This is a genomic window from Novosphingobium sp. 550D (assembly GCF_057401885.1).
Genome location: NZ_CM171613.1, coordinates 665,292 through 722,329 on the forward strand (window position 1 = coordinate 665,292; position 57,038 = coordinate 722,329).

The following is a 57,038-nucleotide window of genomic DNA, read 5'->3' on the forward strand; positions in this document are numbered from 1 at the left end:
GCCGTTTCGGGGGCGGCGCTGTCTCTGGCGGGATGGCTGCATATTCCCGAACTGGTGACGCCCGCTGTGGGCTGGCCTTTGTTCATTGGATTGGGCGTGGTTTATTTCGCCATGGCCTATCTGGTGCTGGGCTCGATCTTTCTGGCCATCGGGTCAATGGCCAATTCGGTGCGCGAGATCCAGACGCTGAACATGCCGGTGACGATGGGGCAATTAATGGTCTTCTTCTTTGCCTCCTATGCCATGGCACGGCCGGGCGGGATGGTGGAGATGGCGGCCATTCTGGTGCCTTTCTCTTCCCCCTTTGCCATGCTGGCGCGCGCCGCCATGCAAGAAGAGCTGTGGCCCCATCTGGCGGCACTTGGCTGGCAGGCGCTGTGGGTGACGATCTTTGTGCGCGGCGGGGCCATGCTGTTCCGCAAGCGCGTGATGAAAAGCGGGCCGCAGGGCAGCGGGCAAAAGCGCGGATGGATCGCCGCCCTTTTGGGAAAAAAGTGATCGCTTGAAACTTTCTCCCTTTCGCCCACGTATAGAGGGCAAAGGGAGAAGGACGATGCAAGCCAGTCGCCGCCATATTGTGATGGGCCTTTTTGCCGGTGCCGCCGGGGCCATGATGCCCACGCGGGCATGGGCGGGATTTGCGCTGACCTTATCCGATGCCGAATGGCGCAAGCGATTGAGCCCCGCGCAATATTCAGTGCTGCGCGGAAAACAGACCGAATATCCCTATACGTCCCCCCTGCTGAGAGAACATCGCAAGGGGACGTTTGTCTGCGCGGCGGACAATCATCCGCTCTTTGCCTCCTTTACCAAATTCGATTCGGGCACAGGCTGGCCCAGCTTCTGGCGCCCGCTGGCCGGGGCCGTGGGCACCAGCACCGATCACGAATTGGGCTATGCCCGTACCGAGGTGCATTGCGCGCAATGCGGGGGCCATCTGGGCCATGTGTTCGACGATGGGCCGCGCCCGACGGGCCTGCGTTACTGTATGAACGGGGTGGCGATGAAATTCATTCCGGCCTGACGCGCCACACTTTCAAACTTTCCCCCGGAACGCCGGGCAAAGGTTCCAGCCAATCCGGCACACGCCCGGCCACCAGTCGCTCGGCAAGGCCACCACGCCCCTCTTCCCCGAAACTCTGCGCCTGCGCCAGTGCGGGGCATAGGGCGACATAGGTAATGTGATAAAACCGGATCAGCGGGGCGGCCTGTTCCGGCGGGCGGATGAACAGGGTGATATTGTCGTGAATGGCCTGCGCCCCGCGATGATGCCCGGTGGCCATCACCCCATGCCCCGTGGCCAGCAACAGGTCCGGCCCCAGATCAAGCGGCGCCAGCACCACGCCTCGCGGCTGTCTGGCCAGAACGGCGGCCCCCTGCGCCACGCGGCAATCGGCCACTTTGCTGGCCAACATAGGTTCGGACGAGGCGGTGTTCGACGGGGAGCCGGGGGAAACCATGGGCCGCACCGCGCCATAGAGCATGATCGGCGCAGCAGGCATCAGGGCCAGCACCAGCGCCAAAGCCTGCACCACCCGCCCGATCACCGGCCCGCGACGCATCGACACCAATGCTTCCTGAAGGAACCATGCGAGCGGCAAAGCGGCAAGAGCCCCCGCCACCGCCCCCGCGCGCGCCAACAGCACCGCAATCGCCAAAGCCCCGCCCAGCAGCAGCGCATATTCCTGCCACCAGACCGCTTCTTCGCCGCGCGACCGGCGGATCAGCGCAAAACAGGAAAGCAACCCCGCCAAAGGCGGCACCGCAATTTGCAGCGCCGTGGTCCAATCCTGACGCCAGATCGGCAGTCCCTCGGGAATGCCCTGATACCACAGGCGCTGAACCAAGGGGTCGAGCATGTTGAAACTGCCCCCACGGCATTGCGGGGCGATGCCCAGATAGAGCGCCAGCGCGCCCGCCCCCGTCACCGCAAACCCGCCCAGCAGCATGGGCCACGCAATCCTGCTCCACCGGCGCAAAACGCCCAGCATCAGCGCCGCCCAGCCGAACATGGCCAAATGCACCGGCGAAATCGCATCACAATGCTGCGCCCAATCGCCCCAGCGCGTCGCGGCAAAGCAGGCGAGCGACACCACCAGCAAAGCCTGCGCAAAATAGGCCAGCCAATAGTTCGTTTCGCCCCCGCGCAACCAGCGCCACAAGCCCAGCAGACCAAACACCACCGTCAGCGGCAGGCCTTCCAGACTGATCGACAGGCCGATGGCCATGGCCGCGCCCGCAATCCATCCCCCGATCCGGGCATGGCGGGTCATCACCCCCTGCAAAGCCAGAACCGCGGCGGCCACTTGCCAGCCATGATGGTCGATCCGCATGGGCCGGATCTGGGTCACCACCGGGACCGACATGGCCAGCGTCAGGCCCGAAAGCGTCGCGGCCTCTGCGCCCAGCCTTTCCCAAGCCATCCGCGCCACCAGCACCAGCACCATGGCCAGCGTCACCATCGGCACGATCAGCATGGCGGCCAATTCCGCCCCCGATCCGCCCAGCAAGGGGCGCAGCGCCACCTCCACCGCCGCCAAAGGCACATCGACCAGCCGCGACCAATGCATCGCCACGCCGCCATGCGCCGGATCGATACGATATTGGGTGACATCAAACCACCCCTGACCGCCCAGCCAGTCGCGCAATTCGACCAGCCGCAGCGCATCGTCGGGATCGGGGAAGCGCCTCGCCGCAATCGCTCCGGCATTGGTCAGAAACAGCAAAAGCACGACCAGCCCATAGGCCAGCCCCGCCCGTTTCAGGAAATCGCGAAAATCGCCCCTCATGCCGCGGCCCGCGGGGTAAAGATCACCAGCGTTCTCAACATCCATGTGGCGACAAAGCTGATGCCCACCGCCGCGATCTTGGCAAGGCGCGGATCAAGCCCCGCCCATGCGCCCGCCCCGACAATCGCCGTGGTCAGCCCAAGGCCCAGCAAAGCCGAAGCCACAAACAGCCCCTTTTGCGCCCAACGCGCCGCGCCATGGCCCGCCTCAAACACCACCCGCGCCGACAGGGACCAATGCACCGCCACGCCCAACCCATAGGCCAGAGCCGAAGCCAGCGCCGCCGCCATCCCGGCATAGAGCAGCCCCAGAAACGCCCCCATGTCCGCGCCCAGCGCCACCACGCTGACGCCCAGATAGCGCAGGGCCGTGGCGCGCAGGAGGTCGATCATCAGGCGGCTGCCCTGTCCTCGGCACATTTTTCGGCGGCGATTTTGTGCGGAACCTCGCGCAGGGACGAAAGGGCGGCGGCCTGATCGCGGGTCGGGGTTACGCCGGCGCGTTCGCCCTCATCGCCCGCCTCGTGATATTCGGCGTCCTCGTTCACCTGCCAGATGTCGTAGATGCGCGCGCCGGCCTTGATGTTTTCCACCGTCAGCATCGCGGTCATCATCGCGTGATCCTGATTGTTGTAACGGTGCATCCCGTTGCGCCCCACCATATGCAAAGTGGGGAAACGCGCCTCCAGATCATCGCGCATGGCGGCGACATGGGCGGCATAGCTCTCGTCATAGACCGGATAGGCCTTTTCCTGACGCACCACCGCGCCGCCGATCACCTGATCGGCGCTGACCAAGCCCAGAATCTCCATCTCACGCGTGGCAAGGGCGATCAGCTCATCATCGCTTTGCGACCACAAACCGTCGCCTTCGAAACAGAAATATTCAAGGCCGACGCAGGCGACATCCTCTTGCGGCACCATTTCGGGCGACCAACTGCGGAAATTCTGGATGCGGCCAACCTGCACCTTGGAATCATGGATATAGATCCAATTGTCCGGAAACAGATCCTTGGACCGGATCTTCAAAGCCACGGTCAGGAAGTCGCGATATTTCAATTCCATCGCGTCCGCCATGCTGACCGGCAGCGGATGGATGCGACTGGCCAGTTCGCGCATCGGGGCGCTGGAAATGACATGGGCGGCGCGGATTACGCGCTCGCCCCCGGCATGGCTGGCCGACACGCGCCATTGCGCGCCCGTCCCTTGCGAGAGTTGTTTGAGAGCATGGCCCATCAACACTTCGCCGCGCCCGCTGGCGATGACATGATCGCGCGCGGCGTCCCACATCATGCCCGGCCCAAGGCGGGGATAGCGAAAGGATTCGAGCAAGGTCTTGGTCTGCATCCCGTCATTGGGCCGTTTGTTCAGCCCCAGCGAACGCTTCAACCCGTCCACCACCGCGCCCCAGAGCGAGAGGCCCTTGATCCGCTGGGCGGCCCAATCGGCGCTCATTTCGTTGCAGGGCATGCCCCATACCTTTTCGGTATAGGTCTTGAAGAAGATCGAGAACAGCTTCTGCCCGAACTGATTCGTCGTCCAGTCCTCAAAGCTCTTCACCTCGCGGCGGGGGAACAGCTTGGCCTTGGCAAAGCTGGCCATGCAGGTCGTGCTGCGCCAGATGCCAAGATTGCGCAACGCCTCGAAGGCGCGCAGCGGATAGGAATAGAATTTGCCCTCGTAATAGATCCGGCTCATGCGCGGGCGCTGGATGAAATCATCGGGCAGGATTTCGTTCCACAGATCGACAACCGCCTGAGATTTAGAGAAAAAGCGATGACCGCCAATGTCGAAACGATAGCCTTCGTGTTCGACCGTGCGCGAAATCCCGCCGACATAGCGTTCATCCTTTTCGATGACGCAGACGCTGTAACCCGCCTTGGTCAACAAATAGGCCGCCGTCAGCCCGGCCGGGCCAGCCCCGATAATGGCCACATCAACCGCCCGATCCGTGCCATGTTCGCCAGAAGAAAGGCCGCCGCAAACCATCTGTTTTCCTCAAATTCCGATCGTGGCGAAGGTGAAGGAAAATGGACAATATAAAGTTAATCCTGCCCTACCCTCCTCGCAAATCTACCTAACGGCGATCTCCCTAGGCGGGCGCAGGGAAAGCTGGCCATTTGCCCCACGCTGGGGCAGGATGGCGTGGGTTAGGCATTAAAGGCGGGTTGGATGGGGAATGGTGCTGCGCTGCGCGGTCGATGGCTGCTGGCGCTGATGGTGGGCTGGGCCTTGGTGCTGGGCGGGCTGTGGCTGGCCGCGCCGCCCGAACATCCTGAAATCACGGTTTTCTATCGCCTGTTACAGGATCAATGGCTGCTGCTGGCCACGTTCTGGGCTTGGGCCGGGGCGGCGCTGGCTCTGTGGCGATGGCGGCGTGTCGGGCCATGGCGGATGGGGCCGCGCGCGGTGGGCGTCGTGATTGCGCTGGCCTTTGTCGTGGCGCTGGCGGGCCATTACCTTGTCCTTTGCGGCTATGACCTCAGCCGCGACGAACAGATGGTCAGCTTTGACGCGGCCATTTATCGCAACGGTCGACTGGCATGGCCGATCCCCCCCCCGTGGCAGGGCGATATTGCCGCGCTCAACACGATTTTCATGATGCCTTTGGCCCATCCGGCGGCATGGGTTTCGACCTATCTGCCGGGCAATGCCTTGCTCGAAGCGATGCTGGGGCCGGTCAAGGCGCCGCTGCTGCTGGCCATATCGGTGCTGGCGCTCTGGCGCATCGCACAAAGGTTGCTGGGGCCGGATCAGGACGCACAGGCCGTCACGGTCGCGCTGTTCCTGTTGTCGGGTCAGGTGCTGTTTTCGGCGATGAGCCGCTTTGCCATGCCCGCCCATCTGGCCTTTAATCTGGTCTGGCTCTGGCTGTTCCTGTGCGACCGGCGGCGGACCGATCTGGCAGCACTGGCGGTGGGGTTTTTCGCCACAGGACTGCATCAACCCCTGTTCCATCCGATGTTCGTCGCGCCATGGCTGGCACTGTTGTTGTGGGATCGGCGCTGGGGCCGCGTGGTGCTGTTTGGGGCTGGTTATGTCGCGGCGGGCCTGTTCTGGCTGTGGTGGCCACAGATGACACTGCACGCGGTCATGGGGCCGGATTCCATGGTGGTCGAAGCGGGCAGCGATTACCTCTCGCGCCTGATCGATACGCTGGCGCAGAACCGGGACAATGGCACGTTGATGGCCGCCAATCTGCTGCGCATGGCGGCATGGACGCATCCCGCGCTCTGGGTGCTGGCGGCGCTTGGGGCGATTATGGGGTGGCGCGACGGGCGGGTGCTGGCGCTGATCGGCGGGATTGTCATCATTGTCGTGGTGATGGGGCTGATCCTGCCATATCAGGGGCATGGCTTTGGCTATCGCTATCTCCACCCGATGCTGGGCAATGCGGCGCTGCTGGGCGGGCTGGGCTGGCAAAGGCTGGGCCATGCGTGGCGGGATCGGTTGCGGTCTGGCTTCGTGGCGCTGTCGGGGCTGACGCTGCTGGTGCTGATGCCGATGCAGGGGTGGATGGCCAACCGTTTCTATGGCGCCTTTGCCGCGGCCAGCGCCAAGATCGACACAGTCCATGCCGATTACATCATCATCGGCAATTATGATGCGCCGCTGGCGCTCGATCTGGGTTTCAACTGGCCCGATCTGTCAAACCGCCCCTTGCGGTTGATCGAATATGATTATGACGATCTGGAAGAAATGGCCCCGCGCCTTTGCGCCCATGGCGAAACGGTGGCCCTGCCCCGGCGCAGTTTCTATTTCGGCATAGGCCGCGCGATCAACATGATGCCGGGGCGCACCACCGAGCGTCGCCGCGCATGGCACACGCTGGAATTCACCAAGGCCGGGTGCAAGGTCGTCAGCCTATTTTGACGCCAGATCGAGGACAGAGCGCGCCATCACGTCCCAAGAATAGCGCCCGCCCGCCCATGCGGCCATACTCGCCCGTTCCGCCATGGTCAGGCCCGGCGCGTCCAGCACGGTCGCGATCCGGGCCGCGCAGCCTTGCGGATCGCCCAAATCCACATCCACCCCGCGCATCCACCGCCCCGCCTGTGGGTCGGCCAGATGCGTGGGCGCGCCGCAAATCACCGGCAGGCCGCAAGCCATCGCCTCCTGTATCACCAAGGGATAGCCTTCGCCCACACTGGGCAGCAGCAGGCAATCGGCGCTGCGATACAGCGCGGCCAGTTGCTCCGCGCTTTGCGGCCCCAGATCATGGACATTGGGCAATCCCCATTGCCAAGGTCGGATCGGCCCCGCCCCGGCCAGCAGAAAGCTGATATCGGGCCGCATCGCGGCCACCGCCCGCAGGATCGACAGGCCCTTTTTCTCGACAAAACGCCCGACGAACAGCACCCGCCGACGCCCGCCCGGCACATCCTGCGCCGCAGGGCCAATATGGGTGAACACCTCTCGATCCACGCCATTGAACAACAAGGCATGATCGCGCCACGCCGGATCGCCCAGCAAATCTCGACGCACCGTGTCCGATATGAACACCAACCGATCCGCCGCCCACAGCATCGGGCGCGTGACCACGGCATTGGCCAGCGCCATCACCCCGCGCATCACCGCCGAGGCAAAGGGAATGCCGGCAATATGCTGAATCAACACCACCGGGCGCCCGCGCATCTTGCCCATAACCATGGCCAGAATGGAGGTCACATAAAGCGCATCATGCACTACCAGCGTATCGGCATCCCCCACCGCCCGCCACAGGGCCGCAATCCCCCTTGGCCCCGGAATCGGCATGGGCAGACCGCTCAGCTTCTCGGTCGGATTGACGCAGGGCAGCGCGATGGCGCGGATATCATTGGGGGCGGCATCCTGCGCGCTAGCCGCCCAAGTCACTTTGGCCCCCGCCGCCTTCATCCGGCGCGAAAGGTGGCCCGCCACGCGCTCTATCCCGCCAAGGTGGCTTTCGAAAAAATGGCTGACCATGAGGATGTGCATGGTGTGGGCTTAATCGCTTTGCCTCCGGCGGGCAAAGGGTCATCGACCCTTTGCAATCCCGTTTTGGGGTGGTGTGTGGTTGGAGAATGGCGTGGATAAAGGATTCCTGTTAAAGCCTGCGGCGCGGCGAACTCGTGCTTGTCCGCGCCGCAGGCTTTAAAATTGAAACCCATCCCCCATCAAGCGAGGCAGCGTTTTCGGCACCCACCCCATATCGGGATTGCAAAGGGCCCCCGCCCTTTGCCCGCCGGAGGCATCTTACCCCCTGCAGACCTTACTTCCGAACAATCGCCCACCGCGACAGTAGGAAATTCGCCCCGATCATCAGACAGGAGGCCAAAGGCGCGGCATAGACCATCGCCAACCCGACCGGCCCGCGCAACACCCATGTCACGCCAAGGGCCAGCGGTGTGTTGGTGCTCATGGCAAGAGCATAGCGGCCATAGCGCGCCATGCTCATCGGTTCGCGAAAGGTCAGGTGGGAGTGCAGGACGTAGCCGACCAGCGACACCACCACAAAGGACAGCGCAAACCCGACCGCCGAAATCGCCAGCGGCCCGGCGCCCCGCATCGCCCAATCGGTGGCGATCATCACCCCATTATGCAGCCCAAGGCATGTCGCCGCGACAAAGCCATAGGCCAGACCCGTGCGCAGGCTCATGCCGTTACATGGGCGCGCACCAGATAGATGCAGGCATTGTCATCGCGCATCGCGGCGGGCGTCACGGCATCCTCAAATACAGCGCGCGCATTCATGACAATCGCCAGCGCCCCGGCGACCAAAGGCCCCAGCACCGGAAATTTGCGCAGTACAAAGGCAAAGGCCGTCAGGCGGATCATTGTCGTGGTGGCCAAAGGCCCACAGATTGAATGCATTTCCTCCACCTTGATCCCGCGCGTTTCCAGATCCAGCGCAAGGCCGGTCCGGGTCCAACGACGATGATCTTCGGGATGGGGGTGATAGAACCAGCTGCCATGGGTGGAAAGGATCAGCGTCCCGTCCGGTTTAAGCAAACGGCGGATTTCCGCGCAATAGGCGTCCAGATCGGGGACATGCTCCAACACCTGGGCCGACAGGATGGCGTCCACGCTGTGATCGGGCAAAGGCACGCGTCCGTCCGGGCCGATGGGCAATTTGCCCTTGGCCACGGCGTCATCGTCAATATCGGCGGGCCGGTAATCCAGCCCCATGCCCCGCAACAGCGCCGCATAGGGCAGATCGCCGCATCCCAGATCGACAATCGTCGCGCCCTTGGGCAAACGCCCCGCCTGCGCCCGGATCAGCTTGGACAAAGGCGCCAGTTGCAGCCAGTCCGTGTGCCAGAAAGAAGGAGCCACGCGGCGCGTATTGTCCATTACAGATCCTCCTCACCCGGAACAAAGGCCGCATCATGCCCCGCGATGATCGCCAGCAAGAACCCGCCCAGCGCGGTCTGTACCCCGATCGCCCCGGACGCAGCGGCCACCACCAGCGGCAGCACCGAAGGCAGCGGCAAATAGCCGCCCGCGCGCCAGTTAATGCCGATCACCGCCAGACAAGCCCCTGAAAACACCATCAGCCCCAATCCCAACACCAACGCATGTTCCAGCGTCAGCACCGGGCTGAAGCGGTCGAACCAGTTGTTGAGATCACGATAGCCGGTTCTTACGCCATAGAAATGGGTGGCCATCGCCATAATCGCGGCAAAATGACCCACGGTCAGCAAAAATCCCGCCAGAATGGTCCATCCCGCACCCACCACCGGATTGCCCGCCAGCCAGCCCATGTCAAAGCCCAGCGCCACGCCCAGAATGCCCACTGCCGCCAGCATCGCGATCAGCGACGGCACGCCAAACACCCAAGTGGGCGAGAGCATCAACAAATAGCGCAAGTGCCGCCACCCATCGCGCCATGGCCGCAAATGCGGCGCCCGGTCGCGCAGATCGGGTTGCAGCTTGGCCGGCACCTGTTCGATATGCAGCCCGCGCAGAGAGGCTTTGATCACCATCTCGCTGGCAAATTCCATGCCGGTGGAGGACAGGCCGCATTCCAGAAAGGCTCGCTTCGTGATCGCGCGAATGCCGCAATGCGCGTCATCAATCCCGCTGCGATAAAACAGGTTCAATATGCCCGTCAGCACCGGATTGCCGATATAGCGGTTTTTCCATGGCATCGCCCCTTTGGCGATTCCCCCGGCAAAGCGCGACCCCATGCACAGATCCGCGCCATCGACCAATTGCCCGATCATCGCCACGCCATCGGTGAAATCATACGATCCATCGGCATCGCCCATCAACAGATAGCGCCCATGCCCGCCTTCGCATCCGCCGATCAGCGCCGCGCCATAACCGCGCCGGGGCACCGCCACCACGCGCGCGCCCTGCGCCGTGGCATAGGCCTGTGATCCATCGGTGCTGCCATTATCGGCGATGATGATTTCAGATGTCAGGCCATAGGCCATCTCGATGCGATGCGCGGCCTCCTTGGCATTGGCGATGCAATGGGGAAGGCTTTGAATTTCGTTGAGACAGGGCATGATGATCGACACATCAATGCCATGGCTTGCCTGCTCGCTCTCGCCCACTGTTCCACCCCGACCCCGAATGCGGCCACATGCCGGCTGCGCTGGTACGGACGGCGGGACTCGAACCCGCACGAGCAAAGCTCAAGGGATTTTAAGTCCCTGGCGTCTACCATTCCGCCACGTCCGCAAGGCAGGATCATGGCTCTGGCAGATCGGCGGGCAAACGGCAAGAGGGGCGCGTATGGGCACCATCACCCAATATCCCCCGCCCCCAACAAAAAACGCAGGCGCGCCCCCCGACTGCCTGCGTTTTTGTCGTAATCGGCCCGAAAGCCGGTTTTTTCAGACGTTAAGCCGCGCGCGCATTTCCTTGCCCGGCTTGAAGAAAGGCACCTTCTTGCCCGGCACATCCACCGCTTCGCCGGTGCGCGGATTGCGCCCCTTGCGCGGATCGCGTTCGCGTGTGGAAAACGCGCCAAAGCCGCGCAATTCCACCCGGCCACCATCGGCCAGTCGCTGAGCGATTTCATCAAAGAACACATCGACGATCTTTTCCACATCGTCGGTGCGCAATTCAGGGTTGGCCTTCGCCAGCGCCTGCAACAGTTCAGATCTGATCATGAACACACCCCCTCTGGGCCGCGGTCCCATTCCTAATGGCCCGACCGTTCAAACAACCTCTCATCCGGGTCGAGTCTTTTTGCCGACCTCGGACTGTTTTATGTACAGAACTTCAAGACTTTGTACAATAGCGCCCTTAGGTGCAATACGGTGGAGCGCCTTGGATCAGCGACGATTTTGGTCGTTTTTTTCAGACTGAGGGGATCGTCTGTTCCAATAATTCGCGCGCATCCAGGCCAAGGCGCGCGATCCGATCCAGCACCGCAGGCCATTCATTCTGCAAAAATTGTTGTTTTTCAGCGTTCAACAACCATTCGCGCGCGCCGGGGGCCACCATCATGCCCACCCCGCGCTGAACCTCGACCAATCCATCCAGTTGAAATTGCTGATACGCCTTGGCGACGGTCAAAGGATTGGCCCCCTGTTCCGCGGCCAGCGCCCGCACCGATGGCAACATCGTGCCTTCGGGATAGGTGCCATCAATGATCGCGGCAACGATCATATCGCGCAGCTTGAGATAGACCGGGCGGGTGTTGGCTGTCATGGCGCATCACTGCCATAATACAGCCCATCACACAAGCGCGACCATCGCGGCGAACGGCCAACTTGGCGCTTTCCTTTGCTTACTTCGATGTTAATTTGCGCCCCCATGATGACCCCTTCTGACGCGGCGCCTTTGCCCGCCGCCGCCACGACAACCGGCCCGACATGGTTTGGCCATCCGCGCCCGCTGGCCCGCCTGTTCGCCATCGAGATGTGGGAACGTTTTGGCTATTACGGCATGCGCGCGCTGCTCATGCTGTATCTGACCAAGCATTTCCTGTTGGGCGACCGGGTTTCGGCGGGGATCTATGGCGGATATACCGCGCTGGTTTACCTGACGCCGCTGATCGGGGGCCTGCTGGCGGATCAATATCTGGGGTCGAAACGCGCGGTCAAATTTGGCGCGCTGATCATGGCGGCGGGCTATTTCGCGCTGGCGCTGGGGGGATCGCCGGCGCGGCCATGGGCCGAATATGACGGCGCGCGCCACGCCATTGTCGTTTCGCATTTCCGCGACGGGCCAACCAGCGCCACCGACGAAACCCGTTCGGTCGAGGATGGCGGGCGCCTGCTGCTGATCAAGGGGCTGGAGGATGGCAGCATCGACCTCATCGCCCCCGACGGATCGGTGTCGCGCCATTTGGCCCCCGGCGCGTTGAAGGAAGGCGCGGATCGCGATGAATTGCGCCTTGCCATCACGTTGATGGCGCTCTCGGCGGTGGCGGTGGGCAATGGCTTTTTCAAACCCAATATCGCCACCATCGTCGGCCTGCTCTATGCCGATGGCGATCAGCGGCGCGATGCGGGTTTCAGCATTTTCTACATGGGCATCAACCTTGGATCGTGGCTGGGGCAAATGGCCTGTCCGATCCTTGCCGACTATTTCGGCTGGGGGACGGGGCTGGCCTCGGCGGGGGCGGTGATGTTGATCGCATGGGCGATGATGCATTACAGCCAGAGCAGCCTTGGCGGGCTGGGCGAACCGCCAGTGGTGGCGGGGCGCGATCCGGCGCTGTGGATCTATCCGGCGGCGTTGCTGGCGATTCCGGCCTGCTATTTCCTTTTCACCAATCTGATGCATGCCGCCGCCCCCACGCCGGGGGCCGGATTTATCGGCTATCTGATGAGTCTGCCGGTGATGGGCAAATTGCTCTGCGCCACTTTCGGGATCAGCCTGCCCGCCATCCTGATCTGGTCATGGCGTGTGGGCAGCCGGGCCGAGTTTGAAATGATGCTGGCCGCGATCATCCTGATGGTGTTCAACACCGTGTTCTGGAGCCTGTTCGAACAGGCCGGATCGTCGCTGACCCTGTTCGCCGACCGCAATGTGGACCGCTCGGTATTCGGCTGGTTCGAAATGTCGGCGCCGGGGACGCAGCAATTCAACGCCATCGGTATCATCACGCTGGCCCCGATCATGGGGGCGCTGTGGTCGGTTCTGGCGCGGCGCGGGTGGGAACCCTCGATCCCCGTCAAATTCAGCATGGGGCTGATCGGCGTGGGCGCGGGTTTCCTGTTCCTCGTTTTGGGCACGCGTTTTGCCGGGGCGGATTATCGGGTCGGGCTGGGTTGGCTGGCGGGGCTTTATCTCATTCATTCGGTAGCGGAATTGTGCATCTCGCCCGTGGGCATGTCGATGATCACCAAACTGTCCATCGCCCGTGTGGTGGGTCTGATGATGGGGGCGTGGTATCTCTCGCTGGCCATGGGGCAATATGGCGCAGGGCTTTTGGCGCAAATGGCGACAGTGGAAACCGTGGGCGGCCAAGTCACCAACCTGAAGCTGAGCCTTGATACCTATGTGGCGGTGTTCACCCAGATCGGGATCGTGACGATCGGCGTTGGCCTCGTGTTGCTGGCGTTGGCCGTGCCTATCCGCAAACTGATGCATGGGGTAAGCTGAGGGGGCGAAGTATGGATCAGGCGTTTTCATGGCTGATGACCGGGGCGATGGCCTTTGTCGGTTCGCATTTCCTGATGTCCCACCCGTGGCGCGCCGGATTGCTGGCGCGGTTGGGGGAAAAGGGGTTTCTGGGGCTTTATTCGGTCGTGTCCTTTGCCACGCTGGGCTGGACCATCGTCGCCTTTCGCGCGGTCGGGCCGGGTGGCACCCCGGTCTGGGACGGGACAGGTGAGGCCATCTGGATCATCGCCAGCCTGCTCTCGCTGATCGGCATAACGCTGCTGCTGGGGTCGCTGCACGCCAATCCCGCCATGCCGCAAGTGCCGGGCGAAAAGATCGCCGCCGCCCGCGCCACCGGCGTCTTTGCCGTCACCCGCCACCCGATGATGTGGGGCATCGCACTATGGGCGCTGGCCCATGTGTTGGTCGCGCCGACGCCGCGTGTGATCGTGCTGATGGGGGCCATGGCGGTGCTGGCGCTGGTGGGCGCGCGGTTGCAGGATGGGAAAAAGGCCGAACTGCTGGGCGCCGCATGGGAAAGCTGGAGCGCGCAGACATCCTATTGGCCGCGTGTATCGGCGCTGGGGCGGATTTCGCCGATGTTGTGGGGCGTGGGGATCGTGGTGTGGCTGGGCGCGACGTTTGGGCATGTCCATGCCAATCACGTTCTGGCGGGCGTGTGGCGGTGGGTTTTGTAAGGGTTTATGCCTCCGGCGGGCAAAGGGCGGGGGCCCTTTGCAATCCCGTTACTGTCAGCGTGGCGCTATGGGTTGGGCGCTTGGTGTCGGAATTTCTAAAGCCTGCGGCGCCAATCAGCGCTACCTCGCAGCGCCGCAGGCTTTCAAAACCGTTGGACGACACGCAAAGCAACCAATCTCACACCACCCCAAAGTGGGATTGCAAAGGGACGAGTCCCTTTGCCCGCCGGAGGCACAAAGCCCCTTACTCTACGCCCGCAGAACACTCCGCACACATGCCGCGCAATTCCACCACCGGGCGTACATCGGCAAAGCCCGCCCAGCGCGCCGCCTCGATCAACGCGCCGGTCAGGCGGTCATCGTCGATATGCACCGCCTTTCCGCAACCGTCACAGATCAGGAAGATGCAGTCGTGGCGGCAACCGGGGTGCGGGTTGGCGATATAGGCATTGGCGCTTTCGACCCGGCGCGCCAGATTGGTGCGCACGAACAGATCAAGGATGCGATAGACGCTGTTGGCGGCCACGCGCTTGTCGCGGGCCTTGGACACGGCCTCGGCAATGTCATAGGCGCTGGCGGGTTTGTCGCGCCCGGCAAGGGCGTCGAACACATCGCCGCGCATATCGGTCCATTGTTCCCCGGCGTTTTCCAACGTGGTGCGGGCGGCGGCGACCAGCCCTTCGCCGCTATATTCGCGGTGGCGGGGGTGTTCGTGGACATGGTCGTGGTCGTGTTCGTGGGTGGCGCTCATACCCCCTTATAGCCCAAATCAGTTGCGGGTGAAATCAGCCTTATAGAGGGCTGGAAACATCTGTTTGAACGCGGCCACCTTGGGCACGTCCCAATAGGCGATATAGGGGTGGGTCGGGTTGCGGGCCATGAAATCCTGATGCTCACCCTCGGCGGCATAGAATTGGCGATAGGGTTCGATTTTGGTCGCGATCCGCCCGCGCCACAGGCCCGACGCCGCAATCTGACCCAGATAGGCCCGCGCCACGCGATCCTGTTCCGGCCCGATGGGGACCAAGGCGCTGCGATACTGCGGGCCGATATCCGGGCCTTGTCCATTGGCCTGGGTCGGGTCGATGATGACCGAGAAAAAGATGCGCAGCAGATCGTCATAGCGCACCTGTGCCGGATCATAGGTCACGCGCACCGCTTCGGCGTGGCCGGTGTTGCCATGACCGACATCATCATAATGAGCCGTATTCGCAGCCCCGCCGTGATAGCCGGAAACCGCGCTGGTCACGCCTTTGACATGGCTGAACACCGCCTCCACACCCCAGAAGCAGCCGCCGTCAAAGATCGCCTGTTTCAGGCCCGGCGTTTCCTGCGCCATGACCGTGGCCACAGGCGCCGTCACCGTGTGTGTGTTGGCCGCATCGGCATTCTGGCACGCGGCCAGCGCCAGCATGACGGGAAGGGCGAAGAGGATGCTCCGCCCCATCACCTTATTCCGTCGCGTGAACGGGCGAGGCGTTAGCCTGTCCCACAAGGCCGGAAATGCCACCCGAACCGGTGGCCATAACGGCTACGATCAAAGCGCCCCCCAGCGCAAAGCCAATAGCAAATGAGCGAAGCAAATCGCGGTTGAAGAGGCGCATAAAAAAGTCCGGAGGTTGTTTCTGGGGTCGCAAATGGTGATGAATTGGGCCGCGTCTAGGCCATCAAAGCTTAACCCAGCATGACACCGCGACCAAACGGGGCATATGTGCGACGAAATGCTGCAACGCAATGGGGCGTTGCAGCATTGCATCACATTGGCCGCAATTAATGGCGGAAATGGCGCATGCCGGTGAAGACCATGGCAAGACCGGCTTCGTCCGCCGCCTTGATGACTTCATCGTCGCGCATCGAACCGCCCGGCTGGATCACCATGGTCGCGCCCGCCTCGACCGCGGCCAGCAGACCGTCGGCAAAGGGGAAGAACGCATCGGAAGCCACCGCGCTGCCCTTGGTGCGGGTTTCGGCAAAACCGTGAGTTTCAGCCGCTTCGGCGGCCTTGGCGGCGGCGATCCGCGAGGAATCGCGACGGTTCATCTGGCCCGCGCCGATCCCGGCGGTCACGCCTTCCTTGGCGTAAACGATGGCGTTCGACTTGACATGCTTGGCCACAGTCCAGGCGAACAGGGCGTCCTGCAATTCCTGTTCGCTGGGCTGACGCTTGGTCACGACTTTCAGGTCATCCAGAGTGATCGCGCCATTGTCGCGGTTCTGGACCAGCAGGCCGCCCGCAATCGGCTTGGCGATCAACCCGCCGCGCTTGGGCGAGGGGATTTCACCGATCAGCAGCAGACGCAGGTTCTTCTTCTTGGCAAAGACCGCCTTGGCATCGTCATTGGCATCGGGCGCGACGACCACTTCGGTAAAGATGCCGCTGATCGCTTCGGCGGTCGGGCCGTCCAGCGGGCGGTTGACGGCGATGATGCCGCCGAACGCGCTGACGCTGTCGCATTTGAACGCCGCCTCATAGGCTTCGACCAGCGTGGATGCCGTGGCAACGCCGCAAGGGTTGGCGTGCTTGACGATCACGACGGTCGGTTCGGCATCCTTGAATTCGGCCAGCAGTTCGAGCGCAGCATCGGCGTCGTTGTAATTGTTATAGGACAGTTCCTTGCCCTGCACCTGTACGGCCTGGGTCAGACCCTTTTCCTTGGCGCCATGGGGCACGTAAAGCGCAGCAGCCTGATGCGGGTTTTCGCCATAGCGCAGCTCGGCCACGCGCGCGCCGGTGATGGCGATGGTCTCGGGGAAGGTTTCGCCCTGATCGACAGTGGCAAACCACTGGCTGATCGCGCCGTCATAGGCCGCGGTCAGCGCATAGGCCTTGGCGGCAAACTTGCGACGCTGGGCCAGCGTGGTTTCACCACCCGCCACGATGCCATAGTCGGCCGGATCGGTGACGATGGCGACGAAATCGTGGTTCTTGGCCGCAGAGCGAACCATGCTGGGGCCGCCGATGTCGATGTTCTCGATGATCTCTTCGCGCGTACCGCCCTTGGCGACCGTCTGAACGAAGGGATAGAGGTTGACCACCACCAGATCGATCGCGCCGATCTCATGCTCGTTCATGGATGCCACATGCTCGGCATTGTCGCGCACGGCCAGCAGGCCGCCGTGAACCTTGGGGTGCAGCGTCTTGACCCGGCCATCCATCATTTCGGGGAAACCGGTCAGCTCCGAAATGTCCTTCACATCCAGACCGGCGTCGCGCAATGCCTTGGCCGTGCCGCCGGTCGAAACCAGCTCAACACCCTTGGCGGCCAGCGCCTTGCCCAGATCAACAAGACCCGTCTTGTCCGAAACAGAGAGCAAAGCCCGGCGAATGGTGACAGTGTCAGTCATGGATGGAGTCGTCCTGTGAAGCTGCGTGTTTGGCGCGGCCCATAAGGATTTTGGCGGTTTTGGGAAGGGTGAAGGGGGGTAAAGGGCAAAGAAAATGCGAGGGGCTCGCCCCTCGCGCTCCCATTACTGTCTGCGTCGCGCCATAGGTTCGGCGGCAACTGTCGGACGCAGCGTCGAAATTTTAAAAGCCTGCGACGCCTTTAACGCGACCTCTCCGCGCCGCAGGCAATAATTCAAACCGCTTCGCGGATCAGCGCCCAACTGCCAGCCAAGCGCAACCCCATAACGGGATCGCAAAGGGCCCCCGCCCTTTGCCCGCCGGAGGCATAAAACCTCCAAACCCTACCCCATCTTCTTCAAAATCCACGAGAAGCTCCCACCCCCCCGCGACACCATGCCCTGAATGACCAATTGCTGGACCGGCACAGGCCGCCCCTGCCCATCGGCCCAGATCGATTCCTCGATGGAGATTTCGCCCCCGCCGCTGCGGAATTGCCAATAGGAGCCGTCGGGCAACGCCATGCCCACGCCCTGCTTATCCTGTGACAGGCCGATTTCGATGCCGGGGCCAAGGTGGAAACGCAGCGCATAGGACACCATGCCCCGCTTGCCCTTGCGCCCGGTGGGGACCAGCAGATCCTCGCCGCGCAATTCGGTGCCGTCGTCGCGCAGGATCAGGATACGGCGATGCGTCAGGCCATAGCGCCCGGCATAGCCATCGTGGCTGGCCTCCAGCCTTGTTGCGCCCCAAGTGCGACTGGCCGCGCCATTGCGCTCGCCTTCGATGCTGCGACGGTCAACCTCAACTTCGGCCACGCCCGAGCCGAGGCCGCCATTGATCAGCACCGCCGTCGAATTGGCATCGTCCAGCACCAGCGTCGAATGGGCCGCCGTGGCGCGCAGCCCTTGTTCCAGCCGCACCGGCATAAGGCCACCCGCCGCCGCGCCGCCGCCGCAATTGATGATCACCCGCTGTCCGGCATGGCTGAGTTCAAAGGCCAGCGTCGAGGCGCAGCCATTGCGCGCATGGCGGGTCAATGGCGGGGGCGCAGCGTCGAATTGCATCACGCTCTTGCCCGCGACCACGCGCTGATAACCCCATTGGCGCACCTCGCGCAGGGGCCGCGTGCGCACACCCGACGCCGCGATCAACGCCGAGACATCCGCCGCCGACACCGCCCATCCGCCCTGCCAACTGCCCAAGGCGCCATCGCCGTGCGTCAGCGCCAGCAAAGGCGGCACCATCAGCGCCAGAATCGCCTCCAGCGCGGCGGGCGGTTCACGCCGTGTCGCGCGATAGCACGCGATCACCTGCACCAGCAGCGCAATCGCCTCCATCTGACCGAGCGGGCTGCGCGACATGCAGCCACCGTCATCACCCAGCAATTCACCCAGCGAAGCGATCAGCCCTGCCTCACCATACAACCGGCGAGGGCGGCCATCGGGCAGCAGCAGCCCCGCCGCGACAATCGCGCACCAGCCCGCCACCTGCGCCAGCGTATCTTCGCCCCGCGCCACGTTGCGGTCCAGCCAGCGAGCGTGGTCGTTCATCGCCTCCAGCGTCTGCCCCCGGAGCGTCTTGTCCCCGCCCGACAGCAGCAGCGGCGCATGGACCAGCCAGCCCAGCAGGCGCGCGCCCGTATAGGCCACCGTCCATGCCGGCCCCTTGCCGGGCCGCGACGGCGCCTTGGGATTGGCCATCAGCCAAGCGGCCAGAATGCGTTCGGCCACCGGCGAGACCTGTTCACGTGGCCCCGCCGCCTCCAGATCGGCCAGCCAGTGGAACCCATGCACCATCCGTTCAAGCGGCGGCACCATCCGCCCCGCCCCGGCCAGATCAAGCTGGGCAATCGGCTGTTTCAGCCCGTGGACCAGAAAATGGCCCGCCCGCAGCGCAGCCCCCGCCGCCTTGTCCCCCGGCAGTGGATTGGTGACGGTGGCCAGCAATTTGGGGCGCGCGGGTTTACGAAAAGGCGCAGTCAGCACAGGCCCCGGAATGCCCATGCGATAGGCAAGCCGGATCAACCGTTCCCCTGCGCCCAGCGAAGGCGGCGTAAAATCCGCCAGCGCCAGCGCGCGGCCTGGTTCAACCAACTGGGCCGCGACATCACCCTGATCCGGCGTTTCGGCATCATCCGAATTCGCGTCCAGAGTTGGTAATGGGATAGCCTGCCCCTTGCCCTTACCCGACTTGCGGGTCTTGCCCTGTGCAGACATATCCAGGTTCATGGTTCAGCCCAGCCCCTTGAGAGCCGCGATATTGGCGGCATATTGATCCGGCCCACCCCGGAACGTCGCGGTGCCCGCCACAAGAGCGTTGGCCCCCGCCGAAACGGCCAGCGGCGCGGTGGTGGTGTCGATCCCGCCATCCACCTCCAGATGGATGTCGCGCCCGGTCTTGTCGATCATCTTGCGGATCGCCTCGATCTTGCGGAGTTGGCTGGAAATGAACTTTTGCCCGCCGAAACCGGGGTTCACGCTCATCACCAGAACCAGATCGATGTCATCGATCAGGTAATCCAGCATCTTGGCCGGGGTTGCCGGGTTCAGCGAAACGCCCGCCTTGCACCCGGCGGCGTGGATTGCCTGGACTGTGCGGTGGCTGTGGGGTCCGGCTTCGGGGTGGAACGTGATGATGTCGGCGCCCGCATCGGCAAAGGCCTGAATATAGGGGTCGACCGGCTGGATCATCAAATGGACGTCAAAGATCTTCTTCGTATGGGGGCGCAGCGCCTTGACCACCATCGGGCCGATGGTGATGTTGGGCACGAAATGGCCGTCCATGACGTCAACGTGGATCCAGTCCGCGCCGGCCGCGTCAATCGCGCGCACTTCTTCGCCAAGGCGCGAGAAATCGGCCGAAAGGATCGATGGAGCAATCAGGGGCGGCGTCATCACACCAGTTCCACACAAGTTGAATTGGCGATAAACGCCATGATTCGCGCACTCACAAGCACGTACATCTCCATTTTCCACACACTTATCGCCAAAGGCGGGTTCGTGAGGGGCAAAAACCCCGGATTTATGCGCATTACAGCGCCTCAAGTCTGCGATATTCCGGGCAAAGCCCGATAAACCAGAGCGCCTTGCAGTTTTCTGGGGAAAAACCAAGTACCGATGACCCGACACCGCCCGCATAGGGAAAATTCCGATGCAAAACCGGCCTTGCGTTGGTGAAAACTCTATTAGCCAAAACTAGGGCTAATGACCTGTTACCACCAACAGGCTTCGGCAAGAGCGTCCGACCTATCATGACGCCCAGGACGGATGCCCGACGATCGGCCGGATTGGCCAATTGGCAACGGCGGCTCGCATGGGTGGATAACAGCAATGGACAGTACGAATTCGCCACAGGAAGCCCAACGCAAGGGGCTACTGCGCCCAATCAATGTATTGGTGTTGGCCGCGATTTTCATGCTGGTGAGCGCAACAACCGTCACCCTGATGCGCATGAGCAAGGGCGCCGAAGAATATGAGCTTGGCATCATCAGCCGCGGTTGGCAGCATAACGTGCATCAATGGCAGGCCAGCGGTCAGGCGTTAATCCGTCAGGACGAAGCGCCAGCCCGAATGGAGGCTGGCGACCAGCGCTGGATCGAACAGGCCATTCTGGCCCCGATGCGCGCACAGACCGGGTCCGGGCAAGTCCGGCTTGAACCGGCCGGGACGAATGAAAAGGACACGGCGCTGCGCCTTGTCCATGGCGCCCCCATGCTCACGCTTCCCGTCACGGCGCAGACACTGGCCGGCGCGCCCGCGCCCTATGTTCTGCGCGTGACGGTGGATCAGGGCTTGATCTCGGCATTTGGGCGCCAGCATGGTCAGACGCATCTTCTGCTGCCCAAGGGCAAACCTCCCATCAGCGACCATCACCTCATGCCCCTGACCAGCCCGGATGGCCAATTGGTGGCCTCGGTGGCATGGCCCGCAATCAATCCGTTCAAGGCGTCGGAAACCGAGATTCCCCAGATGCTGGCGGCCATGGCGGCGGCATTTCTGATGCTGGTCTGGCTGTTCATGCGGCGCAGCAACACAATCGCCAGCGACCTTATCGCCAGCGAAGCGCGCGCGCGCCATCTGGCCTTTCACGACACGCTGACCGGATTGCCCAACCGCGCGATGATGTTCGACCGGTTGGGCCAGAATCTGGCCATGTCGCGGCGTTATGCGGGTGAAATGGCGGTGCATTGCCTCGATCTGGACCGGTTCAAGGAGGTCAATGACACGCTGGGCCATCATGCAGGCGACGAATTGATCCAGCAGGTCGGGCGGCGGCTGACCGAATTGTGCCGCGAATCCGATACCGTGGCGCGGCTTGGCGGCGATGAATTCGTGATCCTGCAACCCGAAGCCGACAGTTCGGGCGCGTCCCATCTGGCCCAGCGCGTGCTGCGCCTGTTCGAAACGCCCTTTGAACTGGAAGCGGGCGTGGTCGAGGTGGGTGTGTCGATTGGCGTCACGCTGATCTCCAATCCCGAAATCGAACCGGCCGAGGCGCTGCGTCAGGCCGATCTGGCGCTCTATGGGTCAAAGGAAAACGGGCGTAACCGCGTCACATTCTTTGAACCCGACATGGATGCGGCCCTACGCATGCGGCGCAGTCTGGAAAGCGATCTGCGCAAGGCGCTGGCCGAAGACAGCCTGACCATGGTGTATCAGCCGCAAATGGACGGCAAGGGCCAGATCGAGGCGATGGAGGCGCTGGTGCGCTGGAACCATCCCGAACGCGGCGCCATCCCGCCCTCAATCTTTGTCCCTTTGTGCGAAGAAACAGGGCTGATCCTGGACCTTGGCGAATTCGTGTTCCGCCGCGTGTTCAAGGAAACCGCCGGATGGGACAATATCCGCGTGGCCATCAATGTTTCGGCGCTGCAATTGCGGTCGCCCATGTTCATGGCGACATTGACGCGATTGGTGGCCGAATTCCGGGCCAATCCTGAACGCTATGAAATCGAGATCACCGAAACCGCGCTGCTGGGCGATGATGGGGTCACGCGCGACAATATCACCATGCTGAAACAGGAAGGCTTTTCCATCGCGCTGGACGATTTCGGCACCGGCTATTCCAGCCTCAATTCGCTGCGCCGTTTTTCGGTCGACAAGATCAAGATCGACCGCAGCTTTGTCCATAATCTGGAGGCCAATGACGAGGCAGAGGGGCTTGTCGATGCCATCGTCAAATTGGGCCGGGCGATGAAATTGGATGTGGTGGCCGAAGGGGTGGAAACCGAACATCAGCGCGACCGACTGGCCGCCTGTGGATGCAGCACGTTTCAGGGTTTCCTGCTGTCCCGCCCGGTGCCTGCGGACGAATTGGACGGGCTGTTTTCGCGCCATAATCCGTAACATTCCCGATGCCCTGACTGGCCCGATCGCAACGGTTTGTTGATCATAAAGACGGCTCTGGCCCCGCCCTTTGTCGAGTCCGCCGATTGTCCAATCACCGTCCCATTCTTTGCAATCTGATCCGCAACCGCGCGGGCAATGCCTTGCCGATCATGGCGCTGATCATGGCGCTGTTGATGGCCTTTGTCGGGTGCGGGGTGGATGGGGCGCGGATGTATATGGTCAATGCCCGGCTGCAACAGGCCTGCGATGCGGGCGTTCTGGCCGGGCGCAAGGCGATGACGGATGCCACCACCGGCAACACGGCGCTGGACGCGACCGCAACGGCCGCGGCCAATGCGTTTTTTGCCAACAATATCCGCACCGGATGGTATGGCATTACCTCGCTCAGTTTTACCCCCGCCAAGACCACCGACGCCCAGGTCAGCGCCACCGCAAGGGCCGTGGTACCCATGACGCTGATGCGCATTTTCGGGTATAGTTCGATCACGCTGAACGCTGTGTGTCAGGCCACCTATCAGATCGGCGATACCGATGTGATCTTTGTGCTGGACACCACCGGGTCGATGGCCTGCCTGCCGTCGGATGATACGACCACCTGCAACAACTATGTCGGCTCGGCGACCAAAGTTTCCTATGCCCGCCCGTCGGACGGCACGTCCAGCGGCAACACCAGCACCGCCGGATATCCCGGATCAACGGCCTATTACGTGACGGAAAAATCCGGTTCCCGCATCGCCGCCCTGCGCAGCGCAGTGCTCAGTTTCTATGACACGTTGGCCGCCTCGGTCGATGCCAGCACGCATGTCCGCTATGGCTTTGTCACCTATACATCGACGGTCAATGCCGGGCGCGCGATCATGGACATCAACCCCGCCTATATCGTTGGCGGGGTGGGCAGCGTTAATACAAGCTGGACCTATCAGACCCGCGTCCTGACCGGCACCAGCTTTTCGCTGTTCTGTTTCTGCACGGTTCCCAATTGGCAATATCAGCAAAGCCCCCAATTGCTGACCACCTATGTCACCGGCGCCGCCACGGTGGACACCACCAAATTCGTTTCGACCACCGACACCTGGGACGGATGTGTGGAGGAACCCTATACCACACCCCACACGACCAGCTTTTCAACTTCCAGCCTGCCCAATGATCTCAACCCCGATTTGAAACCGGGCGGCGATATCAAAACCCAGTGGAAGCCGATGTGGCCCGCCGTCACCTATGCCCGCAATGATTTTACCAGCACCGCCAATGCCACGTCATCGGGCGATTCCAGCAATCACCCCAATCTGGACATCGCCGCCTATTATCAAAGCGGAACGATCAGTTGCGGCAAGCCGGTGTCGCGTTTGAAAACCATGACCCGAACCCAGGTGTCGAATTTTGTGAACGCGTCCGATTTTCGCGCCACGGGCGGCACCTATCACGATATCGGCATGATCTGGGGCGCGCGCATGATATCGCCCGATGGCATTTTTGCCGCCGACACCGCCGCATGGTCCGGGCGCGACGCGCCAAAGCGGATCATCGTGTTCCTGACCGATGGTGACATGTCGCCCAGCCCATCTATCTATGGCGGATACGGCATTGAATATTACGACCAACGCGTTTCGGGCGGCGATCTGGGCAATCTCAAGGCCTATCACAACGCGCGCTTTCTGGCCGCCTGTGCCGCGGCCAAGGCCAAGAATGTCAGCATATGGACCGTGGCGCTGGGCATGGGTTCGACAACCGAACTGACCCAATGCGCCACCACCCCGTCACAGGCCTTGTCCACCACATCGGGCGCGGGCCTTTCCACCCAATTCGCCACCATCGCGACCAAAGTGGCCAAGTTGAGGATTTCGAAATGAAACGCCTGTTGCATGATCGCGCGGGCGCCGCGCTGGTCGAATTCGCGATGGTCCTGCCGGTGATGCTGTTGATGGGCATGGGCCTGTGCGAAATGGCCTATCAGGCCTATATGCAGGCGATCCTGACGGGCGCTGTGCAAAAGGCCGGGCGCGACAGCGCGATCGAGGATGCCAGCACCGCCACCATCGACGCCGCCGTGTTGCAGGCGGTCAAAAACATCAACGGCAATGCCGCCTTTGTCAGCGGCTATCCCTCACGCAAATCCTATGCCTCCTATGGCTATATCTCGCCCGAAAGCTTTGTGGACACCAATGGCAATGGCGCGCGCGATGCAGGCGAATGCTTTACCGATGTGAACGGCAACGGGACATGGGACGCCGACCCCGGCGTTTCGGGCACGGGCAATGCGGGCGACACCGTGCTTTATTCGGTCAGCGTCACCTATACCCGCCTGTTCCCCCTTGGCATCTGGATGGGGTGGAGCCGCAATGCCACGCTTTCGGCCAGCACGATCCTGAAAAACCAGCCATGGGCCGTGACGGCCAGTTCCAGCCCGGCGACGGTCTGCACATGAAACGGGTTTTGCGCCGGTTGATCGGCGACACGGGCGGCGCCTCGCTGATCGAATTTGCGCTGATGCTGCCCATTGTCTTTTATCTGGGCGGGGCGGGCATCGAATATACCAATCTGGCCCGCGTCCATATGCAGATCAGCCAGATCACGCTGAACCTTGCCGACAATGCCAGCCGGGTGGGCCTGTCCAGCAATCTGGCCGCAACGCAAATCCGCGAGAGCGATATGGTCGATGTGCTGGCTGGCGCACGGTTGCAGGGCGCGGGGCTGGGCCTGACCACCAACGGGCGGGTGATCGTGTCCAGCCTGGAATATGTCCAGCAAAGCTATGACAGCGCCCCCGTACAGCGCATCCATTGGCAAAGATGCGTGGGATTGAAAAGCGGCAGCGGGTTTGATTCTTCCTATGGCACAACATCGTCAACCGCGGGCACCGACGCCACATTGGCCAATGCCGGCACCGCCATGTCCACCGGCATGGGCGACACCGGATACAAGGTCAGCGCGCCATCCGGCGGCGGCGTGGTCTTCGTCGAGGTGAACTACAACTATCAGCCCTTTTTCGGCACGATGTTCGTGGGCAACAAGCTGATGCACTACACCGCCAGCTTCGTCGTGCGCGACCTGCGCGATTATGCCCAGATCTATAATCCCAGTCCGGTGGCGGTGCGGATGAGTTGTGAGAAATATTCAAGTTGAAGGGGTGTAATGCGAGGGTCTAGACTCTCGCGCTCCCTTTACTGTCTTCGGTGCGCCACGGGTTCGGCCGCAACTGACACTTTCAACGTTTTGAATCAAAAGCCTGCGGCGCCAATTCGCGCGAGCTTCCCGCGCCGCAGGCTTTCAAATCCCCATCCACCCCCCATCAACAAACCATACCCCCATAACGGGATTGCAAAGGGCCCCCGCCCTTTGCCCGCCGGAGGCAAATCACCGCCCCACCCCCAATTTCCGCTGCGCCATGCCGGTCAAACAGGCGTGGAGGATGTAATTGGCGTTCTGCGCGCTGCGATAGGACACATCCAGCACGGGGGCGGTATCGAGCAGTTCAAACCCCACCACCTGCGCCGAGGCACAGACCGAGCGCACCAGCGGCACCGCCTCGCGCATGGTCAGGCCATAGGGCACCGGACGGCCCGCGCCCGCGGCATAGGCCGGGTCCAGCACCGACATGTCGAAGGAGACAAAGACCTTGCCCGGCCCCGCCCTGACCGCCGAGGCGACCTTGCCCGCGACCGCTTCCCAGCCGTCCTTTTCAATCCGCTCCATGCCCAGCATGGTCACGCCTGATGCCGCCAGCCGCGCGCTGTCGGCATTGGATGTTTCCGGGCCGCGTGTGCCGACCTGCACCACTTGGCGGCCGGTGATGAGGCCATCGGACAGCAGGCGGCGCAGGGATTGGTTGTCGGAATGGAAATGCTCGGACGTATCCTCCGCCTCGGCATGGGCGTCGAATTGGACGAGGGTAAAGCTGCCCTTGCCATAGGCGTCGGTCATGGCGGCCACATCGGGATACATCAGCGCGTGATCGCCCCCCACAATAAAGGGCGCCGCCCCCGTTCCCGCCACGTCGCGCAGCATGAAGCGGACGTGGTCGATGCTGCGCTCCACGCTCATGTAATCAATCGCCAGATCGCCAAAATCGGCCAGAGACAGCACCGTCGCCGGGTCCACCCCCGCCACCGGATCATTACCCACCAGCGCATCGGCCGAACGCAGGAACAACGGCCCATGTTTGCCATCGCGCCACCCGCTGGAAAAATCGAGGGGGATGCCGACAAAGGCCACCTCGACCTTGCCCGCGATCAGGTCTTCCTTGCGCACGGCCACCGGGGCGTGGGCAAAGGTGGGAATGCCGCCTTTCTGGAACATGTAATGGTCAAGGCTGATCGGTCCGGGCGCGCGGCGATATTCGTCCAGCATCGCCGGTTTCAGCGTGGTGGACGCATTAAACCCTGTCGCGCCGGGGTTCAGGGCAATCGCGCCGGCGTCTTTGCCGGGGTGGAAGGCGGCATCCTGCGCCACCTGCATCAAACTGTTGATATAGGCCGCGACATCCTCGTCCGACCGGGTGCGCAGCGCATCGGCCAGTTTCGCAGGCGTCAGATGAAAGGGCGCCAGCCGCGCCTCGTCCCCGGCAAAGGCCTGCGCGGCGGGGGGGAGTCTGGCGATCTTGCCCGCCACCTCTGGCGCAAAGACATAAGGCGCCGCGATGACAGGCTGGGCGGTCATCAGGGCCAGAGCAAGAGCAAGCCGGCGCATCACTTATACTCCTTGCCCAGAGGCGCTTTGTAACTGGAGGAAAGCGGCGAGAGCCAGTGCGGCTTGGTCATCCCCTTTTTGTGCATGGCAATGCCCGCCAGACACGCATTGACCAGCACCGCGCTGTTATAGGCGGTCTTGTAACTGGTATCGAGATAGGGGGCGACCTCGACCAGATCGATGCCGACAATCTCGTTTTCCGCGCAAAGGCGGCGGAAAATCGGCTGCGCCTCGCGCATGGTCAATCCGCCCGGAACCGGCGTTCCCGTCCCCGGCATGAAGGCCGGGTCCAAAACGTCGATGTCAAAACTGATCCAGAGCTTTTTGGTGTTGCGCTTGGCCTCGTTGACGGCGGCCTCCATCACCCGGTCCCAGCCGATTTTCTCGACCTCGACCATCGTTTGGTAATTCATCCCCTGTTCGCGCATCCATTTGAATGTGTCGATGTCGGGGCCGCGCGCGCGCAACCCCACCTGTACGTAATTCTTGCCCAGAACGTGCCCTTCATGGATCACGCGATAGACGGGTTGCCCATGGTCGATCAGGTGAACCCGGTCGGACCCCGCGTCATAATGCGAATCGAAATGGACAACCCCCACCGTACCCTTGCCATGCACATCGGCCATCGCGGCAAGGTTGGGATATTCAAGGCTATGGTCCCCGCCGATGACGATGGGGATGGCGCCGGTTCTGGCAATACTCGCCACTTCACGCCGGACATGGGCGACGCTGCGTTCGGTCGACAGATTGTCGATGGCAATGTCGCCATAATCGGCAATCCGCAGCGCCTGTGTCGGGTTGATCATGGAATACATGTCATTGCCAAAGGCCGATGGCGCGCCAAACGACGTGCGCACGCCCAAAGGCCCGTTCTTCGCATCGCGCCACCCGCTGCCCATATCCAGCGGTGCGCCGACAATTGCCACCTGCACCTTGCCCGCGATCAGGTCTTCGGGCGTCAGCGCGACGGGCGCATTGGCAAAGGTGGGAATGCCGCTGCCATAGCCGGAGATATATTTGCCAAGGCTGATCGGGCCGGGTTCGCGTTTGGGGTTCAGGATCGAGGGGCGGGGCAGGGTCCATGCGTTGAACATGGGCGATGATGTGTCCAGAGCGATGCTGGCCTTGTCCCGGCCCGGTTTGAAATCGATCTGTTCTTTCAGCGAAACCAGCGCCGCGACGTAATTGGCCACTTCCTTGGGGGACAGGCTTTCAAAGCGTTTGAACATCACCTCTGGCTTGACGATGCGCCGCGTCTCGCCCGATTTCAGGAAATCCATCTGTTCTTTGGTCAATTCGACCAGCTTGCCCTCGGCCTCCTTGGGAATGTCAATCGGCTTGGGGGGCGTTGGCTTGCGGGTGACGACCGCGGGGTCTTCACCGATCTCGATCACGCCCGCCTGCTGGGCAATGGCCACGCCCGCCAGAATCGCCCCGCCCGCCATCAGGCTCCAGCCTATTGCAGCTCTGCTCACGCGTATGTCCCCCAAAGCCAAAAGAATCTTTTGACGATCGTCCGAAAAATTGACCTATCGCCGCACGCGCGCGAATGGGGCGTTTGACGTAGCGGGGCGGGTTTCAGCCCTTTTCCCGCCCTTCGACATGGATGTCATAGCCCTGACGCAGCTTGCCCAGCGCGCTTTCCAATGCGCGATTGGCCTGCGCCGTGATCCAGTCCTGTCGCACCAGATCACGCACATCGGCATAGGAGCGTGGGGCGGGTGCAAAACGAGCGTTGACCCGCACGAAATGCGCGCCGCGCTGCGACATAACCGGGCCTGCCCATTGGCCCACCGGCTGTTTTCGGATGGCGGCCAGAAAGCCCAGGCCGAACATGCCCGAAATCATGCTTTCGCCATAACGGGGCATTTGCCGCCCCATCCAGAAATCATCGCCCGCGACACCCCGCCCCGCCCGCAATTGCGCCAGAACCCGCGCCGGATCGGCAGGGGGGCGCGCGAAATAAATCTGTTCGAAACTGATCGCCGGTTCGACGACATAGGCCCCGGCATGCTCGGCATAAAAGGCCAGCAGATCATCCTCGCCCGGTTCCGCGGGGTGGGGGGCCAATTCCATGCGCATCCGCTCGATAATCCGCTCGCGTATGGCGCGGTCGGACAGATGCAGCCCCCGCCGCACCCCTTCGGCCAGCAGGACTTCGTCATCCACCTCGCGCCGGATCAGCTTTTGCTTTTCGGCCTCGCCGGGCTGATGGCCCGCCATGGCGGCATAGTCGGACGCCATGGCCGCCTGCGCCGCAGCGGACAGGTCGATGCGGTTTTCCCGATGCCCGAACGCCTGCCATCCGCCGAACAGGGCCACGCCCGCCACCGCAAACCACAGCAACGGATCGCGCAACCATGCGCGCATCAGATCTGCACCAAATGCGCCACATCCGCCGCGCTTTTATCCGCCACCGCGCCGGTCTCGATGATCCGCCCGCCCTGCATCGCGGCATAGCGGTCGGCAAAGCGCCAGACGAAATCGAGATATTGTTCGACCACCAGCACCGTCATGCCCAATTCATCGCGCACCCGCACCAGCGCCGCCTCGATCTGCTGCACCACATTGGGCTGGATCCCCTCTGTCGGTTCGTCCAGCAGGAGCAGGCGCGGCCCGCCCGCCAACGCACGGGCGATGGCCAATTGCTGCTGCTCTCCGCCCGACAGGAAACCGGCGGCGCGCCCCCGGATTTCGGCCAGTTTGGGGAAAAGTTCGAACAGGTAATCGGGCAGACGCGCCCTGCCCCCCGCCGCATTACCCCCCGCCGCCGAAAGGCCGGTTTCCAGATTTTCCTGAACCGTCAATTGCGGAAAGACATGCCGCCCCTGCGGCACGAAACCGATCCCGGCGCGCGCACGGCCATGCGCGCTGGCGGGCACCGGCTCTCCGTCCAGCAGGATACGCCCCGTCGACCCGCGTGTGCCCATGATGGCGTGCAGCAAGGTCGTCTTGCCCACCCCATTGCGCCCGATCAGCGCCATCACCTCGCCCCTGGCCAAGGTCAGGTCGATGTCCCACAACACCTGACTTTGGCCATAGGCCGCGCAAAGGCCCGCAATGTCGAGCAGCCCGCTCATGCCCCATGCCCCAGATAGACCGCCGCCACCGCCGGATCGGCGCGCACCTCGGCAATCGTGCCCTGACACAGGAATTTGCCCTGATGCATCACCGTCACCTTGGCGTTGAGTTGCTCGACAAAGCTCATGTCATGGTCGATCACCAACACCGTATGATCCGCCCCAAGGCCCCGGATCAGTTCCGCCGTGCGCCGCGTTTCGGCCGGCCCCATGCCCGCCGTCGGTTCGTCCAGCAGGATGAGTTCGGCCCCCGTCGCCAGCACCATGCCGATTTCCAGCCATTGCTTTTGCCCATGCGCCAATTCCCCGGCGGGCATATCGGCCAGATCGGACAGGCCCACTTGCATCAGGATCGCCTCGACATTTTCGCGTTCGGAGGCGGGAATGCCAAAGCCCAGACTTTTCCACCAGCGCCGGTCCTTGCGCGCGGCCAGAGCCACATTGTCCCGCACGCTCAACGTGGGCAGGACGCCGGGCGCCTGAAACTTGCGGCAAATGCCGCGCGCGACGATGTCCTGTTCGGGCATACGCTGGATCTCTTCGCCGCGAAACACCACGCGGCCCGATGTCGGGCGCACCCGCCCGATGATCGTGTCGCACAGGGTCGATTTGCCCGCGCCATTGGGGCCGATCACCACCCGCACTTCGCCCCGGCCCAGCGTCAGGGAAAAGCCGTCGAGCGCCTTGAAGCCGGAATAATCGACCACCACCCCGTCAACGGCCAGCAGCAGGTCATGGGTCGCCTCGCTCATGCACCAACCTTTCGTGCTGATGCCCATTTCAGACCCGCCAGCCCCTGCGGCAACATCGTGACCACAAGGATAAAGGCCATGCCCATCGCATAGGGCCATGCCGCGGGCATCACGCTGGAAATTGCGTCCCGCGCCAGATTGACCGCCAGCGCCCCGACAATTGCGCCGGGCAGGCTCATCCGCCCGCCGATCGCCACCCAGACCACCATCTCGATCGATGGCACCACCCCGATCAGCGCGGGCGAAATCACCCCGGCATGCAACGTGAACAAGGCCCCGCCCAGCGCCGAGAGCATCCCGGCCACGGCAAAGGCCACCACTTTGAATGGCACCGGATCATAGCCCAGAAACCGCACCCGGTTTTCCCCGTCCCGTGCCGCACGCAACAACATGCCAAAGCGCGAGGCCAGCAGCGAGCGCACCCCGACGAAGGCAGCCACCAGCAAAGCCAGCGTCAGCCAGTATAGCCCTCGCCCCACCATGGGATCGGAAAAATAGAACCCAAACAAGGATGTGAAATTGGTGAGACCATTAAAGCCCCCCGTCACATCCTGTCGGCTGATGATCAACGTGGCAAAGGCCAGCGCCAGTGCCTGTGTGATCAGCGAGAAATAGGTGCCCGACACCCGCCGGTGAAACACCGCCCAGCCAAACCCCGCCGCCAACAATCCCGGCACGACCAACGCCGCGACAATCGCAAAAGCGCCCGATTGGAACGGCACCCACCATATCGGCAAGGTCTCGCGCCCGCTCCACACCATGAAATCGGGGATTTCGCCCATGGGCAGATCGGCCAGTTTGATGTGCATGGCAATGGCATAGCCGCCAAGGCCAAAGAACACCCCCTGACCCAGCGACAAGATGCCGCCATGCCCCCATGTCAACGCAATGCCCAGCGCCACGATTCCCATGGCCAGAAAGCGCGCCAGCAGATTGGTCGAATAATCCGACAGCACCAGCGGCATCACCGCCCCGGCCAGCAACAGCGCCCAAGGTGCAAATCTACGCATCAAGCGCCCTCGACTTGACGGAAACCACCCCTTGCGGGCGGATCTGGATGAACAGGACGACAAAGATCAGCAGCAGCATCTGCGCCACCGAAACATCGACAAAAACCTGCGCCAGCGCGACGAAAAGCCCCAACACCACGGCGGCCACGCATGTGCCGACAATCGAGCCAAGCCCCCCCATCACCACCACCAGAAAGGCCGGAATAATATAGGATTGCCCGACATTGGGCGTCACCGGCCCCAACAGCGCCAGCATGACCCCGGCCAGACCCGCAATGCCCGACCCAAGGCAGAAGACCACCAGATCAACCCGCCCCACATCAATGCCGCAGGCCGATGCCATCATCCGGTCCTGATTGACCGCGCGCACCAACAGGCCGATCCGCGTATAGCGCAGGATCAGACCCAGCCCGCCCAGAACCAGCAATGCGACAAGGATTATGAACAGCCGGGTGGTGGGCAGCAAAACTGCCCCCAGCGCCACGCCACCACCCAGCCATTCGGGTGCGCGAACCTCGACGCCAATGGCACCGAAGATATCGCGCGCCCCCTGTTGCACGACGAGACTTGCCCCCCAAGTCGCCAGCAACGTATCGAGCGGCCTTGCCGACAAACGCCTTATCAGAGCGCCTTGCACCAGTGCCCCCACCAGTGCGGCGCCCACAAAGGCAACCGGCATCGCCACCACGATTCCCAACGGCCCCGGCACCACCTGCAAGGTGAGATAGGCCAGATAACCGCCCAACATCAGCATTTCGCCATGCGCCATGTTGATCACGCGCATCAGCCCGAACGACAGCGCCAAGCCCAGCGCCGCCAACAGATACAACGAGGCCAGCGAAGCCCCGTTGAAAAGTTGCGCCAGAAACAGCACGCCGGTTAAAGCTTGCAGACCTTGCCCGGAAAGGCAACCGGATCATAGGGTTCGGGCGAAATATCCTTGCCGCTGTCGGCGATGATCTCGAATTGACCATCGGCCTTCAACTTACCGATATAGGCTTTCTGGATCAGGCTCTGGTTCGGGGCAAAAGAGACCATGCCCATGGGCGTCGAAAAGGCGCCCAGTCCCGCCACCGCCTTGCGCACGGCCTGCGGGTCAAAGGATGCGGCCTTTTCCACCGCCGCTTTCCACGCGTAAACGTCCAGATAGCCGTGGATCATCGGATCGGTGATGGCCGCATCGGCGCCATATTTCTTGCGATAGGCGTCAATGAATTTGGCGTTTTCCGCGCCCGGCAGGCTCTGGAAATAGTTCCAGCTGGCATAGGAACCCTCGACCAGAGCGGTGCCCATGGCCTGGGCCTCCTGTTCACCGATGGAAAAGCTCATGACCGGGATCTTTTTGGGGTCCAGCCCGGCCGCCGCCATCTGTTTGAAAAAGGCGACGTTGGAATCGCCGTTCAATGTGTTGATGATGATCGCGGGTTTGGCCTGTGCGATTTTGGCGATCACGCCCGAAAAATCGGTGCCCCCCAACGGCACATAGCTTTCGCCCAGAACGGTCAGCCCATCCTTCTCAATATGCTTTTTCAGGATCAGATTGGCCGTGCGCGGATAGACATAATCGCTGCCGATCAGGAAGAAGGTCTTGTACCCCTGCTTCACCGCCCATTCCAGCGCGGGCAAGGCCTGCTGGTTGGGCTGGGCGCCCGAGTACATGATGCTCTGCGAACATTCATTGCCCTCGAACTGGACCGGATACCACAACAGGTTCCTGGTCCGCTCGAACACCGGCAACATCGCCTTGCGGCTTGCCGAAGTCCAGCCGCCGAACACCGTGACGGCATGGTCGCTCTCGATCAGCTTGGACGCCTTTTGCGCAAAGGTCGAAGGATCGGACGCGCCATCCTCGATCACGGCATTGATCTTTTTGCCCAACACGCCGCCGCTGGCATTGATCTCCTCGATCGCCAGCATTTCGGCGTTTTTGACCGTGATTTCCGAAATCGCCATCGTGCCGGTCAGCGATTGCAACACGCCCACCGCCACACCATCGCCCGCAGGCGCATCGCCCCCGCCCTTGCACGCCGCCAACACCACCGCGACGCCCGCCAAAAGCAAGCCCTGTTTCGCCCTATTCCACGTTTGAACGGAGATCGTCATCCAAGCCCCCTGCCTGAATCCTCTGATGCGCCAGAGGCTATCCCCCGAAAGGCTATCCCAAGCCCTTTGACCAACCATTCGTCATTTGACGTAGGATGTTGCGGCCCGTTTGCGGGTTACAAAATCCCGGCAAAAGCTGGCGATCGGGGGGCCGAGGGGTGGCGACAGGCAGGACTATGGGCTGGCGGGATGAGGCCGGGCAATTCAAACGCAAGGTGGCATGGAAAAAGGCGTTGCGTGATCCGCTGGTGATCTGCGCGGGCGTCGGTGCCTTGCTGTTTGCCGCCTATGCCGGGGTGGAGGCATGGCGCCATCCGCCAATCGCCTATACGCCCGCCATGGCCGCCAGCGACGCCGCCGAATTCGAGGCCGCGACCGGCCGCCGCCCCAATCCGGGCGAGGCAGCGAAGATGAAATCCGACTGGATCGCGGATGAATTGCTGTTCCGCGAGGCTTTGGCCCGCCATGTCGAATTGACCGATCCGGAAATCCGCAAAAGGATGATCGACAAACAACGCTATGCCATTGCGGGCGCGCCGGGTGATCCGGGCGAGGAAGATCTGGTCGATTTCTATGCCACGCATCAGGACCGATACCGCGCCGAACCGCGTATCAGCATGGCGCAGGTCTATTTCGCCGCCCCGCCGCGTGATGGCGCGGATATTCTGGCCCGGCTGAACCGGGGTGAAGCGGTCAAGGGCGACGATTTCTGGATGGGCAGCCGCCTGCCTGATTACGGATTTTCCATGCTGCGCGGCCTGTTTGGTCAGAGCGTCCTGAACGCATTGCAGAGCGCGCCGACGGGGCGCTGGATCGGGCCTTTGGCCGGCCCGCGCGGCTATCACTTCGTGTTGAAACAGGGCCAAAGCCCCGCCCGCCGTCTGAGCTTTGGCGAGGTGCGGGCGCAGGTGGCGCAGGATTGGGCGATGGATCAGACCGCCCGCGCCGTGAATGCCCATATCGCCCAATTGCAGGAGAAATATGATGTCGCGGATCGTTAAAGCGCTGTTTTTCCTGCTGCTGGCCATACCCGGTCTGGCGCGGGCGGATATTTTCCTGGGCGCCGATGTCGCCCTGTCGCGGGCCGAAGCGGCAACAGGCGCACATGCCTATGACCTCTCGATCAACCTGCCCCAATCGCTGGCGCGGCCCGGCGATGTGACATTGCCCGATGGTTGCCATCAGACCGCCATGACGCGTCAAGGCGTGGGCGCCAATGTCCAGATCGCCATCAGCTTTTCCTGCAACCGCGCCTTTCGCCCTGATGATGTGATCGCAACGCCGTGGAAGGTCGATGGCGCGCGTTTCTCCAGCTCGGTTCTGGGCGCGGGCGTCGATCGCAGCCTTTCGGGTGGCGACGCGGGCCTTGTCCTGCCCGTGGGCGAAGCGGCGGCCAGCGCCCGCTCGATCGGTGACATCGCCCGCGCATTCATGATGCAGGGCGTGTGGCATATCTGGATGGGTTGGGACCATCTGTGCTTTGTCCTGTGCCTTGCCTTGCTGGCACGCGGGCGACAGCTTGTGTCGCTGATCACGGCCTTCACGCTGGGCCATTCGCTGTCGCTGGGGCTGGCCTTTTTCGATCTGGTCCATGTGCCTGTGCCCCCGGTGGAGGCGGCCATCGCCCTGTCCATCACCTTTATGGCGCGAGAGGCGCTGATGGCGCTGCGCGGTGTGACCCATGGTTTTGCGCGCCATGTCACGGTGGTTTCCGCCTTTGGCCTGCTGCACGGGCTGGGTTTTGCCACGGCGCTGGGCGAATTGGGCGTGGCGCAGGGGGAGAAGATGCCCGCGCTGCTGTTCTTCAATTTGGGCGTGGAATGCGGACAATTGCTGTTTGTGGGCGCGCTGCTGCTGACCTTTTCCAGCCTGTCGCGAGTGGGGGCGGACCGGCCGATGCGTCTGGCCGCGCTCTATGGTGCGGGCATGATCGGCGCTTTCTGGATGTGTGAGCGCGTGGCGGGTTTTGTCGCCTGAAACCGGGAATGGGGGGATTTCCATGAGCTTTAAACATATCTGCATCGCCGCGCTGATGATCGCGGCCAGCGCCACCGCCATTTCGGTCAGCGCCGATCCCGAACGCCCCACCCCTCCGGCATGGCTGGAGGGCAAGCTCAAGACGCTACCCAAGGAAAAGCGCGAATTCCTGTTGTCGGACAAGGCCGAGGGCATCGTCGGTAGCTGGGACAAGCTGTTGATGCGGTTGAAGGATAAGAGCGCCAAGGAAATCGAGGCCTATGCCGATGGCATGATGGAATTGGTCGAAGCGGGCAAATTCAAACCGGGCCGCGATCTGGAGGCCGAATATTTCGACACCAGCGCCGAGGGCTACAACAACTGGAAATTGCGCCGCCCGGCTTTTCTGGACCCCAAGCGTGACCCTGGCCCGATCAACCTGTCCTATTATCAGCGCGGCGGCGGGGGCGGCGGCACCGGGGGTGTTTATGCGGGCGGCATCGCCACTTTCGCGGGCGCGCCGGTGGCGGTCTATCCCGAAGATCTGGTCGCGGGCAAAGTGGATGTGGCGATGGTCGGCGCGCCGCTGGACATGGGTTCGGGCTATCGCGGGGCCAAGGGCGGCCCCAACGCCATGCGCAGCCAATATGGCGCGGGCGGCATCGACATGTACACGCTGGTTGATCCTTCGGCGGTCCTCAATCTGGCCGATGCGGGCGATATTGCCATCGACAACATGAGCACCGAGCGCAGCGTCCAGCATGTGCGCGAACGCGTGGCGCAAATCGCGCGGACCGGGGCCATCCCCTTCATCATCGGTGGCGATCATTCCCTTGAATATGCCGATACCGCGGGCCTTGCCGATGTACATGGCAAGGCCAGTTTCGGGGTCGTCCATTTCGATTCGCATTACGATGCGGGGCGTGGTCGCGACCATTTCCTGACCCATGGCGCGCCGGTCTATCGCACGATCAAGGAAGGCCATGTCGCGGGCAAGAACTATATTCAGGTCGGCCTGCGCGGCCCATGGCCCAGCGCCGAAGGATTCGAATGGATGCGCAACAATGGCATCCGCTATCACGCGATGCCCGAAATCGAGAAAAACGGCTGGGCCGCCACGATGGAGCGCGCGTTGAAAGAGGCGCGTGAGGGCAATAAAAAGCTCTATGTCTCGTTTGACGTGGACGTTCTGGACCCGGCCTTTGAACCGGGAACGGGCACGCCGGTGCCGGGCGGGTTAACCATGCGCGAGGCCATTCCCATTGTGCGCCGCCTGTGTGCGGAAAACGATCTGGTGGGCTTTGAAATCGTCGAACTGGCCCCGATCCTTGATCCCACCTATCGCAGCGCGCTTAACGCCAATTTCATCATGCATGCCTGTCTGACGGGTGTGGCCATGCGCAAAAAGGGCATCAGCGACCCCAATTACCTGTCCCCGTTAACCACCGATCATGGCCAGCCGGGCGCCTATGAGGCCGCGCTGAAAGCCGACAAGGCGGAAAAGATCGACCCCAATTTCGGCCCCCATCCCAAACCGGCGGGCACGAAATAACCCCTGCGTGATCTTGCGCAAAACCGATACGTCAAACCACTCATGGCGTGGGACAACAGGGCGCGCATCATGGATGCAATGAACATGAACCCCGCCATCAATAGGACGCGCCATCAAAGGCTTTCGGGCCATGCACGCGTTCTGTTCGGGGCCAATGGCATTGCCGATATCTATCAACGTGCGCCTTCGCGCCTGTTGTTTCCCGTGGCGGGCGCGGGGGAATTTCCGCTGGCCGTTTCGCTGACCACCAGCGGGGGGCTGACGGGCGGCGACCATGTGCGGGTGGAAATCGGCGTGGCGGCGGGGGCCTGCGGCACGGTTTCGACACAGGCGGCTGAAAAGCTCTATCGCGTGTTGCCCGAAGACCCCGACATTCGGGTCGAAACCAGCATTACCGTGGGCGATGCAGGCCGCTGTGAGTGGCTGGGACAGGAAGCGATCCTGTTTGAAGGCACGCGCCTGCGCCGACGCCTCGACGCGGATCTTGCGGGCACGGGCGCCTTGCTGGCGGTCGAAACGCTGGTGCTGGGGCGCAGCGCGATGGGTGAGGCGTTTACACAAGGGCTGATCCATGACGCCTGGCGCATCCGGCGCGACGGGCGGCTGATCTGGGCCGACGGATTGCATGTGGCGGGCGATATTGCCGGGGCGGCGGCCCAGCCTTTCGGCTTTGCCGGGGCGCGGGCCATGGCCACGCTGATCTATGCCGGGCCGGGGGCGGGCGATCATCTCGATCTGGCCCGCGATCTGGCCGATGGCCCCTTGGCCGGGGCCAGTTGTTTTGACGGGATCCTGCTGATGCGCTGGATCGGGGATGATGCGCAAAACCTGCGGGGGCGGGTGATGCGGGCGGTATGTGCCATGCGCGCGGCGGTCTTTGGCCTGCCCGCGCAATTGCCGGCGCTTTGGTCATGTTAAGGGGGATGGTCCATGCAATTGACGCCACGGGAGAAGGACAAGCTGCTTGTCGCGATGGCCGCGATGGTGGCGCGCGGCCGGCTCGAACGCGGGGTGCGGCTTAATCATCCCGAAGCCATCGCATTGATCACCGAACATGTGGTCGAAGGCGCGCGTGACGGCAAATCCGTGGCGGATCTGATGGCCAGCGGCGGCCATGTCATCACCCGCGATCAGGTGATGGAAGGAATTGCCGAAATGATCCACGAGATTCAGGTCGAAGCCACCTTTCCCGACGGCACCAAGCTGGTGACCGTCCACAAGCCGATCCGGTGAGCGCGATGGGCATGTCCAAAATCATTCCGGGCCAAATCATCCCCGCGCCGGGCGACATCCTTCTCAACGAAGGGCGCATCACCATCACGCTGACCGTCGCCAACACCGGCGACCGCCCGGTACAGGTGGGCAGCCATTATCACTTTGCGGAAAGCAACCCAGCGCTGGATTTCGACCGGGCCGCCGCACGCGGCATGCGGCTCGACATTGCCAGCGGCACCGCGATCCGTTTCGAACCCGGACAGTCGCGCGAGATCCGCCTGATCCCCTATGCTGGTGCGCGTCGGGTCATTGGGTTTCGCGGCGCCGTGATGGGGGATCTGTGACATGCCGGTGTCCATCCCCCGCGCCAACTATGCCGCCATGTTCGGGCCGACGGTGGGCGACCGTATCCGGCTGGGCGATTCGGCGCTGCTGATCCGGGTCGAACGCGATTTCACCACCTATGGCGAGGAGGTGAAATTCGGCGGCGGCAAGGTGATCCGCGACGGCATGGGCCAATCCCAGATGACGCGGGCCGATGGCGCGCCCGACACGGTCATCACCAATGCCGTGATCCTTGACCATTGGGGCGTGGTCAAAGCCGACATCGCCATCCGCGATGGCCGGATCAGCGCCATCGGCAAGGCGGGCAATCCCGATACGCAGCCCGGCGTCACCATCCCCATTGGCCCCGGCACCGAAATCATCGCGGGCGAAGGGCGGATCATCACGGCGGGCGGGATCGACGCCCATATCCATTTCATCTGTCCGCAACAGGTCGAAGATGCGCTGAACTCGGGCATCACCACGATGCTGGGCGGGGGCACGGGGCCGGCGCATGGCACGCTGGCCACCACATGCACGCCAGGCGCATGGCATATCGGGCGGATGCTGCAATCGCTCGAATCGCTGCCGATGAATTTCGGCCTGTTCGGCAAGGGCAACGCCAGCCACCCAGCCGCGCTGGAGGAAATGATCCGCGCGGGGGCCTGCGGGCTCAAACTGCACGAGGATTGGGGCACCACGCCTGCGGCCATCGATTGCTGTCTGTCGGTGGCCGATGATTACGACATTCAGGTCACGCTGCACACCGACACTCTTAATGAAAGCGGCTTTGTCGAAAGCACGATTGACGCGTTCAAAGGGCGCACCATCCACGCATTCCATACCGAGGGTGCGGGCGGAGGCCATGCGCCCGACATCATCCGCGTCGCGGGCCTGCCCCATGTGTTGCCGTCGTCGACCAATCCGACGCGGCCCTATACGGTCAACACGCTGGACGAACATCTCGACATGCTGATGGTGTGCCACCACCTCGACCCGCGCATTGCCGAGGATGTGGCCTTTGCCGAAAGCCGGATCCGCCGCGAAACCATTGCGGCGGAGGATATCCTGCACGACCTTGGCGCGTTTTCGATGATGTCGTCCGACAGTCAGGCGATGGGGCGCGTGGGCGAAACGATCATCCGCTGCTGGCAAACCGCGCATAAGATGAAGGTGCAGCGCGGGAGCCTGGCGGGCGATGGGGACGATGACAACAACCGGGCGCGGCGCTATATCGCCAAATATACGATCAACCCGGCCATCGCCCATGGCATTTCGCATGTCGTCGGATCGGTCGAGGTGGGCAAACTGGCCGATCTGGTGCTGTGGTCGCCCGCCTTCTTTGCCGCCAAACCCGATATGATCATCAAGGGCGGCAGCATCGCCGCCGCGCCGATGGGCGATCCCAATGCCTCGATCCCCACGCCCCAGCCGGTGCATTACCGCCCGATGTTCGGCGCGCTGGGCCGGGCGGGGGTGCAATCCTCGCTGCATTTCGTGTCCGCCGCCGGGGTGGCCGAGGGGATTGCGGAACGTCTGGGTCTGGAACGCCCGTTGGAGGCCGTCACCAACACGCGCGGCGGGATTTCCAAGGCGTCGATGATCCACAACGCCGCCTTGCCCCATATCGAGGTCGATCCCGAAACCTATGAAGTGCGCGCCGATGGCGAATTGCTGACCTGTGAACCGGCCAGCGAATTGCCCTTTGCCCAGCGTTATTTCCTGTTCTGAAAGGCCGCTTCTTGACCGATCTTGTTGCGCATGACGTTCTGCCCGCCGGATCATGGGACCGGGCGACGGCCTGCGACCATATCACGCTGGATTATGATGCGCGCCACCGCCGCCGCTATCGCTATATCGCGGATCACGGCACGGATTTCGTGCTGGATCTGCCGCGTGCGGTGCTGTTGCGCCATGGGGACGGGTTGCGCCTGTCCGATGGGCGTGTGGTGCTGGTTCAGGCCGTGCCCGAGGCGCTGATGCTGGTGCGCGCCTCCTCGCCGCTCGAACTGGTCAAATTGGCCTGGCACATCGGCAATCGTCACCTGACCGCCGAAATTCACGAGGATCATGTGCTGTTGCGCCGTGACGGGGTGATTTTCGACATGCTGGTCGGCCTGGGCGCGGATGTGTCGATGGTCGATGCACCCTTTACCCCCGAAGGCGGCGCCTATGCCGGGGATGAAGGGCACGATCATCATCACGACCATCATCACGATCACGGGCATCACCATCATGCTCACTGAAGGCGCGCTCCATCTCCTGCTGGCGTGGACATCGCCCTCGCTGCCCATTGGCGGCTATACCTATAGCCATGGGCTGGAAACCGCCGTTGAAACCGGCGCGGTGCGGCGCTGGGGCGAATTGGTCGATTACGCGGGCGCGGTGGTGGCGCGTGGCGGTGGCTGGGTCGATGCTGTGTTAATCGCCCATGCGATGCGCGCCGCGCATGATCCCGCCGCGTTTGACGCCATCGCCGAATTGGCCACCGCATTCCGGTCGAGCAGCGAAACCGCGCTGGAAAGCCGCCAGCAGGGATCGGCCTTTCTGTCCGTCGTGCGCCGGGCGTGGCCTCATGCGGCGCTGGACGAATTTGCCGCGCGGTGGGGGGACCATCCGGTGGCCCATGGCGCCGTCTTTGCTCTGGCCTGCGCCAAGCATGGGGTGGGCGAAGTCGCCGCGATCCATGGGTTTTTGCATGCCACCGCGGCCAATCTGGTGTCTGCCGGAGTGCGTCTGGTGCCTTTGGGGCAAACCGACGGGCAATTGGCGATGGCGGCCCTGTCCACCCGCCTGCCCGCGATTGTCGGGGCTGCGCTGTCCTGTCCGCTCGATGATCTGGGCACGGCGGCCCCGCTGCTTGAACTGGCCAGTTTTCATCACGAAACCCTTTATACAAGGCTGTTCCGCTCATGACTTCCGTAAATGGCCCTTTGCGCGTCGGTATCGGCGGCCCGGTGGGTTCGGGCAAAACCGCCCTGACCGACCGCCTGTGCAAGGCGATGCGCGATGCCTATAATATCGCGGCCATCACCAATGACATTTACACGCGCGAGGATGCCGAGTTTCTGACCCGATCCGGCGCGCTGGTGCCCGAACGCATCATGGGGGTGGAAACGGGCGGTTGCCCCCACACCGCCATCCGCGAGGATGCCAGCATTAATCTGGCCGCGGTCGATGACATGGCCAAACGCTTTCCCGGGCTTGAGATCGTGTTCATCGAGAGCGGCGGCGACAATCTGGCCGCGACCTTCAGCCCCGAACTGGCCGATATCACGATCTATGTCATCGACGTTTCGGCGGGCGACAAGATCCCGCGCAAGGGCGGCCCCGGCATTACACGCAGCGATCTTTTGGTCATCAACAAGATCGACCTTGCCCCTTTGGTGGGCGCCGATTTGGGCGTGATGGACCGCGATGCAAGGAAAATGCGCGGGGACCGGCCCTTCCTCTTCACCAATTTAAAGGACAACATCGGCCTTGCCGACATCATCGCCTTTATCGTGAAAACCGGCGGATTGCCGGTGCGCGACACGGTCTGAGGCCGCCTGTGAACCTTGATCACATCCTTCATGAAAAGCGGGCCTATAACCAATGGGTGGCCAGCGAGACCATGGAGGATTACGCGCTGCGCTATACCGCGATTTCGGCGCGGCGGTGGAGCGCGGGCCGCGTGGCCGGCACGGCGATCGGGGCCTGCGCCTTTCTGGCGTGTGAGGCGATCGGGGCGGGCATAACGCTCAATTTCGGCTTTGCCAATGCGATGGCGGCCATCGGCTTTACGGTGGCGATCATGTTTGTGCTGGGCGCGCCAATTGCCATTGCGGCGGCGCGGTATGGGCTGGACATCGACCTGCTGACGCGTGGGGGCGGGTTTGGCTATATCGGATCGACGCTGACCTCGCTGATCTATGCCTCCTTCACCTTCCTGCTCTTTGCGGTCGAGGCGACAATCATGGCCAGCGCGCTGGTGGCGATGACCGGCATGGCGCTGCCGCTGGCCTATCTGGCCTGCGCGCTGGTGGTGATTCCGGTGGCGGTTTACGGGATGAGCGCGATCACGCGGTTTCAACATGCCACGCAAGGCATGTGGATCGCGTTGCAAATGGCGCCGATAATCTGGCTGATCTGGGCCGATAATGGCGCGGTCATGGCCGGGTGGAGCCATTTTGCCGGGATGGATGGCGCGCATCGCGGCCTGTCGCTGGTGCCCTTTGGGCTTGCGGTTTCGACGTTGCTTTCGCTCCTGCCCCAGATTGGTGAACAGGCCGACTATCTGCGCTTTACCCCGCCGGTGGAAAAGGTCGGGCGCTGGCGCTGGTGGGGGGCGGTCATGCTGGCGGGGCCGGGGTGGAGCCTGATCGGCGCGGTCAAGCTGATGCTGGGCAGCGCGCTGGCCTGGCTGGTGCTGTCGGGTGGGGGCGATGCGGGCGCAGCGTCCAGCCCGATCGCCATGTTCCACCATGTCTTTACCCGCATGGCGGGCGATGGCCGGGCGGGGCTGGCGCTGGCCGGACTGCTGGTAATTGTGGCCCAGATGAAGATCAACGTCACCAATGCCTATGCCGGGTCGATTGCTTGGTCGAACTTCTTTGCCCGCCTGACGCACAGTCACCCCGGACGTGTGGTGTGGATCGCGTTCAATGTGATTGTCGCCCTGTTGCTGATGGAAACAGGGGTGACGGGCACGATTGCGGCGGTGCTGCCGATTTATGCCTGTATCGCGGCGGGGTGGATCGGGGCGCTGTCGGCCGATTTGATGGTGTCCAAACCTTTGGGCCTGTCGCCCCGCACCATCGAGTTCAAGCGCGCCCATCTTTACGACATCAACCCGGTGGGCGTGGGGGCGCTGGCTTTGTCGATGGTGGCCTCGATGTTGGCCAATGGGGGATTGCTGGGGGCGGTGGCCGAAGCCTTTGCGCCCTTGATCGCATTGGTGGTGGCCTTTGTCGCGGCGCCGGTTCTGGCGGCGGTGACGCGGGGCCGGTTCTATTTTGCCCGCGTGGCGCAGGATCAGTCCGATGGGCTGCAAAGCTGTACCATCTGCGAAAATGCCTTCGAAGCGCCCGATATGGCGCATTGTCCGCTGCACAAGGGGGCGATCTGTTCCCTGTGCTGCACGCTGGAGGCGCGATGCCACGACCGGTGCAAACCGCGTGCCCGCGCCACCCAACAAATGGTGGATGCCGTGAGTGCAATGGTGCCTGAACCCTTGTCGGGCAAGGTGAACACCACATTGGGCCAGTTCGTGCTGGTCATGGTGGTGCTCTCGGGGGTGATGACCGGCATCGTTGGCGCGGTCTATTGGGAAATGAGCCAGCGTATTCTGCCCGAAAGCCTGCCGGCGGTGCGCACCATTCTGGGCGTCACGCTGGTGCTGCTGCTTTTGCTGGGCGGGGTGCTGGGCTGGCTGATCGTGCTGGCGCATGAAAGCCGCCGCTCCGCTCTGGCCGAGGCGGAACATCATGTCGCCAGCCTTCAGGCCGAAGTCGCCGCCCATAATGCCACGCTGGAGGAATTGCATCAGGCCAAGGAATCAGCCGAGGCCGCCAATGCCGCCAAAAGCCGCTATCTGGTTTCGGTCAGCCACGAGATCCGCTCGCCGCTCAATTCGATCTATGGCTATGCCCAATTGCTGGAACGCGGGCATGATATTGCCCCCATCGAGGCGGCGCGCATCATCCGGCGGTCGTCCGAACATCTGACCAATCTGGTCGAAGGCCTGCTTGACATCAGCCATGTCGAAAGCGGCGTGCTGCGCCTGTCGAATGACACGGTGCGGCTGAAAAGCTTTCTGGACCAGATCGCCAGCATGTTCCGCCCACAGGCCCAATCGCGCGGGCTGAAACTGGTTTACGACAAACAGGGCAACCTGCCCGAATTCGTGCGCACCGATCAAAAACGCCTGCGCCAGATCCTGATCAACTTGCTCTCGAACGCGATCAAGTTCACGAAAGCGGGCCAGATCACCTTTGGTGTGTCCTATCGATCACAGGTGATGACCTTTACCATCGCCGACACCGGCATCGGCATCGAAAAGGTCGATCTGGATAAAATCTTTGCCCCCTTTGAACGCGGCACCCATCCCGAGGCGCAGCGGCAAAAGGGCATCGGTCTGGGCCTAGCCATTACGCAGGCATTGGTCCACATCCTTGGCGGCGATCTGGCCGTGACCAGCGAGCCGGGCGTGGGCACGGCCTTCACCGTCCGCCTGATGCTCAGCCCCGTGCAGGCCAGCGTGCAGGAGGTCAAAAGCACCCGCGACATCACCGGTTTCGACGGGCCGCCGCGCAGCGTCCTGCTGATCGATGATGACCCGGACCAGACCTCGCTGCTGCGCGGATTGCTCGAACCTTTGGGCTTTACCATCCATTTCGCCAACAATGGCGATGATGGGCTGAAACTGGCGCAAAAGCATCAGCCCGAACTGGTGCTGCTGGATGTCACCATGCCCGGCCTGTCGGGATGGGAGGTGGCGCGGCGTCTGCGCGCGATGCGCGGCACCGACATACGCATCGTCATGGTATCGGGCGACGCGCATGAAATTCAACAGGGCAGCGCGGGTTTCATCGCCCATGACCAGTTCCTGATCAAACCGGTCGATCTGGACGCGCTGATCGATGCGGTGGGCAGCCTGCTGGGCCTGCATTGGCAGGGACGGTCCGAAGAACCCGAAACGCCCGACGCCGCGCCCGAACGCGACATCCTGCCCGAGGCCGCCCTGCCCTTCCTTTGCGATATCGAGAGCGATTTGCGCATCGGCCATGTGCGCGGCGTGGAAAAATCGGTGCGCGCGATGGAGGCCGCTGTGCCGCAGGCCGCGCCGCTGGCCAAGCGGCTGCTGGCCTGTCTCGACCGGTTCGATCTCAACGAATTGGCCGCTGAACTGGCGCTTTATCAAAAGGGCAAAAGCCCCGGCAAGGATAACGTATAATGCGCCACGATCCCTTGGTGGCGCAAAGCCCGTTGCCGCATGTCGATACGGTTCTGGTGGTGGATGATACGCCCGAATCGCTGCGCTTTTTGGCCGACACGCTGGAGGTGGAGGGCATCCGCGTCCTGATCGCCACCAGCGGCGAGGCGGCGCTTTCGCTGCTGTCCCATATCGTGCCCGACTTGATCCTGATGGATGCGGTCATGCCCGGCATCGGCGGGTTCGAGGCCACACGCATCCTCAAACGCAACCCGGCCAGCGCCCGCGTGCCCGTTATCTTCATGACCGGCCTGACCGAAAGCGAACATGTGTTGGCAGCGCTTGAGGCGGGCGGGGTCGACTATGTGCGCAAACCTTTGGTCATCAACGAATTGATGGCGCGGGTCCGGGTGCATATGGCCAATGCCCGACTGGCACAGGACAGTCAGGCGGCGCTGGACGCCAGCGGGCGGCACCTGATCGCGATGGGGCGTGACGAACATCTGCTGTGGTGGACCCCGCAAGCGGGCAGCCTGCTTTCCGAAAGCTGTCCCGATTGGGACGCGATGCCCGGGCCGGCGCCTGCGGCCATGCGCGCATCGCTCGCCCGGCTTGCCCGTGCGGATGAAAGCGGGGCGACCGTCCGGCTGGAATTGCCGCATTCAACGCTGGAAATGGTGTTGGTGACGCAATTGCGCGGGGCCGAATGGCTTGTCCGCCTCAACGACGTCAATCCGGCCAGCGATATCGCCCTGCTGCAAAGCCGCCATGGCTTGACCAGCCGCGAGGCCGAGGTCCTGCTCTGGATCAGCTATGGCAAACCCAACCGCGTGATCAGCGAGATCCTGTCGATCTCGCCGCGCACGGTGAACAAGCATCTGGAGCAGATCTTTGTCAAGCTGGGCGTGGAAACCCGCGCGGCGGCGGCGGCTCTGGCCGTGCGGGTGATCAGCGGGTAATCGCCGCCATCAACCGCGCGGCCGTCGCATCGCCATGGGCAAAGCGCGTGGCCTCGATCACCAGTTCGGGCGACGGGCGGATGCCGGTGTAGAGTTCGAACTGTTCGATGGCCTGCAGCACGATGACTTCGGCGCCCGAAATGATCGCCTTGCCCGCCTGCTCGGCCGCGATGATGAAGGGCGTTTGCGCAGGTTGAGCCACCACGTCAAAGGCGATGGCGCAATCCTCGATCATGGCACGGGGAAAGGCCAACATGTCCGCATCGCCCCCTTCCATCCCCAACGGCGTGACATTGACCAGCAAAGGCGCGCCATCCTCCGGCAAATCGGCCCGCCACGTATAGCCATATTGCGCGGCCAGCGCCCCGCCCGCCTCCTCATTGCGCGCAACAATCGTGCCTTGCGCAAAACCCCGATCGCGCAGGGCCGCCACCACCGCCTTGGCCATGCCCCCGCTGCCGCGCAGGATAAAGGGTTGGGCCGGATCGGCATCGCTGGCCGCGATCAGATCGCGCACGGCGATGAAATCGGTGTTGTAACCCGTCAGTCGCCCGTCATCATTGACGATCGTGTTGACGCTCTCGATCACGGCTGCCGAGGGTTCGATTGCGTCCAGCAGCGGGATCACCGCTTCCTTGAACGGCATCGACACCGCCGACCCGCGAATGTTCAGCGCCCTGATTCCGCCCACCGCCGCGGGCAGGTCGCGCGTCGAAAAGCTCTTGTAGATAAAGTCCAGCCCCAGCGCTTCATAAAGCCAGTTATGCAGCCGCGATCCCGCATTGCCGGGACGCCCCGACAGGGACATGCAAAGCTGTGTATCGCGGCCAATGGGGGGCTTGGTCATGCAAAAATCTCCTTTGTTGGCCGGTTTAGCCCGTTCAGCACGGCAACGCTAAAAGGAATACGTATCGGAGAGGATCACATCCTTTGCAAAGAAGTGGTTTGCAAATTTGCAAGATTACCATGGACGCCGCCCCCGTCCTGACGCATCACCCGCGCCATGTCCCATCCGCCCGCCATTTGCCTGACACGGGCGCGATCCGGTTCACGATCGGGCCCGCTCACTATCGAGATGGTCCTTTCATCGCTTGATGGGTTGAGCCTGGCGCGGACCCGGCGTATCGCGGCCACCATATCGGCGCTGGACGGCGGCAAAGGCAGGCGCAGGGCAGCCCCCCATTATGCGCAGGCCATTGCCCAATATGCCCCGCGCCGCGCCGAATTGGAGAATGATTGAATGACCGCCCCCGCTTCTGCCGACCTGCGTTACGACTGGACCCGCGAGGAAATTGCCGCCCTGTTCGACCTGCCCTTTACCGAGTTGGTCTTTCGCGCGGCGCAGGTTCACCGCGAAAACCATGCCCCCAATGAGGTGCAGCTCTCCACGCTGCTCTCGATCAAGACCGGCGGATGCGTCGAGGATTGCGGCTATTGCAGCCAGAGCGTCAAGGCAGACAGCGGGGTCAAGGCCACCAAGCTGATGGAAGTGCAGTCGGTCCTGCAAGCCGCCGCCCGCGCCAAGGATCAGGGGTCCAGCCGTTTCTGCATGGGCGCGGCATGGCGCAACCCCAAGGACCGCGACATGCCCGCCATCATCGAAATGGTGAAGGGCGTGCGTTCGATGGGCCTTGAAACCTGCATGACGCTGGGCATGCTGTCCCCGGCGCAGGCCGATATGCTGGCCGATGCAGGGCTGGATTATTACAACCACAACATTGATACCAGCCCCGAAAAATACGAGGAAATCACCAGCACCCGCAAGATGAGCGACCGTCTCGACACGCTGGGTCAGGTGCGCCGCGCGGGCATCAACGTGTGCAGCGGCGGGATCGTCGGCATGGGCGAAACGCGTGAGGATCGCGTGGGCTTTGTCCACACGCTGGCCACGCTGCCGTCGCATCCGCAGAGCGTGCCGATCAACGCGCTGGTCCCGGTCAAGGGCACGGTGCTGGGCGATATGCTGGCCGATACGCCGCTGGCCAAGATCGATGACGTGGAATTCGTGCGCACCGTGGCGGTGGCGCGTATCACCATGCCCGGATCGATGGTGCGCCTGTCGGCAGGGCGCGAATCGATGTCGGAAATGACCCAGGCTATGTGCTTTATGGCGGGCGCCAATTCGATCTTCACCGGCGACAAGCTGCTGACCGCGCCCAATGCGGGCGATGACAATGACATGGCGATGTTCGCCCGCCTTGGCATCAAGCCGATGGCGGTCACGCGCACCGATGCGGAAATCGCCGCCGAATCCATGCCCAAGGGCTGCGTCAAGCTGGAGCAGATGGTCTGAAGGCGTTTGAAGACCTGCTTGCCGCCGCGCTGGACCGCATAGACCAGCGTGGCGAACGGCGCATCCTGCGCGCCACGGTGGCGCAGGGCGCGGGGCGTTTGCTGCGCGACGGGACGGTGCTGGTCGATTTTTCCAGCAATGATTATCTGGGCCTCTCGCGCCATCCCTTGCTGGCACAGCGCAGCGCGGAATGGGCATTGGCCCATGGCGCAGGCTCGGCGGCCTCGCGGTTGGTGACGGGCACGCATCCGCTGCATCTGGCGGTCGAGGAAAAGATTGCCCGGTTCAAGGGCAAGGAAGCCGCGCTGATCTTCCCCAGCGGGTGGCATTGCAATGCTGCGGTGCTGGCGGCTTTGCTAAAGGCCGCGCCGGGGGCACAGCTTTTCACCGACCGGCTGATCCATGGCAGTTTGCACGCGGGCGCAGCGGCGCATCGACAGATCCGTTTCCGCCACAATGACCTGTCGCATCTGGCACAATTGCTGGAACAGGCCGAGGGCGGGCCAAAGATCATCGTCACCGAAAGCGTGTTCAGCATGGATGGCGACCGGGCCGATGTCGCCGCGCTGTCGGCTCTGGCAAAAGCCCATGATGCGTTCCTCTATGTTGACGAGGCCCATGCCACCGGCGTTCTGGGTCCGCAGGGGCGCGGATTGACCTATGGTCATGACGTTGATCTGGTCATGGGCACGTTCAGCAAGGGACTGGGCGCGATGGGCGCCTATGTCGCGGGCAGCCGGTTGCTGATCGACTATCTGGTCAATGCCTGCGGAGGGTTTATCTTTTCGACGGCCCCCTCGCCCGCGATGTTGGGGGCGGTGGATGCGGCGCTCGATCTGGCGCCCGATATGGATCGTGAACGGGCGGTTTTGGCCGACCACGGCGCCTTTTTCCGCGCGCATCTGAACGAGGCCGGGATCGGCACAGAGCGCAGCAGCACCCAGATCGTCCCCGTCATCGTGGGCGAGGCCGAGGCGGCGGTCGCCTTGGCGCAGGATCTGACGCGGGCGGGCATGCTGGCCGTGGCGATCCGCCCGCCCACCGTGCCGCCGGGCACCAGCCGGTTGCGCGTGGCGCTGCATGCCGATCATGCGCGCGCCGATGTCGAAGCCCTGGCGCAGGCCATTGCGGCGCGGATCGGGCGATGAGGATCGCCCTGCTCCACGGCTGGGGTTTTGACGCGGGCGTGTGGGATGCGCTGGCGCCGATGTTGCCGGGTCAAATGATCCGCATGGATCGCGGCTATTTCGGCGCGGCGGCGGATTGTGGGCGGCCTGATGTGATGATCGGCCATTCGTTGGGCGCTATGCTGTTGGCGCGGCGGTGGCCGGACGTGCCGCTGGTGGCGATCAACGGGTTTGACCGCTTCTGCGGGCCGGATGCCGTCGCCCCCCGCATTGTCGAGCGCATGGCCAAACGTTTTGCGCAGGATGCGGCGCGGGTTCTGGACGATTTCCGCGCCGGCATTGATGCCCCACCTGCCCCGCCGATTGTTTCACGTGAAAGCCTGAGCGCCGATCTGGCACTGCTGGGCGATCAAACGGCGGCGGGGGGGCATGGCGCGCCCTTGCTGGTCCTGCAATCCGGGGATGATCCGCTGTTGCCCGCCATTCTGCGCGAAAAGACGTTTGGCGGCGCGGCGGCGCAGGTTTGCCGCGATGGCGGGCACATGTTGCCGGTTACGCGGGCCGCATGGTGCGCCGGGCATATCCAGGCGTTTGTGCGATGATGCCGGGCCGCCTGATTGCCGACGCCTTTGGCCGGGCGCAGGATTATGACGCCCATGCCGGGGTGCAAGGGCAAGTGGCCGAGGCCTTGGCCCGGTGGATTGCCGAGGCGGGTTGCGGGAACGCGCGCCGCGTGCTGGAAATCGGCTGTGGCACGGGGCTGCTGGGCGCGGCGCTGATGCCGATGCTGGACGGGGCGGCATGGTGCATGACCGATCTGTCGCCCGCCATGCTGGCGCGGGCGCGGGCGCGTTTTGCCGGGACGGGCGGGATCACCTATCGCGTGATGGATGGTCAGGTGCCCGACATCGACGGCCCCTTTGACCTGATCACCTCCAGCCTTGCCTTTCAATGGTTCGATGATCTGGCCGGTGCGCTGAGGCGATTGAAAACCTTGCTGGCGCCGGGCGGAACGCTGGCTTTTGCCACGATGGTCGCGGGCAGTTTTGCCGAGTGGCGTGAGGCGCATGGCGATCTGCCCTGCGGCATGGCGGAATATCCATCGGCACAGAATTTGCGCGCGATGGGATGTGATGTGCGCGAAATATCGCTGTCGGTGGGCGGCGGCGGGCGGGCGTTTCTGCGCCATTTGCGCGGGATTGGCGCCGATGTGCCGCGCGCCGGTCATCGTCCGTTGAGCGCGGGCCAGATGCGTCAGGTGATCGCGCGATTCGATTCGCATGGGGGTCAGGCGACCTATCGCGTGGCGCTTTGCCTGCTTCGATGCGACCGTTAGAATGCTGCGCTGCAAAATGCAGTTTTATGCAAATTGGTCTTTGGTACCATAGGCCATAGCGCAAAATCGCCCGAAAACGCGGTTCTTTGCGTTTACGTAATCGGAAGTTGCGTTATTTGCATCAAACGCCTTCATTTTGCACTTGCGAACAAGCCCGGTGATCCGCATAAGGGACGTGCCTTTCAGGCATCCTCTCCCAAACTTTCCAAAGGCCAGCCTCCGGGCTGGCCATTTTTTTGCCTGTCGTCCGGGGCAAGGCCGCCGGATTACAGCCGATCGAACACCGATCCCATGCGGGGGGCAAACAGACGCTCATAGGTTTTGAGCAGGCTGGTGTCGGTCATCGACGCCACATAGTCGCAAATCGCCCGCACCCCATATTGATCATACGCAGGCAGACGGTCACGGGGCAGCAGGCGCCTCGGATCAGCCTGCATCGCCTCGAACACGGCCACCACCATCGTCTGGCCCTTGAACTCGAGATGCTGGACCGCCGGACTGGTGATCACCTCGCGCACGACCAGATCTTTGAGCACATCAAGGAAAGCCTTCTGCCCCGGCGCCATCCCCACGCGCCAGCGCAACAGCGGCGAGGCAAACTCTTCCATCTCGACATAATGCACCGCCGTCAGGAAATGATGCACCAGCCGACCGATGAAGCGTTTCCGGCTGTTTTCGCCGCCATAAAGGCCATCGACGAATTGGCGCATGACGTCATTGGCGCTCTCGCCCGGATATTTGGCCTTGAGCGCGTCGAGGAACGTGGGACAGCGATCCGTCACCGCCGCGGCAAATGTCTCGCGGTGGATGAGGTCAAGCGCGATGGCATCCTCAAGATCATGGACGCCGTAGGCAATGTCATCGGCCACATCCATGATCGAACAATCGAGCGATTTGTGGCGCGATTTAGCATGGCCGCCCGGTTTGGCCGTAAAGCTTTGGAACAGGGCCCGGTCCGATGCGGACTCCGATGCAGACAAAGGATCGAGAATCCAATCCACCACGTCCCGCTCGCTATCCAGATAGCATTTGGGCGGCTTGGCGCTGGCCGCATCGATGATGCGCAAGGTGGTTGGGCCGGTTGCCAACCTCGGCGTGATGTCCGGATTGAGCACATCGGAAAAAGCCACCGGATATTTCAGCACGCCCAGCAAAGTCCGCCGCGCCAGATTGGCCCCCGCCCCTTGCGAGAAAGTCTCCAGCCGCGAGAGGATGCGCAGCGTCTGGCCATTGCCCTCAAACCCGCCATGGTCGCGCATACAGTAATTCAGCGCCACCTCACCCCCATGGCCAAAGGGCGGGTGGCCGAAATCATGGGTGCATCCGATGGCATGGATCAGGCTGCGCCCCGGCAGGATCGCGGTGGCGGGATGATCGGGCGCGTCCTTTTGCAATTGCCGCGCAATGCCGCCTGCGATCTGCGCCACCTCCAGCGAATGGGTCAGGCGCGTGCGATAAAAATCGCTGTCGCCAAGGTTGAGGATTTGCGTCTTGCCCTGAAGCCGCCGGAAAGAGGCCGAATGGATCACCCGCGCATAATCGATGTCGCCGCCATCGCGGGCGTCCTCACTTTGCGGGGTCCAGTTTTCGCGGCGGGCCAGCCAGGGCATCATGTCATCCATGGGCGCGGCCTATAGCATGGCTCGACACAGGTGCGCGCGGCTGTCACAGAATTATCCCCATGGAACAATTGTGGCAATTGCTGGGGCTGGCGGGCGTGCTGTTGCTGGGTTTTATCAGCCCGGGGCCGAATTTCATCGCCGTTACCTCGATCACGATGGGCGGCACGCGCCGTGCCGGTCTGCTGGCGGGGCTGGCGATGGGGCTGGCCTCGGCGACATGGACGTTGATGGCGGTAGTGGGCATGGGGGCGGTGCTCAAGACCTCGCCTGCCGTGCTGATGGTGCTGCGCTATGCCGGGGCGGCCTATCTGATCTGGCTGGGGGTGAAACTGGTGCTGGGCGCGCGCGCTCCCATGCCCGGCCCGATGCCCGCCCCGGTGCAGGACGCCGCCCATGGCCTCCACGCCTTTCGCCGCGCCTATCTGGTCAGCATGACCAACCCCAAGGCTTTGGCCTTTTACGCCAGCGTGTTGACCGTCATCATGCCGCCCCACCCGCCGCTGTGGTTTTCGGTCGCGCTGGTGGCGATTGCCGGGCTGGTGTCGGCGGGGTGGTATTGCGCGGTCGCGCTGGGCTTTTCACACCCACGCGTTCTGGCCGGATTTGCCCGCGCCAAATTCTGGATCGAAGGGGCCATGGGCCTTGCGCTGATGGCGATCGGCGCAAGGCTGATGATGGATGTTTAGCCTTCCCAGCCCAGACCCAGCGCCTTGGCGATGGCGATATAGTCCACCACCACTTCGGCGCGGCCCTGTGCGCTGGTGATCGCGGCCTGCAATACCTGGGCTTCGCGTTCGGTCTGTTCCAGCTTGGAGGATGTCCCCGCGCTGACCCTTTGCGCGCCAAGGCGGGCGCTGGACTGGGCCGTGCCTTCGCCCGCTTCCAACTGCATCAGGCGTTCACGCGCGGCCCCGAAACGCGACAGGCTGCTTTCGGCATCTTCCAGAGCGGTCAGGACGGCGCGGCGATATTGCGCCTGCGCGCTGTCGCGCTGAGCCTTGGCCTGCGCTACGCTGGCCTGTCCCTTGCCCCAATCGAGGCCGGACCATTTGATCTGGGGCAGGATGCCATAGGCCGCTGTCGCCGGATCGACGATGCTGGTGATCGAGGAACTACCCATGCCCAGAATGCCGGTGAAGGACAGGCGGGGGCGCAATTTCGCCCGCGCCACGCCCACCTGCGCCGTTTGCGCGGCCAGCAGGCGTTCGGCCGCGCGCACATCGGGACGCCGGGCCAAAAGATCGGCCGGATCACCCACCGCCACCTTGGCGGGCAGAACGGGCAGCGGCTTGACCTGCGCCAATGCGGCATCCAGTTCCCCCGGCGCCTTTCCGGTCAGCACGGCGAGCTGGTTCATCGCCACTTCGACCTGCGCCCGGATCGGGGCGGCCTGTGCCATGGCGCTGCGCATATCGCCTTCGTAACGCGCCACATCGGCCAGCGTCGCCACGCCCGCGCCATGGCGTTGCCGCACAAGGCCCAGCGCCTGTTCGCGCAAGGTGACGACCTGCGCCACCATTACCGCGCGGTTCTGTGCATCGCGCAGGTTCACATAGGCCTGCGCCACCTGCGCCGAAAGGCTGACCTGCGCATCGGCCAGCTGCGCCTTGGCCCGATCCTCATTGGCGCGGGCATTTTCATTGGTGCGCTTGTTGATGCCCCAGAAATCCGGTTCCCACGAGGCCGTCGCGCCAAGGTTGTAGATTTCGAGCGAGCTGCGGCTTCCCCCCGCGCTGAACGCCGGGAGTTCGGCCTTGCCCGCGATAAATGTGGGGGCAACCGAAGGCAGATCGCTGGCCTTCCTCTGGCGCAGCACCGCGGCGGCTTCGCGCACCTTGGCCTGAGCATCCTCGACACTGGGGCTGTGGGCCAGAGCCTCGGTGATCAGCGCGTTAAGCTGCGCATCGCCCAACACTTCCCACCAGCGGGCCAGAACGGGCGCATCCTGCGCATCCACGGCCCCGCGCACAAAGGCTTTGCCATGGGCCATCTTGGGCGGCCCGGAATAATCCGGCCCCACCGCGCAGGCGCCCAGAGCCAATGGCAGCGCCAGCGGCAACCCCACAGCAATCATCATCGGCAAACGGGTCATCATGGCTCTCGTCAATGCATAGGAACGTCGGGCGCGGCGTCTTTGGAAAACGGGCGCAGCAAAAGGACCAGCGGCAGCACGATCAACGTACCATAGCCCATGATCCGGAAAATATCGTTATAGGTCATCACCAGCGCCTGAAGCTGAAGCTGGCCCTCGATCTGGGGCGCGGCGCGCAGCAGGCCGCCCATCGCGCGCACCTGATCCTGCACCATCACGCTGTTGGCGTGGAGCGTTTCCTCCAACCGGCGCGTGTGGAGCCAGATACGGTTGTCCTGAATGATGGCAATCCCGGCCAGAGCGATGCTGCCCCCCAGGTTACGCACCGAATTGAACAGGCCCGACGCGTCGCCCGCCAGTTCGCGCGGCACCGAACGCACACAGGCCTGTGACAGGAACAACATGCCCAAAATCTGACCCACGCCGCGCATCAGCTGGGATTCGACGAAATCGCTGCCATCCGAACTCATCGTCATGCCCGTGTCGACCAATGACGACACGCCCATGATCGCCAGCCCGAAGAACACCGCCACGCGCACGTCGATACGCTTTAACAGGATCGGCACGATGGCCATCATGAACAGGCTGGGCAGGCCGGAGATCAAGACGATCTTGCCCGATTGCAGCGCGTTGTAATTGGCCACCGCCGCCAGAAACTGGGGGATCACATAGGACGTGCCATAAAGCACCATACCCAGCACCAGCCCCATCACCGCCACCGCGCCAAATTGCCGGTCGAGCAGGAGCCGAAGCTGAATCACCGGGCGCTTGGCAAATTTCTGCCCCAGAAACAGGCTGACAAAGCCCAGCGCGCTGACCAGCGCCATTTCGCGGATCAGGTCAGAGGAAAACCACTGCTCACGCTGCCCTTCCTCCAGCAAGACCGTCAAACCGCCCAGCCCCAGCGCCAATCCGGCAATGCCAAACCAGTCGGCATTGGCAAATTCGCCCAGATGGCTTTTCTCATGCGGCAGGCCCAAAATCAGCAGCATCAACAGCGCGATACAGACCGGCAGGTTGAGGAAGAAGGCATAGTGCCAACTGACATTCTCGGTCAGCCAGCCGCCCACCAGCGGCCCCATCACCGGCCCCATCACCACCGTCACGCCAAAGGCGGCAATGCCGATCGGTTGCTGTTCACGCGGCAAACGCATGGCGATGATCGTCTGCGCCGTGGGGATCAACGCCCCCCCGGTAAAGCCCTGACCCACGCGCCCGATGATCATCATCGTCAGGCTGTCGGCCCAGCCGCAGATCATCGAGAAGAACGTGAACAGGCTGGCCGCGATCAGCAAAAACGTGCGCAGGCCCA

The 57,038-nt window shown here is 63.1% G+C and carries 53 protein-coding genes and 1 tRNA gene (2 of these 54 cut by a window edge); 27 read left to right on the top strand and 27 right to left on the bottom strand.

The window, feature by feature from the left end; translation table 11 throughout:
- Together AC2S2E_RS03145 and msrB are read left to right on the top strand one after the other, a co-directional pair.
- Positions 1–498, top strand: partial view of an ABC transporter permease gene (locus tag AC2S2E_RS03145; RefSeq protein ID WP_486523659.1) — the 3' portion only. The gene continues 741 nt to the left of window position 1, outside the view; the window shows 498 of its 1,239 coding nt (coding positions 742–1,239); its start codon lies off the left edge, out of view; the stop codon is at positions 496–498.
- Between the two features lie 112 nt (positions 499–610).
- The gene (msrB, locus tag AC2S2E_RS03150; RefSeq protein WP_486524534.1) at positions 611–1,024 is read left to right on the top strand and encodes a peptide-methionine (R)-S-oxide reductase MsrB; all 414 of its coding nucleotides are present in this window, start codon (positions 611–613) and stop codon (positions 1,022–1,024) included.
- Here msrB and AC2S2E_RS03155 read toward each other — a convergent pair.
- The 3 genes from AC2S2E_RS03155 to AC2S2E_RS03165 are packed head-to-tail and all read right to left on the bottom strand — an operon-like array spanning position 1,011 to position 4,776.
- Complete coding sequence (locus tag AC2S2E_RS03155) at positions 1,011–2,789, bottom strand: hypothetical protein (protein ID WP_486523660.1); 1,779 nt, start codon at positions 2,787–2,789, stop codon at positions 1,011–1,013. The two genes, msrB and AC2S2E_RS03155, sit on opposite strands and share 14 nt — an antisense overlap.
- Positions 2,786–3,181: a GtrA family protein gene (locus AC2S2E_RS03160; protein ID WP_476106047.1), complete on the bottom strand. Its 396-nt coding sequence runs from the start codon at positions 3,179–3,181 to the stop codon at positions 2,786–2,788. The genes AC2S2E_RS03155 and AC2S2E_RS03160 overlap by 4 nt, the downstream gene beginning before the upstream one ends.
- On the bottom strand, positions 3,181–4,776 hold the full coding sequence (locus tag AC2S2E_RS03165) for an NAD(P)/FAD-dependent oxidoreductase (protein WP_486523661.1): 1,596 nt from the start codon (positions 4,774–4,776) through the stop codon (positions 3,181–3,183). The genes AC2S2E_RS03160 and AC2S2E_RS03165 overlap by 1 nt, the downstream gene beginning before the upstream one ends.
- A gap of 183 nt (positions 4,777–4,959) precedes the next feature.
- Here AC2S2E_RS03165 and AC2S2E_RS03170 point away from each other — a divergent pair, with 183 nt between their 5' ends.
- Positions 4,960–6,660: a hypothetical protein gene (locus AC2S2E_RS03170; protein WP_486523662.1), complete on the top strand. Its 1,701-nt coding sequence runs from the start codon at positions 4,960–4,962 to the stop codon at positions 6,658–6,660.
- Here AC2S2E_RS03170 and AC2S2E_RS03175 read toward each other — a convergent pair.
- From AC2S2E_RS03175 to AC2S2E_RS03205, 7 genes are all read right to left on the bottom strand, one after another.
- Positions 6,652–7,743, bottom strand: a complete 1,092-nt coding sequence (locus tag AC2S2E_RS03175) for a glycosyltransferase family 4 protein (protein ID WP_486523663.1) — start codon at positions 7,741–7,743, stop codon at positions 6,652–6,654. The genes AC2S2E_RS03170 and AC2S2E_RS03175 overlap by 9 nt on opposite strands.
- 274 nt (positions 7,744–8,017) lie before the next feature.
- Positions 8,018–8,404, bottom strand: a complete 387-nt coding sequence (locus tag AC2S2E_RS03180; protein ID WP_486523664.1) for a GtrA family protein — start codon at positions 8,402–8,404, stop codon at positions 8,018–8,020.
- Positions 8,401–9,099: a class I SAM-dependent methyltransferase gene (locus tag AC2S2E_RS03185; protein ID WP_476106052.1), complete on the bottom strand. Its 699-nt coding sequence runs from the start codon at positions 9,097–9,099 to the stop codon at positions 8,401–8,403. The genes AC2S2E_RS03180 and AC2S2E_RS03185 overlap by 4 nt, the downstream gene beginning before the upstream one ends.
- Complete coding sequence (locus AC2S2E_RS03190) at positions 9,099–10,307, bottom strand: glycosyltransferase family 2 protein (protein WP_486523665.1); 1,209 nt, start codon at positions 10,305–10,307, stop codon at positions 9,099–9,101. Before AC2S2E_RS03190 ends, AC2S2E_RS03185 begins: the two co-directional genes overlap by 1 nt.
- Before the next feature lie 42 nt (positions 10,308–10,349).
- Positions 10,350–10,434 (bottom strand) — tRNA-Leu (locus AC2S2E_RS03195).
- A 155-nt stretch (positions 10,435–10,589) separates the two neighbouring features.
- Complete coding sequence (locus AC2S2E_RS03200) at positions 10,590–10,868, bottom strand: integration host factor subunit beta (protein WP_476106054.1); 279 nt, start codon at positions 10,866–10,868, stop codon at positions 10,590–10,592.
- A 190-nt stretch (positions 10,869–11,058) separates the two neighbouring features.
- The gene (locus tag AC2S2E_RS03205) at positions 11,059–11,412 is read right to left on the bottom strand and encodes a GntR family transcriptional regulator (RefSeq protein ID WP_476106055.1); all 354 of its coding nucleotides are present in this window, start codon (positions 11,410–11,412) and stop codon (positions 11,059–11,061) included.
- Positions 11,413–11,517: 105 nt separating this feature from the next.
- On the opposite strand from AC2S2E_RS03205, the gene AC2S2E_RS03210 reads away from it, so the two are divergent.
- Both AC2S2E_RS03210 and AC2S2E_RS03215 read left to right on the top strand, forming a co-directional pair.
- Positions 11,518–13,314 carry a peptide MFS transporter gene (locus tag AC2S2E_RS03210; RefSeq protein ID WP_486523666.1) on the top strand — a complete coding sequence of 599 codons (1,797 nt, stop codon included), beginning with the start codon at positions 11,518–11,520 and terminating at the stop codon, positions 13,312–13,314.
- 11 nt (positions 13,315–13,325) lie between these two features.
- Positions 13,326–14,012 (top strand): NnrU family protein, encoded by a 687-nt coding sequence (locus AC2S2E_RS03215; RefSeq protein WP_486523667.1) that lies wholly within the window; start codon positions 13,326–13,328, stop codon positions 14,010–14,012.
- 244 nt (positions 14,013–14,256) lie between these two features.
- On the opposite strand, the gene AC2S2E_RS03220 is transcribed toward AC2S2E_RS03215, so the two are convergent.
- The 5 genes from AC2S2E_RS03220 to rpe all read right to left on the bottom strand — a co-directional run bounded on the left by AC2S2E_RS03220 (position 14,257) and on the right by rpe (position 20,252).
- On the bottom strand, positions 14,257–14,763 hold the full coding sequence (locus tag AC2S2E_RS03220) for a Fur family transcriptional regulator (protein ID WP_486523668.1): 507 nt from the start codon (positions 14,761–14,763) through the stop codon (positions 14,257–14,259).
- 18 nt (positions 14,764–14,781) lie between these two features.
- Positions 14,782–15,459 (bottom strand): peptide-methionine (S)-S-oxide reductase MsrA, encoded by a 678-nt coding sequence (gene msrA / locus AC2S2E_RS03225; protein ID WP_486523669.1) that lies wholly within the window; start codon positions 15,457–15,459, stop codon positions 14,782–14,784.
- Between the two features lie 323 nt (positions 15,460–15,782).
- Positions 15,783–17,357 carry a bifunctional phosphoribosylaminoimidazolecarboxamide formyltransferase/IMP cyclohydrolase gene (gene purH, locus AC2S2E_RS03230; protein WP_486523670.1) on the bottom strand — a complete coding sequence of 525 codons (1,575 nt, stop codon included), beginning with the start codon at positions 17,355–17,357 and terminating at the stop codon, positions 15,783–15,785.
- Between the two features lie 342 nt (positions 17,358–17,699).
- The gene (locus AC2S2E_RS03235; RefSeq protein ID WP_486523672.1) at positions 17,700–19,586 is read right to left on the bottom strand and encodes a heparinase II/III family protein; all 1,887 of its coding nucleotides are present in this window, start codon (positions 19,584–19,586) and stop codon (positions 17,700–17,702) included.
- 3 nt (positions 19,587–19,589) lie between these two features.
- Complete coding sequence (rpe, locus tag AC2S2E_RS03240; RefSeq protein WP_476106062.1) at positions 19,590–20,252, bottom strand: ribulose-phosphate 3-epimerase; 663 nt, start codon at positions 20,250–20,252, stop codon at positions 19,590–19,592.
- A 435-nt stretch (positions 20,253–20,687) separates the two neighbouring features.
- Between rpe and AC2S2E_RS03245 the strand changes: the two genes are divergently transcribed.
- From AC2S2E_RS03245 to AC2S2E_RS03260, 4 genes are all read left to right on the top strand, one after another.
- Positions 20,688–22,703 carry a putative bifunctional diguanylate cyclase/phosphodiesterase gene (locus tag AC2S2E_RS03245; protein WP_486523673.1) on the top strand — a complete coding sequence of 672 codons (2,016 nt, stop codon included), beginning with the start codon at positions 20,688–20,690 and terminating at the stop codon, positions 22,701–22,703.
- A gap of 86 nt (positions 22,704–22,789) precedes the next feature.
- Positions 22,790–24,556: a TadE/TadG family type IV pilus assembly protein gene (locus AC2S2E_RS03250; RefSeq protein ID WP_486523674.1), complete on the top strand. Its 1,767-nt coding sequence runs from the start codon at positions 22,790–22,792 to the stop codon at positions 24,554–24,556.
- Positions 24,553–25,131, top strand: coding sequence for a TadE/TadG family type IV pilus assembly protein (locus tag AC2S2E_RS03255; RefSeq protein WP_476106065.1), 579 nt, complete (start codon positions 24,553–24,555; stop codon positions 25,129–25,131). Before AC2S2E_RS03250 ends, AC2S2E_RS03255 begins: the two co-directional genes overlap by 4 nt.
- Positions 25,086–25,829 carry a TadE/TadG family type IV pilus assembly protein gene (locus tag AC2S2E_RS03260; protein WP_486523675.1) on the top strand — a complete coding sequence of 248 codons (744 nt, stop codon included), beginning with the start codon at positions 25,086–25,088 and terminating at the stop codon, positions 25,827–25,829. The genes AC2S2E_RS03255 and AC2S2E_RS03260 overlap by 46 nt, the downstream gene beginning before the upstream one ends.
- Positions 25,830–26,060: 231 nt before the next feature.
- On the opposite strand, the gene AC2S2E_RS03265 is transcribed toward AC2S2E_RS03260, so the two are convergent.
- The 8 genes from AC2S2E_RS03265 to urtA all read right to left on the bottom strand — a co-directional run bounded on the left by AC2S2E_RS03265 (position 26,061) and on the right by urtA (position 34,337).
- Entirely contained in the window at positions 26,061–27,392 is a 1,332-nt protein-coding gene (locus tag AC2S2E_RS03265) for an agmatinase family protein (protein ID WP_486523676.1), read from the bottom strand.
- Complete coding sequence (locus AC2S2E_RS03270; RefSeq protein ID WP_486523677.1) at positions 27,392–28,867, bottom strand: agmatinase family protein; 1,476 nt, start codon at positions 28,865–28,867, stop codon at positions 27,392–27,394. The genes AC2S2E_RS03265 and AC2S2E_RS03270 overlap by 1 nt, the downstream gene beginning before the upstream one ends.
- A gap of 103 nt (positions 28,868–28,970) precedes the next feature.
- Positions 28,971–29,762 carry a peptidyl-prolyl cis-trans isomerase gene (locus tag AC2S2E_RS03275; RefSeq protein ID WP_486523678.1) on the bottom strand — a complete coding sequence of 264 codons (792 nt, stop codon included), beginning with the start codon at positions 29,760–29,762 and terminating at the stop codon, positions 28,971–28,973.
- Positions 29,762–30,472, bottom strand: a complete 711-nt coding sequence (locus AC2S2E_RS03280) for an ATP-binding cassette domain-containing protein (RefSeq protein WP_476106070.1) — start codon at positions 30,470–30,472, stop codon at positions 29,762–29,764. The genes AC2S2E_RS03275 and AC2S2E_RS03280 overlap by 1 nt, the downstream gene beginning before the upstream one ends.
- Entirely contained in the window at positions 30,469–31,224 is a 756-nt protein-coding gene (gene urtD, locus AC2S2E_RS03285; protein WP_486523679.1) for an urea ABC transporter ATP-binding protein UrtD, read from the bottom strand. The genes AC2S2E_RS03280 and urtD overlap by 4 nt, the downstream gene beginning before the upstream one ends.
- Positions 31,221–32,234, bottom strand: a complete 1,014-nt coding sequence (urtC, locus tag AC2S2E_RS03290; RefSeq protein ID WP_486523680.1) for an urea ABC transporter permease subunit UrtC — start codon at positions 32,232–32,234, stop codon at positions 31,221–31,223. Before urtC ends, urtD begins: the two co-directional genes overlap by 4 nt.
- Positions 32,227–33,108 (bottom strand): urea ABC transporter permease subunit UrtB, encoded by an 882-nt coding sequence (gene urtB / locus AC2S2E_RS03295; protein WP_486523681.1) that lies wholly within the window; start codon positions 33,106–33,108, stop codon positions 32,227–32,229. The genes urtC and urtB overlap by 8 nt, the downstream gene beginning before the upstream one ends.
- A 5-nt stretch (positions 33,109–33,113) precedes the next feature.
- Positions 33,114–34,337 (bottom strand): urea ABC transporter substrate-binding protein, encoded by a 1,224-nt coding sequence (gene urtA, locus AC2S2E_RS03300; protein WP_486523682.1) that lies wholly within the window; start codon positions 34,335–34,337, stop codon positions 33,114–33,116.
- Between the two features lie 176 nt (positions 34,338–34,513).
- Here urtA and AC2S2E_RS03305 point away from each other — a divergent pair, with 176 nt between their 5' ends.
- The 12 genes from AC2S2E_RS03305 to AC2S2E_RS03360 all read left to right on the top strand — a co-directional run bounded on the left by AC2S2E_RS03305 (position 34,514) and on the right by AC2S2E_RS03360 (position 47,256).
- Entirely contained in the window at positions 34,514–35,338 is an 825-nt protein-coding gene (locus tag AC2S2E_RS03305) for a peptidyl-prolyl cis-trans isomerase (protein WP_486523683.1), read from the top strand.
- Positions 35,319–36,314, top strand: a complete 996-nt coding sequence (locus AC2S2E_RS03310) for a HupE/UreJ family protein (RefSeq protein ID WP_486523684.1) — start codon at positions 35,319–35,321, stop codon at positions 36,312–36,314. The genes AC2S2E_RS03305 and AC2S2E_RS03310 overlap by 20 nt, the downstream gene beginning before the upstream one ends.
- Positions 36,315–36,336: 22 nt before the next feature.
- Complete coding sequence (locus AC2S2E_RS03315) at positions 36,337–37,845, top strand: agmatinase family protein (RefSeq protein WP_486523685.1); 1,509 nt, start codon at positions 36,337–36,339, stop codon at positions 37,843–37,845.
- A 69-nt stretch (positions 37,846–37,914) separates the two neighbouring features.
- Positions 37,915–38,763: an urease accessory protein UreD gene (locus AC2S2E_RS03320; RefSeq protein WP_486523686.1), complete on the top strand. Its 849-nt coding sequence runs from the start codon at positions 37,915–37,917 to the stop codon at positions 38,761–38,763.
- Between the two features lie 12 nt (positions 38,764–38,775).
- Positions 38,776–39,078: an urease subunit gamma gene (locus AC2S2E_RS03325; protein ID WP_476106079.1), complete on the top strand. Its 303-nt coding sequence runs from the start codon at positions 38,776–38,778 to the stop codon at positions 39,076–39,078.
- An 11-nt stretch (positions 39,079–39,089) separates the two neighbouring features.
- Entirely contained in the window at positions 39,090–39,404 is a 315-nt protein-coding gene (locus tag AC2S2E_RS03330) for an urease subunit beta (protein WP_486523687.1), read from the top strand.
- A gap of 1 nt (position 39,405) precedes the next feature.
- Positions 39,406–41,115 (top strand): urease subunit alpha, encoded by a 1,710-nt coding sequence (gene ureC, locus AC2S2E_RS03335; protein WP_486523688.1) that lies wholly within the window; start codon positions 39,406–39,408, stop codon positions 41,113–41,115.
- Positions 41,116–41,126: 11 nt separating this feature from the next.
- Complete coding sequence (locus tag AC2S2E_RS03340) at positions 41,127–41,630, top strand: urease accessory protein UreE (RefSeq protein WP_476106082.1); 504 nt, start codon at positions 41,127–41,129, stop codon at positions 41,628–41,630.
- Entirely contained in the window at positions 41,557–42,300 is a 744-nt protein-coding gene (locus AC2S2E_RS03345) for an urease accessory protein UreF (protein ID WP_486523690.1), read from the top strand. The genes AC2S2E_RS03340 and AC2S2E_RS03345 overlap by 74 nt, the downstream gene beginning before the upstream one ends.
- Positions 42,297–42,926, top strand: coding sequence for an urease accessory protein UreG (gene ureG / locus AC2S2E_RS03350; RefSeq protein WP_486523691.1), 630 nt, complete (start codon positions 42,297–42,299; stop codon positions 42,924–42,926). Before AC2S2E_RS03345 ends, ureG begins: the two co-directional genes overlap by 4 nt.
- 8 nt (positions 42,927–42,934) lie before the next feature.
- A complete protein-coding gene (locus tag AC2S2E_RS03355; RefSeq protein ID WP_486523692.1) occupies positions 42,935–46,318 on the top strand; it encodes a hybrid sensor histidine kinase/response regulator in 3,384 nt (1,127 codons plus the stop codon).
- A complete protein-coding gene (locus AC2S2E_RS03360; protein WP_476106086.1) occupies positions 46,318–47,256 on the top strand; it encodes a response regulator in 939 nt (312 codons plus the stop codon). Before AC2S2E_RS03355 ends, AC2S2E_RS03360 begins: the two co-directional genes overlap by 1 nt.
- Here AC2S2E_RS03360 and AC2S2E_RS03365 read toward each other — a convergent pair.
- A complete protein-coding gene (locus AC2S2E_RS03365) occupies positions 47,246–48,103 on the bottom strand; it encodes a shikimate 5-dehydrogenase (RefSeq protein ID WP_486523693.1) in 858 nt (285 codons plus the stop codon). The two genes, AC2S2E_RS03360 and AC2S2E_RS03365, sit on opposite strands and share 11 nt — an antisense overlap.
- Positions 48,104–48,259: 156 nt before the next feature.
- Between AC2S2E_RS03365 and AC2S2E_RS03370 the strand changes: the two genes are divergently transcribed.
- From AC2S2E_RS03370 to AC2S2E_RS03390, 5 genes are read left to right on the top strand one after another with little or no spacing between them, the layout of a single operon-like run.
- Complete coding sequence (locus AC2S2E_RS03370; protein ID WP_486523694.1) at positions 48,260–48,496, top strand: hypothetical protein; 237 nt, start codon at positions 48,260–48,262, stop codon at positions 48,494–48,496.
- Positions 48,497–49,549: a biotin synthase BioB gene (gene bioB, locus AC2S2E_RS03375; RefSeq protein WP_476106088.1), complete on the top strand. Its 1,053-nt coding sequence runs from the start codon at positions 48,497–48,499 to the stop codon at positions 49,547–49,549.
- The gene (locus tag AC2S2E_RS03380) at positions 49,546–50,697 is read left to right on the top strand and encodes an aminotransferase class I/II-fold pyridoxal phosphate-dependent enzyme (RefSeq protein WP_486524535.1); all 1,152 of its coding nucleotides are present in this window, start codon (positions 49,546–49,548) and stop codon (positions 50,695–50,697) included. Before bioB ends, AC2S2E_RS03380 begins: the two co-directional genes overlap by 4 nt.
- Complete coding sequence (locus AC2S2E_RS03385) at positions 50,694–51,278, top strand: alpha/beta fold hydrolase (RefSeq protein WP_486523695.1); 585 nt, start codon at positions 50,694–50,696, stop codon at positions 51,276–51,278. Before AC2S2E_RS03380 ends, AC2S2E_RS03385 begins: the two co-directional genes overlap by 4 nt.
- Positions 51,275–52,012 carry a methyltransferase gene (locus AC2S2E_RS03390; protein ID WP_486523696.1) on the top strand — a complete coding sequence of 246 codons (738 nt, stop codon included), beginning with the start codon at positions 51,275–51,277 and terminating at the stop codon, positions 52,010–52,012. Before AC2S2E_RS03385 ends, AC2S2E_RS03390 begins: the two co-directional genes overlap by 4 nt.
- Before the next feature lie 266 nt (positions 52,013–52,278).
- Here AC2S2E_RS03390 and AC2S2E_RS03395 read toward each other — a convergent pair whose 3' ends face one another.
- Complete coding sequence (locus tag AC2S2E_RS03395) at positions 52,279–53,625, bottom strand: anti-phage deoxyguanosine triphosphatase (RefSeq protein ID WP_486524537.1); 1,347 nt, start codon at positions 53,623–53,625, stop codon at positions 52,279–52,281.
- Positions 53,626–53,693: 68 nt separating this feature from the next.
- Here AC2S2E_RS03395 and AC2S2E_RS03400 point away from each other — a divergent pair, with 68 nt between their 5' ends.
- On the top strand, positions 53,694–54,320 hold the full coding sequence (locus AC2S2E_RS03400; protein ID WP_486523697.1) for a LysE family translocator: 627 nt from the start codon (positions 53,694–53,696) through the stop codon (positions 54,318–54,320).
- Here AC2S2E_RS03400 and AC2S2E_RS03405 read toward each other — a convergent pair.
- Together AC2S2E_RS03405 and AC2S2E_RS03410 are read right to left on the bottom strand one after the other, a co-directional pair.
- Complete coding sequence (locus AC2S2E_RS03405; RefSeq protein ID WP_486523698.1) at positions 54,317–55,729, bottom strand: efflux transporter outer membrane subunit; 1,413 nt, start codon at positions 55,727–55,729, stop codon at positions 54,317–54,319. The two genes, AC2S2E_RS03400 and AC2S2E_RS03405, sit on opposite strands and share 4 nt — an antisense overlap.
- Before the next feature lie 8 nt (positions 55,730–55,737).
- Positions 55,738–57,038, bottom strand: partial view of an MDR family MFS transporter gene (locus AC2S2E_RS03410; RefSeq protein WP_486523699.1) — the 3' portion only. Its footprint extends 229 nt past the window's final position; only the last 1,301 of its 1,530 coding nucleotides appear in the window; its start codon lies beyond the right edge, outside the window; it ends in the stop codon at positions 55,738–55,740.

Bases quoted from the DNA above. Each gene is read 5' to 3' on its own strand.
- msrB (WP_486524534.1), top strand. From the start codon at position 611: ATGATGCCCACGCGGGCATGGGCGGGATTTGCGCTGACCTTATCCGAT.
- AC2S2E_RS03155 (WP_486523660.1), bottom strand. From the start codon at position 2,789: ATGAGGGGCGATTTTCGCGATTTCCTGAAACGGGCGGGGCTGGCCTAT.
- AC2S2E_RS03160 (WP_476106047.1), bottom strand. From the start codon at position 3,181: ATGATCGACCTCCTGCGCGCCACGGCCCTGCGCTATCTGGGCGTCAGC.
- AC2S2E_RS03165 (WP_486523661.1), bottom strand. From the start codon at position 4,776: ATGGTTTGCGGCGGCCTTTCTTCTGGCGAACATGGCACGGATCGGGCG.
- AC2S2E_RS03170 (WP_486523662.1), top strand. From the start codon at position 4,960: ATGGGGAATGGTGCTGCGCTGCGCGGTCGATGGCTGCTGGCGCTGATG.
- AC2S2E_RS03175 (WP_486523663.1), bottom strand. From the start codon at position 7,743: ATGCACATCCTCATGGTCAGCCATTTTTTCGAAAGCCACCTTGGCGGG.
- AC2S2E_RS03180 (WP_486523664.1), bottom strand. From the start codon at position 8,404: ATGAGCCTGCGCACGGGTCTGGCCTATGGCTTTGTCGCGGCGACATGC.
- AC2S2E_RS03185 (WP_476106052.1), bottom strand. From the start codon at position 9,099: ATGGACAATACGCGCCGCGTGGCTCCTTCTTTCTGGCACACGGACTGG.
- AC2S2E_RS03200 (WP_476106054.1), bottom strand. From the start codon at position 10,868: ATGATCAGATCTGAACTGTTGCAGGCGCTGGCGAAGGCCAACCCTGAA.
- AC2S2E_RS03205 (WP_476106055.1), bottom strand. From the start codon at position 11,412: ATGACAGCCAACACCCGCCCGGTCTATCTCAAGCTGCGCGATATGATC.
- AC2S2E_RS03210 (WP_486523666.1), top strand. From the start codon at position 11,518: ATGATGACCCCTTCTGACGCGGCGCCTTTGCCCGCCGCCGCCACGACA.
- AC2S2E_RS03215 (WP_486523667.1), top strand. From the start codon at position 13,326: ATGGATCAGGCGTTTTCATGGCTGATGACCGGGGCGATGGCCTTTGTC.
- AC2S2E_RS03220 (WP_486523668.1), bottom strand. From the start codon at position 14,763: ATGAGCGCCACCCACGAACACGACCACGACCATGTCCACGAACACCCC.
- msrA (WP_486523669.1), bottom strand. From the start codon at position 15,459: ATGGGGCGGAGCATCCTCTTCGCCCTTCCCGTCATGCTGGCGCTGGCC.
- purH (WP_486523670.1), bottom strand. From the start codon at position 17,357: ATGACTGACACTGTCACCATTCGCCGGGCTTTGCTCTCTGTTTCGGAC.
- AC2S2E_RS03235 (WP_486523672.1), bottom strand. From the start codon at position 19,586: ATGAACCTGGATATGTCTGCACAGGGCAAGACCCGCAAGTCGGGTAAG.
- rpe (WP_476106062.1), bottom strand. From the start codon at position 20,252: ATGACGCCGCCCCTGATTGCTCCATCGATCCTTTCGGCCGATTTCTCG.
- AC2S2E_RS03245 (WP_486523673.1), top strand. From the start codon at position 20,688: ATGGACAGTACGAATTCGCCACAGGAAGCCCAACGCAAGGGGCTACTG.
- AC2S2E_RS03255 (WP_476106065.1), top strand. From the start codon at position 24,553: ATGAAACGCCTGTTGCATGATCGCGCGGGCGCCGCGCTGGTCGAATTC.
- AC2S2E_RS03260 (WP_486523675.1), top strand. From the start codon at position 25,086: ATGGGCCGTGACGGCCAGTTCCAGCCCGGCGACGGTCTGCACATGAAA.
- AC2S2E_RS03265 (WP_486523676.1), bottom strand. From the start codon at position 27,392: ATGCGCCGGCTTGCTCTTGCTCTGGCCCTGATGACCGCCCAGCCTGTC.
- AC2S2E_RS03275 (WP_486523678.1), bottom strand. From the start codon at position 29,762: ATGCGCGCATGGTTGCGCGATCCGTTGCTGTGGTTTGCGGTGGCGGGC.
- AC2S2E_RS03280 (WP_476106070.1), bottom strand. From the start codon at position 30,472: ATGAGCGGGCTGCTCGACATTGCGGGCCTTTGCGCGGCCTATGGCCAA.
- urtD (WP_486523679.1), bottom strand. From the start codon at position 31,224: ATGAGCGAGGCGACCCATGACCTGCTGCTGGCCGTTGACGGGGTGGTG.
- urtC (WP_486523680.1), bottom strand. From the start codon at position 32,234: ATGCGTAGATTTGCACCTTGGGCGCTGTTGCTGGCCGGGGCGGTGATG.
- urtA (WP_486523682.1), bottom strand. From the start codon at position 34,337: ATGACGATCTCCGTTCAAACGTGGAATAGGGCGAAACAGGGCTTGCTT.
- AC2S2E_RS03305 (WP_486523683.1), top strand. From the start codon at position 34,514: ATGGGCTGGCGGGATGAGGCCGGGCAATTCAAACGCAAGGTGGCATGG.
- AC2S2E_RS03310 (WP_486523684.1), top strand. From the start codon at position 35,319: ATGATGTCGCGGATCGTTAAAGCGCTGTTTTTCCTGCTGCTGGCCATA.
- AC2S2E_RS03315 (WP_486523685.1), top strand. From the start codon at position 36,337: ATGAGCTTTAAACATATCTGCATCGCCGCGCTGATGATCGCGGCCAGC.
- AC2S2E_RS03320 (WP_486523686.1), top strand. From the start codon at position 37,915: ATGGATGCAATGAACATGAACCCCGCCATCAATAGGACGCGCCATCAA.
- AC2S2E_RS03325 (WP_476106079.1), top strand. From the start codon at position 38,776: ATGCAATTGACGCCACGGGAGAAGGACAAGCTGCTTGTCGCGATGGCC.
- AC2S2E_RS03330 (WP_486523687.1), top strand. From the start codon at position 39,090: ATGTCCAAAATCATTCCGGGCCAAATCATCCCCGCGCCGGGCGACATC.
- ureC (WP_486523688.1), top strand. From the start codon at position 39,406: ATGCCGGTGTCCATCCCCCGCGCCAACTATGCCGCCATGTTCGGGCCG.
- AC2S2E_RS03345 (WP_486523690.1), top strand. From the start codon at position 41,557: ATGCCGGGGATGAAGGGCACGATCATCATCACGACCATCATCACGATC.
- ureG (WP_486523691.1), top strand. From the start codon at position 42,297: ATGACTTCCGTAAATGGCCCTTTGCGCGTCGGTATCGGCGGCCCGGTG.
- AC2S2E_RS03360 (WP_476106086.1), top strand. From the start codon at position 46,318: ATGCGCCACGATCCCTTGGTGGCGCAAAGCCCGTTGCCGCATGTCGAT.
- AC2S2E_RS03365 (WP_486523693.1), bottom strand. From the start codon at position 48,103: ATGACCAAGCCCCCCATTGGCCGCGATACACAGCTTTGCATGTCCCTG.
- AC2S2E_RS03370 (WP_486523694.1), top strand. From the start codon at position 48,260: ATGTCCCATCCGCCCGCCATTTGCCTGACACGGGCGCGATCCGGTTCA.
- bioB (WP_476106088.1), top strand. From the start codon at position 48,497: ATGACCGCCCCCGCTTCTGCCGACCTGCGTTACGACTGGACCCGCGAG.
- AC2S2E_RS03385 (WP_486523695.1), top strand. From the start codon at position 50,694: ATGAGGATCGCCCTGCTCCACGGCTGGGGTTTTGACGCGGGCGTGTGG.
- AC2S2E_RS03390 (WP_486523696.1), top strand. From the start codon at position 51,275: ATGATGCCGGGCCGCCTGATTGCCGACGCCTTTGGCCGGGCGCAGGAT.
- AC2S2E_RS03395 (WP_486524537.1), bottom strand. From the start codon at position 53,625: ATGATGCCCTGGCTGGCCCGCCGCGAAAACTGGACCCCGCAAAGTGAG.
- AC2S2E_RS03400 (WP_486523697.1), top strand. From the start codon at position 53,694: ATGGAACAATTGTGGCAATTGCTGGGGCTGGCGGGCGTGCTGTTGCTG.
- AC2S2E_RS03405 (WP_486523698.1), bottom strand. From the start codon at position 55,729: ATGATGACCCGTTTGCCGATGATGATTGCTGTGGGGTTGCCGCTGGCG.